We start from the raw sequence: 56,514 nt of genomic DNA on the forward strand, positions 1-56,514 counted from the left end.
TTGTGCTGGAAGTGCAAGATTGGGGCATTGGCATTCCACCAGAAGACCAGCCGCGTCTATTTGAGTCGTTTCATCGCGCCAAAAATGTAACCAACATTCAAGGTACAGGGCTGGGTTTGGCGATCGCCAAGCGCTGCGTTGCTCTACACAACGGTCAAATTGAAGTAGAGAGTACACTAAATGTAGGCACGACCTTTAGGGTCAGACTGCCACTGTAGAAAGCTTTGGTTAAAAAAGCTTTGGTTACATAGTAATGATTGGAACTGGCATGGTTAGCACTGCTCCCCGAACACAGACTCGCGCCTGGGCTAAGGCAATTCCTCAAACGGCTGAAAATGCGATCGCCTCTCCCATTTCAGAATTTCCACTCACTCCTTTGGAAGTGCTATCAGGCAAACTTCCTCCAGGTTTACACGGTTCCCTTTACCGCAACGGCCCAGGTCGCCTAGCAAGAGGGGAATACCAGGCAGGACACTGGTTTGACGGAGATGGTGCAATTCTGGGTATTCACTTTACCCCCACGGGCGCAACGGGAACTTATCGCTTTGTCCAGACCGAAGCTTACAAGGCAGAAGAAAAGGCTGGCAAGTGGCTGTTTGGAGGCTACGGCAGTATGCCATCGGGTGGCTTTTGGCAACGGTTTCTCCGTGACGCAAAGAATGCCGGAAACACGTCTGTGTTGGCTCTCCCCGATAAACTGCTGGCCCTATGGGAAGGCGGCAAACCTCACGCGCTAGATTTGCAAACCCTGGATACCCTTGGAGAAGATGACCTGGGCGAACTGCACCGAGATCTGCGCTACTCCGCTCACCCTAAACGCGATCCGCATACAGGGGAAATTTATAACTTTGGCATCTCCTACGGCAAGACAGGTGTGCTGAACGTCTATCGCAGCAGCACTTCAGGGCAGATTGTGAAGCAAAATGCGATCGCCCTTGAAGGTCTGCCGATGATTCACGATTTTGTCCTGGCAGGTCGCTATCTAGTCTTTTTTGCACCTCCGGTTCACCTTAATCCGTTTCCGGTGTTGCTCAGATTCAAAACCTATAGCGAATCACTCACCTGGCAACCCGAAAAAGGCACTCAGGTTTTGGTGCTTGACCGGGAAAGCCTGGAGGTTGTCAGCCGCAGCGAGGTTGAATCCTGGTATCAGTGGCATTTTGGCAATGGCTACGTCGATGCTGACGGCGCTGTAGTAGTAGATCTGGTGCGTTATCGCGATTTTCAGACTAATCGATACCTTCAAGAAGTCACCACCGGAAAGACGCACACCGCAGCAAAAGGAACCCTGTGGCGGCTACGGCTCAATCCTCAATCTGGGCAATTGCTAGAAACAGTTGAACTGCTGGATCGAGGCTGTGAGTTTCCGGTCGTTCACCCGCAGCAGGTGGGGCAACCGTCGCGCTTCACCTACTTGAACGTGCATCACCCAGGAGTTGATATCAGTCAGGAATTTTTTGGGGCGATCGCCCGCTTTGACCACCAAACAGGCACTTTCACCACAACTCATTTGAAGGAAAACTGTTATCCCTCTGAACCCATTTACGCACCCGATGCAGAAGACCCCACAAAAGGCTGGGTACTGACCGTCGTATTTGATGGCGATCAGGGTTGCAGCGAAGTATGGGTGTTTGATGGCGATCGCCTCGACGACCAGCCTGTCTGCCGTTTAGCGCTACCGAGCGTTATTCCACTTAGCTTTCACGGTACGTGGAAACCAGCTTGATTCAGTATTAATCGTCGGATTGCGATCGCCGAATGCGATCGATCTCCTGCTGCAAATCTTCAATCTCTCGGCGCAGCCTGGTCACTTCATCGGGTGGAGCATCTGCCGGGACATTAACGGCTCCCTGCCTTGTGCGGCGATAGTTTCCACCCCGAATCTGGCGATATTCCTCAGAAGTAGACCACTCCCGCAAATAGTGAACCCGCTCAACAGTGAAGGGATGAGTTAGAAAAATTCCCTGAGACAGGTTGTTATAGAGCAGGAATTTATAGACCTGGTTGAGACTGTCCTGATCAAGTTCCTGGTATCGCTCCGACTGACGGATAAATTCGTCTAGGCTCAACTCATTGGAGTACCGAGTGCTGCCGCCTGCAAGCTGCATCATGTTTTGCATCACCGGAGTCAGATTATCCATGACCAATAGAGCAGCGCGATCGGCAGACAGTTCTGCTTTGCGGAGCCATTCATAAAACGCAAGTAGCAAACCCGTTGTGACCAAACTACTCAACCCAAAGGTTGCTCCTGCCAATCCAAACACTAGGTTGATTGCCCAAAGTGCCATCTGAGTCAGAATTGTATGCCCACATTTAATATGTCCTAACTCGTGGGCAATCACCGATCTCAGTTCTGCCTCATTCAACAAATCCAGCAGAGCAGTGTTCAACACGATGCACGGACGCTCCTGCCCCAGTGCATAAGCATTAATCATCGGAGCCTGCGAAACAAACAGCACTGGCTCTGGATGCACGTCAAGATCGCGCACGCATTCTCGAAAAATGCCGTAAACGGTGGAATATTGGCGCGGCCCTACTTCAATGCTGTTGCCCATCAGGTAAACGTAACGAGGACGTTCGTAGATGAATTCCACAAACTTACGGGCAACAATGTCAAATCCGGGAACGCTTCGCAATGCCTGCTCTGCCTGGTAGTCCAACGGGTGGCGAAAGGCTTCACTGGAGATCCCGGTGTAGGTTGGCATAGGAGGTGTTCCTTAAGTAATTTCCAATATCCAAACTAACCCAATACCTCTTGTTCGGGGAAATGGATCACTTTTTAAAGCGTGAATGGTAGCGCGGCTGAGTCGCGCTACCATTCACGCAGAAGGTCTACGAGTTAGTACTTCTAAATGACAATAGCGGGGGACGCAAGCAAAGGTACGCAAGTGGACCAAACAGCGGTATCAATGCTACAAGCCAAAACAGTTGAGAGTCGCTAGTCAAACCATGCCGTGCCATATCATCACTAAGCAAGGTCGGATATGGAAACAGTAAGCACAGCAAACAAAACGCCAGGGACATGCCGTGAATAAACCGATTGGTGAGAAACTCCTGCACGAAGGCAGACCAGTCCCCGAATACTAAAGCATAAATGAGCAGAACAAGAGTGCTAAATAACAGAATAATTCCAGTTGGTTTAGCATCCAAAAGCTTTAACCAGGCATCCTTTTCACCTGAAAAGCTCTGATTTGGTTCGCGCAGAGCAAGATAGGGAATCAAGGCAATGACTCCCGTTCCCACCGATGCCAGCATGAATGCCCAAGCAGGTAAATTTTGCACCCTACCATCTGCAAAAACCAGACAACTGTAGATCAACAGCCAAATACCAATCAGGCTGAATAGCGACACGATGACCGGATTGATGGTAGGGATTTGCCCTGCAAGTAAGGTCTGAATGGGTTGAAAGGTGTCCGACTGTAGCGGTGGGGCAAACACCAAAACATAAACGATGAAGCTAAGCCATATTAGCCAGAGCAGAAGTTTTCGTCCCATTTTTAAATTCCTTGCGATCGCCCCTCCCATTGTTGAGGCTCGTGTCTATCTCAAACACTTTCGCAAGGTGGATTGCTGGGACTTAAAACGACTAGCTCTGGCTCTACGATTAACGTCTTTTCCTGAAGCAACTGCTCACAGGCTAGGAAGCTAACGCTACCTCAACCATTTGCTGAAGTTCGCCTTTTTGATATAGCTCAATCAAGATGTCCGAGCCACCAACGAACTGACCATTAACGTAAACCTGGGGAATGGTGGGCCAGCTTGAATATTCCTTGATGCCATTGCGAATGTCGTGGTCTGCCAATACATCGACCGTTTCATAGGGAACAGCCAGCATATTTAGGATTTGTACCACGTTGTTAGAAAAGCCGCACTGAGGCATCAGTTTGCTGCCTTTCATGAAAACCATGATCTTGTTCTGGTTTACCAGATTGTCAATGCGCTCTTGCAGTTCTGGAGTCATATTGCTTTAGAGGGATAACTACTTGGTTCTATACTAGCGGGAACTTAATTCTTATCTGCCGCGAATTTACACTGCTTGCCGCGAAGACTCCCAAGTTTGAGGAGTGTAGGTTTTCAGGGACAACGCATGAATCGCCTCAGAAGACATCGCTTGCCGCACAGCGCCATACACAAGCTGATGCTGTTGAACCAGCCCTTTTCCCTCAAATTGGGATGAAATTACCGTAACCTGATAGTGATCGCCGCCACCCGTGAGGTCTTGAACCTGTACCTGAGCATCGGGCAGCCCAGCCTTGATCATTGCTTCAACTTGACTTGGGCTAATCATTCACCCTCCTTACCAACGCGTTAAAAACCAGTCTTAAACAGGAAAATGGAGAATCCCTAAGTTCAATCTAGCGTTTAGTTGTTGACGTTGGGAGTAGGAGTAGCGGAAGTTGGCTCATCTGAGTTTCTGGGATAGGGAGAATCCACAAACCCAAGTTCAAACAGTTGTCGGTAAGCTCTTTGACCTAGCTCACGAGTTGGCTGCTGGCTGCGGATGATTTGTACGAGCAGCGGAACTGCTAGCTCAGGCTGATTTTGAGCGCGGTGAACCAGGGCAAGCTGATAAGTCGCCTGGTCACGCATTTGAGCAGTTTCTAATGCCTGAGTGCGTTGGCTATCAGCAATGCGGTTGTCGATACCGGAAAAGCTAGCGGCTAACTCTTGATAAAAATTAGAAAGCTGATTGAAAACCTGACGGGCTTCTTGAAGCTTGCGAGTAGCGAGAGCATAGTCTTGAGAGGCGATCGCATCATTTGCCTCGGTCATCAAGCGCTGCCCTCCAGCAATGCTGAGCAAGCTACCGTCTTGAGAAAGAGGACGCAATTCTTCTAGATCATCGGGTGAGCTGGGGTCTGATTCAGGAGTTACTCCCTCCTCAATTGCATCAATGGGTTGCTCAACTTCGTCTGGCGAAGAGGTGGATTGTGCCTGTGCTGAAACAGGCAGCAATGTCAAAGCCGCCATAGTGGACAGCGCCAGCAGACAAACAAAGGATGAAGAGCGGGCAGTTCCAGGGAATACCATGAAGCGACTTTGAAATGTTACAAAAAATGTGATGGGCTTAACCTTCGGGTATCTTACCATTGCATCCTTGCTCTTTATTGAGGTCTTTGGAATTGCATGAACTTACTAGCAATTCCATGAGCAAAGCCTACTTAAATTCCGAAGCTTAATCAGGATAAAAAGACCACCACTGGTTAGAATTAGTTCCCTAAATTCTTTCCTCAGAAAAAATTTTCGTCAAGAATTAGCGTAGGGGAGCAACCTGCATAATCTGAATGGGATCTCCGGCTGAAATCAGTTTTTGACCTACAGGCACAACTGCAAGGGCATTGGTCTGAGCCAGATTGATTAAGTTGCCAGAGCTATGACTGCCACCTGCCAGGTGAAATTCATAAGTGCCATTCATTAAATGCAGTTGTCCCCAAATGTAACTTTCACGCTTGCCATCAGATTTGAGTGGGTGGAGCGATCGCCCCTCTACAAACAGAGGTTGCCACCCGTGTGGCTGTCCAGATAGCTTTCGCAATGCAGGCTGCACAAAACGCCAAAAGCTGACCAGAGCTGAAACCGGATTTCCAGGTAAACCAAAGTAGAGAATTGGGAATACGTCGGGTGCAGAGTTTTCGTTTCTCTGGAAAGTTGCCACCGTCAAAGGTTTACCAGGTCTGACCGCAACCGCACGAATATGAATCTGTGCCCCCAAGTCAGCAAGAATGCGATCGACATAGTCATAGTCACCTACAGAAACGCCACCCGAAGACAATACTAGATCTGCGGTAGAGATGGCATGGGCGATCGCCCCTTTCAACTCCTCCGGCTGGTCAGGCACAATTCCCAGCAAAATCGGCTCTGCACCGGACTGAGCAACCAGCGCCGCTAGCGCATACTGATTGGAGTCTACAATCTGTCCGGGATCCAAGGGCTGATCGGGCTCAACCAGTTCACTTCCAGTCGATAAGATTGCTACCCGTGGACGGCGATAAACTTTCACCTGCGTACATTGAGCCGCTGCCAAAACCGCAATTTCTGGAGCAGATAATGTTAAGCCAGTAGGCATCAGCGGAGTTCCCGCTTTGTAGAAAGCTGCTCGATGCCGAACAAATTCCTGGGGTTGAGGCGCAGAAAAGATGGAGAGGCGATCGCCTTCCCGTTTCGTCACCTCCTGAATCACCACCGTGTCTGCCCCGGCTGGCATCATCGATCCCGTCAAGATCCGGGCTGCCTGCCCTACTTGCACCGTTTTCTGAGGCATATAGCCTGCCGGAATTTCTTCAATCACCTGCAACTCAGCAGGCGATTCAGCGCTACAGGTTTTCACATCAGCAAACCGCACTGCATAGCCATCCATCGCGGAATTGTCCCAGTGCGGAAAATCAAGCTGACTTATAACTGCCTCTGCCAAAATTCGTCCCGAAGCTGCCAGCAAATTCACCGTTTCGCTATCCTGCTGGGCATCTAGTGGTTTCACCAGGCTCAAAATAAGGTCTTCTGCTTGTTGCGCGGGCAGCATAATGTTTAATGGATGGTCCTGATTTAATGAGTAGTCCTGAAACAAGTAACTGAAAGGTTGATTCAAATTGTAGGACTACCGCCGTGTAAGATTACCAGCCTGCATTCTGCAATATCCCGCAAAGATGCGCTTTTCCCTGGCAACATCTTTGGCAACACATGATCCATCGCGTTGCAAAAGTCTGATTAAACCTAAAACCCTAGTATTGAAATAGGATTTGCCCCTAGCCCCTAGTCCCCAAACCCTAGCCTCTAGCTCCCAAACCCCAATCTCAATTCTCCCATGCGCCCAGATCCTTCTCCACCTCCTTATCCTAAAGTTCCAATCGAACGAAGAGGAGCCGCTCTATTAATTGACTTATTTGCTGTCGGCATTGTTAGCTCCTTGATTGGGGGCAGTATCACCGCAGTGGCTTTTGTATTTATCGTGGCTTGGCTGGGAATGCGCGTCATTTGGGTGTCTAAAAATCATGGGCAAAGCCTGGGCAGATGGGCACTGGATATGAAAGTGGTGGATGCGCGCGTGGGCGGCACGCCTGGTTTACAGGAACTCTTGAAGCGAGAAGCCCTGGTTGGAGCGGGTGCAATGCTGTTTTATGTAGGCTTAGTCAGTTTGCTCACGTTGGGTTCTGGGGCAGCTTGGGCACTGATACTGTTTCTGCCGCTGCCAGCCGACTGTAGCCTTGCTTTTTCAGACCGGGTCAAACGTCAAGCCTTTCACGACCAAATTAGCCGAACTTTAGTCGTGCAGACGCGACGGGGCTATTCTTTAGACCTAAAAATTAAACGGTTGGTTGCTGAAGCGAAGCGTCGTGTGAAATAATTAGGGTTTGTGCTTAACTCTTTACCGCAAATTTGATTTTGTAGAATTATGGCTAAGGGCGTTCGGATTATCATCACGCTAGAGTGTACGGAATGTCGTACCAACCCTGACAAGCGATCGCCAGGGGTTTCTCGCTATACGACCACCAAAAACCGTCGCAACACGACCGCAAGGATAGAGCTCAACAAGTTCTGCACCCATTGCAACAAACATACTTCCCATAAAGAAATCAAGTAGGTTCAGCCTGACTTGATTTCCAATCTGACTTGCAAAGTTTCAAAGATTTAACTCTCGAACTATGACCTACTATCGTCGTCGTGTTTCACCGATCAAACCGGAAGACCCCATTGACTACAAAGACGTTGACCTGCTGCGCAAGTTTATTACCGAGCGTGGTAAGATTTTGCCCCGTCGCATTACCGGCTTAACCGCAAAGCAGCAGCGCGATTTGACGCAAGCCATTAAGCGGGCACGAATTTTGGCTTTGCTTCCTTTTGTCAACCAAGAAGGTTAAGAGGCTGGGGTGCTGGGGCAGTGCATGGAAACTTAGTTTCACCTGTAGCCGCACCTCTCAACCTCTGACCCATAACATTACCCCCAGGCCTCAATGGAGAAGGGAACACTTGTTGAATTTCGGCTAAATGGCGATCGCCGTCTGGCAGTAGTAGACCGCCCAGAGGGAAAAAAACACTGGGTCGTAGTCGATGAGCGGGGGCAGCCTTACACGCTACATCCTCGTCAGGTTACCTACGTCGTCACGGGGCAAGCCTTTAAGTCAGGAGACATCTCTAGCTTTCGAGCAGAAATTCAGCCGTATCTTGATCCTTCTAGTCTGGAAGTTGCCTGGGAACTGCTTGTGGAGGACAGCGAATTAGCTGACCCCTCTGGCATGGCGTTACTGCTATTTTCTGACCAAAGCCCAGCGCTGTGTTACGCAGCGCACTGTTTGCTGTCGGAAGATAAGATTTATTTCAAACAGAAGTCCGATTCTTATGAACCTCGCTCAAAAGCTCAGGTTGCAGAGCTGAAACACCAGCTAACTGTAGAGGGTCAGCGAATTCAAGAATGGCAAGGCTTCTTGCAGCGAATCAACCAGGCTCTCCAGGGAGAACAGGTAGAATGGCAGAATAGCGATCGCTCTCGTCTCGAAGCCTTGGAAAGGTTTGCTGCCTTTGGGGAAGAAGCCAAGAATCGGACTCCTGCCCTGGAAGTTTTAACCGCTTTTGGACGAGCTGAGACGACTCAAGCCGCCTTTCAGCTATTGGTAGACCTTGGACTCTGGAGTCCTCACGAAAACCTATTTCTGCGGCGGAGTCAAATTCCTACACAGTTCTCCAGCAGGGTACTAGAAATGGCTCAATGCCGCTTAGCCGATCCTCCACTTGACCTTGATCCCGATCGTCTGGACTTGACCCATCTCAAGGTCTACACCATTGACGATGAGAGTACTCGTGAAATTGACGATGGGTTGAGCGTTGAGTTTTTGGAGCTTGGCAAGCAGCGATTGTGGATTCATATTGCTGACCCAACTCGCTGGATTACCCCAGAAGATGAGCTCGACTTAGAAGCTCGTCGGCGTTGCACAACGCTCTACCTGCCGACTGGCATGATTCCAATGTTTCCGCAGGAGCTAGCAACTGGGCCAATGAGCCTCACCCAGGGGCGAATTTGTACGGCACTGAGTTTTGGAGTGGTGCTTGACTCAGATGGGGCGATCGAGGACTACAGCATTCATGCCAGTCAAGTAAAGCCGACCTATCGCCTTACCTACGAAGATGTAGATGAAATTTTAGAACTGGGCGTGCAAGCAGAGCCAGAACTAGAGGCACTAGCCCGATCTGCAAAACGCCGTCAAATTTGGCGGCAGTCCCAGGGGGCAATCACAATTCTCATGCCCGAATCGTCGATTAAAGTGCAGGACGATGAGATCACTATTGATGTCCTGGACAACTCAATCTCTCGTCAGCTTGTCGCAGAGATGATGATTTTGGCGGGTGAGGTTGCAGGTCGTTATGGACGCGAACACGGGCTACCTTTGCCCTACCGGGGGCAAGCTCAGCCAGAACTGCCCTCTGAAGAAGAGCTCCTGCTATTGCCAGCGGGACCGGTTCGATACTGTGCGATACGACGCTGTATGCCGCGCAGCGAAATGAGCATTACGCCGCTGCGTCACGCCAGTCTGGGTTTAGATACCTATACTCAAGTAACCTCTCCCATTCGGCGCTACACCGATCTGCTAGCGCACTTTCAGATCAAAGCTCATTTGCGTGGAGATGCGCTGCCTTTCTCGGCAGAAACGATGAAAGAACTGATGCTGTCCGTGAGTACGGCTGCTTATGAGGCAACGCTGGTTGAACGTCAGACCAATCGCTATTGGGGACTAGAGTATTTACGCCGCCATCCCAACGAAATCTGGCAGGCGTTGATGCTGCGCTGGCTACGAGAACATGAGAACCTTGGGCTAGTCTTGCTTGAAGAACTGGGCTTAGAGCTAGCGATGCGGTTTAACCGCCCGATTGAACCGGGCGATCGCCTGGACGTAAAAGTAACTTATGCGGACCCCCGGCAAGATGTAATTCAATTTGCCGAGTCTACCGAGCGCGAAGCCCAACCTGTAGGAACTTGACTGCTCTAAAGCTGCAATTCTTATAGTTTGAATTAAACAGAAGTAGAGAGGTGATTGGTACATTTCACCTCTACTTTTAGTCAGGGAGTTGCTCTAGACAATAGAGACAATTTCCACTTTTTGAGCTGCTAAGCCTCAACCTGACCCTTGACGCGAAACAGATCTCTACCCTTCTGACTATGTCCACCTATATATAAGAGGCAAGTAGAGCAAAGCTTAAACTCGACATAGTTAATCAATTAGGAGTAAGCCAACAGAGGGGCTGTTGGTCGTCTTTTCGACAGGCCTAACCTAGCCTGTAGCAGTGATGTCGCAGTTTACTGAGGTTGTTGATGGGCGATCGCTACCTTTCTAATCAAAGCTAGCAATCACCTTCTTGGCAAAACTAAACATGCTGAGGGTAAACCGTTTACCGCTAATTCACTATGGCGTAGCTGTACTAGCCAGCTTACTGGCACTACTGTTTCGCCTACTGCTAGAGCCAATCCTACAGGGTGAAGCACCGCTGTTGCTTTTTATCTTGCCAGTCATGGTGAGTGCCTGGTACGGAGGTTTTAAGCCTGGAATATTGGCAACTATTTTGAGTGCCCTGGTAGGGAGCTACTTTTTTATTCCACCCATATTCAGCTTTGTCCCTACCGACTTAGCAGACGCGATTCGATGCAGCATATTTTTGGTCGAAGGGATCTCGATTAGCGCCTTGAATGAGTCTTTGAGGCGCAGTAAGCAGCGATCTGAGGCAACTGCTCTGTCGCTTAAGCGGAGTGAAGAGCAGTCTCGTTTAATTATTGAAGGTGTGCAAGATTATGCCATCTTCATGCTTGATTTAGATGGACGCATTGTCACCTGGAATGACGGAGCTCAGCGAATCACAGGTTATGGAGCGGGTGAAATTTTAGGGCGGCACCTGATAATTCTCTATCCCTTGTCCGCTCAGGCTTCAGAAGCGGCTGATCACTTAAAGCCTCAGCAAGAACTGCAAATTGCCACCACCGAAGGGCGTTTCGTCAGTGAAGACTGGCAGCAGCGCAAAGATGGTTCTTTGTTTTGGGCGAGCATTGTGACAACGGGTTTGCGAGATGAAACCAGAAATCTGCGTGGATTCTCCAGGATCACGCGTGACATCACTGAGCGCAAACAGGCAGAAGAGTCTTTGATTCGTTCTGCTCACCGTCTGGAGGCACTGCATGAAATTGACCGTGCTATTTTAGCTACTGAGTTTGGTGGAGAACCGATTGGTACTGCCCTGGACCGGGTGAGTCAACTAGTGCCTTGTGAGCGGGCGATCGCTACCCTATTTGACTTTGAGACAAACACCGCTCAGATTCTCCAGGAAGCTAGGAGTGAAGGCGAAGCTAACCCTGAAGTTATCCCCCTGGTCTTTTTCCTGCCCGAGCGGCTTTTCCAACAAGACCTACAGCAGAAGGTTGAATACATAACGGCTGCTCAAATCTGTCCAGTTTCCCTCACCCGATCGCTGTCAGCGCAAGGAAGCTGTATTCGAGTGCCCTTAGTGTCTGACGAAATTTTGCTAGGTGAGCTAACGCTGTTTGTGACTGCGACGACAGAGTGGAGCGACGAATATCAGGACATCGTGACTGAAGTGGCAAACCAACTGGCGATTGCCCTCCGTCAGTCTCAACTCAGAAACCAGATTCAGCAAAAAGCTGACGAACTGGAACAGCGTGTGATTGAGCGAACGCTTAAATTGCAAGCAGCCAACCAAGAGTTAGAATCTTTTGCCTATTCCATTTCTCACGATTTGCGGGCACCTCTGCGGGCCATTCAAGGCTTTGCTCAGGCTTTTTTAGAAGACTATGGCGATCGCCTGGACAATTTGGGGCAGGAATATGCCCAACGTATCGTTACGGCCGCCGCCCGCCTCGACACCCTGATCCAAGACTTGTTGAACTATAGCCGCGTTAGCCGCACCGACTTACAGCTTCAACGCATCAACCTAACTGCTGTTGTAGAAGATGTCCTGACACAGTTAGGAGCTAGCTTGCAAGAGCAGCAGGCTCAGGTCATCGTCGAAAAGCCGTTGCTGTCCGTCCTGGGTCATCGTTCTACCCTGGTGCAAATTGTCAGCAACCTCATCAGCAATGCAGCCAAGTTCGTTCCACCTGAAAGAACTCCCCAAATCAAAATCTGGACAGAATTGCGAGAGGATCAGGTGCGCCTTTGGGTTGCCGATAACGGCATTGGCATCGCACCCCAGCACCAAGACCGCATCTTTCAAATCTTCGAACGGCTGCATGGAGTAGAAGTCTATCCTGGTACGGGCATCGGCTTAGCTATTGTGTGCAAAGGTGTAGAACGAATGGGCGGACAGATGGGACTAGAGTCCCAAATCGGAGAAGGCAGCCAATTTTGGATTGAATTACGGAGAGGAACTTGATGATCAACCTGGCGCAATCCGACGTTTTGTTAGTTGAGGATGATCCGAATGACGTTCTGCTGATTCGGCGCGCATTTAGTCGGGCAAAGCTGCTCAACCCACTGCACATCGTGAACGACGGAGACAGCGCAATAGATTACCTTGCGGGTGTGGACCAATATGGCGATCGCGATCGCCATCCATTGCCTGCACTAATCTTGCTCGACCTCAAACTACCTCGGCGCTCAGGCTTAGAAGTACTGGAATGGCTCAAGCAGCAACCCGAACTGCGTCGCTTACCGGTTGTCGTTCTGACTTCTTCTAGAGAAAACATCGACATTAACCGCGCTTACGACTTGAACGCTAACTCCTATTTGGTTAAGCCTGTTGCCCCAGATGCACTGCTCGAAATGGTGAAGATGCTTGACCTCTATTGGCTAACACTCAATGAAAAGCCAAATGTTGAGAACGGCTGAAGCGGCTGTAGAGCAATGATAAAGGGTGGTTGTCCCCCAAGGTTCGTTGAAGAGACGAGCGCCGATGGAACTGCGTCTGCACAAATTTCAAAACTTTTAACCTCTAACCCTTCTCCAATCCTCAATCTCTAACCCTAAAGCCCGTTAAACCTCATTTCAGAGATAGCTTGTGAGTCAACCACTACATATTCTCTTAATTGACGATAATCAAGACGATCGCTTTTTAACCCTGCGTGAACTGAGGCGTAAGTTTTCTGACCTTGAAGTCAGAGAGATTTTAGATGCCAAAGGTTTTGAAGAAGCATTGAATCAGTGGGAATTTGACCTGGTGATTACCGACTACCAGTTGGGTTGGAGTACCGGAATCGAGTTGCTGCACGCTGTTAAAAGCCGATTTCCAGATTGCCCAGTGGTGATGTTTACCAACACCGGCAATGAAGAAATCGCGGTAGAGGCAATGAAGTCGGGGTTAGATGACTACATTGTGAAAGCACCAAACCGCTATATGCGAGTACCTGTTGCAGTGAACATTGCTCTAGAACGGGCTGAATCCCGTCGTGCCAAAATTCGGCTTGAGGCAGAGCGATCGCAGCTTCTAGAGCAAGAACGGACTGCCCGTACTGAGGCTGAAACTGCCAATCGTCTCAAAGATGAGTTTCTAGCAACCCTGTCCCATGAGTTAAGAACGCCGCTAAATGCAATGTTGGGCTGGGTGCAGCTTTTGCGAATGGGCAACATTGATGAAGTTAATCATGCGCGTGCGGTGAAGACGATTGAGCGCAACACTCAAGCCCTGACACGGCTCATCGAAGACTTACTAGATGTTTCGCGCATCATCACAGGTAAGCTGCAACTGCTCATGCAGCCAACCGATTTGGCTACCGTAATTAGAGCCGCGATGAACAGCATTCGTCCAGCGGCAGCGGCAAAGGCGATCGCCCTACAGTTGTGGCTTGATCCCCAAGCTGAACCCGTTGTTGGCGATTCAATGCGGCTTCAGCAAATCATGTGGAACTTGCTTTCTAATGCGGTCAAATTTACGCCCGAAGGAGGGCGAGTCGAAGTGAATTTGACGCGAACCGAAACCATGATGAATGTGGTTGTGCGTGACACCGGGCAGGGCATTAGTCCCGACTTCATTCCTTATGTGTTTGACCGCTTTCGACAAGCCGACAGTTCTATCACTCGACGGCAGAGCGGACTAGGATTGGGGCTAGCGATTGTGCGTCACCTGGTCGAGCTACATGGCGGCACAGTGCAGGTAGAAAGCGCCGGAACTGGACAGGGCAGCACTTTTACAGTTAGCCTGCCCCGAGTGCGGGAGGATACAGTCAGCAGTCCGCTCGCTCAGAACCTCGATACCGGCATCTGTCCTGATCTACCAGGCTCTCGCACGCTCAGCGGAGCGCGTGTCCTAGTCGTGGATGACGAGCCAGATACCTGCGAATTGCTGGCCCTGGTCTTGGGGCAGTGTGAATTAGAAATTAGAACGACGACCTCCCTGTCTGAAGCGATCGAGCTGTTCGGACAGTTTGATCCAGAAGTGTTGATCAGTAATATGATGATGCCGGGCGAAGCAGACTATGCATTGATTCGCTATGTACGAGATTTACCGGCGGCTCAAGGGGGGCAGATTCCGGCGATCGCCCTGACCAGTTACGCCAGACAAGAGAGCAGCGATCGCATCCTTGCTGAAGGCTTTCAAAGCCATTTCTCTAAACCCATTGAGCCCGAAAGACTGCTTCAGACCATCGCCGATCTGCTAGGACACTCCCCTACAGAAGCGTAAAGTCCTGTGGGCGCGATAAGACACCAGTGATTGCGTTTCTACGACGGATACAAACGCCTAGAATAGAGAAGATACCTAGCTAAACTTCAGCAGAATTTACCTATGTCAGTTTTGGCGGCGATCGCAGTTTTGGCGATTTTGATTGTGGTACACGAAACGGGGCACTTCATGGCAGCCCGTCTTCAAGGAATTTACGCTAATCGCTTCTCGATTGGCTTTGGCCCCATTCTTTGGAAATATCAGGGCAGCCAGACCGAGTACGCGATTCGGGCAATTCCCCTGGGCGGTTTTGTAGGTTTCCCGGATGACGACCCCGAAAGTGACATTCCCGAAGATGACCCCAACCTGCTGCACAATCGCCCCATTCTTGACCGTGCCATTGTGATCAGTGCTGGGGTGATTGCCAACTTGGTGTTTGCCTACCTGGTGTTTCTGACTCAGTTTACGACAGTAGGGATTCCAGACGGCATCAATTTTCAGCCTGGTGTACTGGTGCCCCAGGTAATTTCTCAAAGTTCACCCGCTGCCCAAGCTGGAATTCGCTCAGGCGATATTGTTTTAGCTGTAGATGGTGAACCGCTCGGCTCTTCTGAAGCAGCGCTCACCACACTGATGCGAACCATTCAAGATAGCCCTGATGAAGCAATAGATTTGACCGTGCAGCGGGGCGATCGCCAGCTTGACCTCACCGTTGTTCCAGAGCCAGGAGCCGACGGCAAAGCCAAAATTGGCGTACAGCTTTATCCAAACGGCACTCCCGAATACCGCCGTCCAAGAGGAATACTTGAGGTCTTTAGTCTTGCTGCTCAAGAGTTTCAGAGAACCTTCGTCAAAATTGTTGAAGGATTCGTTATGCTCATCACCAACTTCTCTGAAGTTGCAGGACAGGTTGCCGGTCCCGTCAAAATCGTTGAGCAGGGTGCAGGACTTGCCGCTTCCGATAGTGCTAGCCTCTTCCCCTTCACCGCCATCATCAGCATCAACCTGGCCATCATCAACATCCTACCGCTGCCTGCACTGGACGGTGGACAGTTGACCTTCCTACTGATCGAAGGGCTGCGGGGCAAACCCCTACCCAACCGTCTCCAGGAAAACGTGATGCAGACCGGATTAGTACTGCTGCTAGGCTTAGGCATTTTTCTGATTGTCCGGGATACAACCCAGCTAGAGGTGTTTCAAAAGCTGTTTCAGTAGCGTACATAGGCTATGGATTCCTGTGGGATGGGCATCTTGCCCGTCCAGGCAGGAAAAAACAAACCTCTTACAATTCAATTCCCTCTACCCCTTCTCACTTGCTTCTGTGAGTACACCTCGCAAAATTGCAGCTAAACGAAAGCTGACTTTAGAAATTTTGGTGCGTCTGAAACGTCTCTATCCTGACGCAACCTGTTCGCTTGACTACGCAACTCCTGTACAGCTCCTAGTTGCTACGATTCTTTCAGCGCAATGCACCGACGAGCGGGTGAATAAGGTTACGCCAGAGCTATTTCGCCGCTTTCCCGATGCAGTTGCTCTAGCCTCAGCCGAACTCGATGATATCGAAACCCTGATTCGCTCAACCGGCTTTTACCGCAACAAAGCAAAAAATATTCAGGCAGCTTGCCGCATGATTGTTTCGGACTTTGAGGGACAGGTGCCAAAGATGATGGCAGAGTTGCTGAAACTGCCGGGAGTGGCCCGCAAAACGGCTAACGTTGTGCTGGCTCATGCCTATGGCATCAACGCTGGCGTAACAGTAGATACTCACGTCAAGCGGCTGAGTGGACGGCTAGGCTTAACGACCGAAACTGATCCGGTCAAAATTGAGCGGGATCTAATGAAGCTGTTGCCCCAGCCCGACTGGGAAAATTGGTCAATCCGGTTGATCTATCACGGACGAGCGGTGTGCATGGCACGAAACCCGGCTTGCGATCGCTGCTCACTGGCTGACCTTTGCCCCTCCGCCGATCTCTCCAAAATTACTCCTCCCCCCACTAGCATTGCCACCTTCTCGCCCAGTTGAGTCAGACAGGTGCTTGGGGCGCTACTGACTTGTATTTCTGACGAATGTCTGGCAAAGTAGTGACTCTAGTAGCAACAGCTATTACAATTAGCCCTCGTGGAGCAGTCCTGGACTCCAGTCAACCATCAGAGCATTTTGGTTCAGCTTCCCGCTCTATCCCAATAATCTACTCATTTCTATAGACCTGCTCTATGGCTCACGTCACTACCGAACCACCTTTGAATTCGGGCTTTGGCTCCTCTGACTCTCCTAGTGATCCCGTCACGGCTGCATCTCCGTCTCACTCAAATAACACTGCTAAAGTCATCGTTAGCCTACAACGAGTCAACAAGGTCTATCGAAATGGCAGCCGAGCGCTGGTAGACGTGAGTTTGCAAATCCGGCAGGGAGATTTTTTATTCATTACGGGTCCGTCTGGTTCTGGTAAATCAACGTTGCTCAAGCTTTTGTATGGCGAGGAAAAGGTGAACCAGGGCGAGGTTATGGTCAATGACTGTAACCTGTCGCAGCTTAAAGGAAACGATCTGTCGATGCTCAGAAGACGCATCGGAGTTGTTTTTCAAGACTACAAGCTGATCCCACGTCGCACTGTTTCTGAGAATGTTGCCTTTGTCCTTTGGGCGCAGGGCTTTACCCGCAAGGAAATTCATCGTCGCCTGCTGCCCACGCTGAAAATGGTTGGCTTGCAGGATAAGGCAAACTGTTTCCCAGACGAGCTTTCGGGCGGCGAACAGCAGCGCGTCAGCATCGCCAGAGCAATTGTCAGCACTCCGCCAATTTTGCTAGCTGATGAGCCAACTGGAAACCTTGATCCTGACAATTCCTGGCAGGTAATCAAGATTCTCAGAAAGCTAAATGGAATCGGGATTACGGTGGTTGTGACGACTCACGACGAGCATCTCGTGCGGCTATCTAACCATCCGGTTGTGCAAATTCGCAACGGTAGGCTGTATCATCCCCGCCATTAATTCTTCGGTTATTCCTCGCCTTTAGTATTGGCTCGCTTACCAGCCTGCATCAGGCGATCGCGTATTTGAATGAGTTGGCTCTGAGTGCTGATGGGCGCTCGCGGCTGGGGCATTGCGGTATCGGGCCAAGTTGGCAGATCGACGCAAGGGCAAGTTAGCGCAGGCATCCCCATGTTCGGCACCGGGACAGGCATTTCACAACGGGCACAGGGGTCGATCTCCCAAGATGGGCTGAGCAGTTCAGCAATGGTTTGATGCGTTCCTTCCAAATAGCAGTCCTTTGAGTCGGGCGACACAATTTGGTGCCAGCACTCCTCAAATTCGGCGCTGTAGCGATCGCCCCGAATCACTGGCTGAGGCAAAAGTGCTGTTTGCCCATTCTTGACTAACACCTTCTTGCCCAACTGAAACCAATAGGCGAGATATTGTCTGACTTGATCTTGGGATGCCATAGCTTTTAGTCGAACCCGTTACTTAACGCAATTAACCCACCCCTCTACAATCAATGCTACAGGGCAGCAAGGAGCACTATCAATTTAGAATCTGCATCTATTGTTAAGGTTTTGCGGAGTCAGTTTCATCTCCAACAGGGTGGGATCTAGGCAAGGGCGAACCTAACTGGCTCAGGTTTAGCACGTGTCCTGCTGTTACCAGGTAAGTTGAGGTGGCGATCGCCCCAATTTCGCGGGTTAATTTGCCCAGACGATCGCGAAAAGTTCGCCCGATTGGATAGGCAGGTACAACTCCCCAGCCTGTTTCTTCAGAGACAAGAATTACGTCACTTGTTGTGTTGATTAAACTCGTCAACAGTTCCTTTAAAGTTTGCTCCCAGAGAATCTCATCTTGCTCTAACAAATTTGCTAACCAGGTACCTAAAGAATCAATTAGCAAACATTCTGTTGGGGCAGCAGCGCAAATTGCTTTACTTAACTCTATGGGAACGAGTCGGGTCTGCCAGGAGGCAGGACGGCGTTGCTGATGTTGCTCGATTCGGGCTTGCCACTCTGCATCATCTGCAACCTCTTGGGCTGTAGCAACATAAATGACTGATTTGCCTAATTTTTCCGCTAAATGCTCAGCCCATTCACTTTTGCCTGAACGAGCAGGTCCAGTCACCAAAATCAACTGCCTTGGGTTAGATGACACGGTTTGCAACTGATAAGATTGCACTTTACGAAAGTATTTTAACCTGTTGAAACAGGGTATCTATCGGGTATTATCACTGGTGGTAGTTTCACGAGTACTACTTAGAAATACCTCGGTTAGAAAGCCAGTAAAAATTTCAGGTTGCACTAATTTTGTATCTCTACGTTTGATCGCTTGTAGTCTGATTGCTTATAGTTTTTTAATTTCCTAGAGGGAAGTAGCCGATGAGAAAACCAGGTCTGCAACGGATCGAGTCAACCCTGGAGCAACTTCAAACCCAGCGTGTTGCTACCACTGACCAGGCTGGCGATCGCGCATTCTCCTTCAAGCTTTCTGCTGCAACGCCATCCAGCCGTTCAGGGATGACGGCTAAGCAGGTGCGCCCCTTCCCCGCTCAGAAAAGCAGTGCTGAAATTCCCAATCTGCCAAAGTTCAAGTTGCCGAGCTTTAGCAGCCACCGTCATGTCGCCAATCCTGCCTTAGCAATGGGATTGCTCAAAGAACTAGAGGGCACCGTAGAAGGCTGGCAAACAGAACTTCAGCAAATTTTGCTGCAAATTCAGGCACTTTACCTGGAAGGTCCGATTGTAGATGGATGGCTGGAGTCTCATCCCCATGAGTCTCAATCGAATCCCCCAGCTACAGGCACTTCAGCCGTCATTCGTCATGCCGAAGTTGACCGCTTGATGGATTATGTGCAGGAAATTTGTAACGTGCAGCCTGGAACCGAACAGACTGTCACCTGTGAATCTCCACGCACAGGCTATCGGCTATGTGGACTGGGGGAAGACGGACAGTCCTGGTCCCGTCCTTGCCCACCCGAACAGATCGCCCAGGTTAGCTTGGCGATCGCCCGTTACCAAAAACTGCGGCAATTACTGGCACGCAAACAATACCTAGAAGCACGTCTGAGTCAACTTGCCAAAACGCTAATTGCACTGCACGGACACCTACACGACCCTGCTCTCAAAGAGTGAAGTTAGATAAGTTTTGGAATATGAAATCAAAGAGTTGCGCTCCAAAACATACTTAAATCCCAATCTCAGAAATTAGGGCACCCCGCGGCGCGGGGTGCCCTAATTTCTGTAGCCCTAATTTTTGGAATTGGTATAACTCCAGCAAAGCTACTAGGTTACGGACGTAAGAATACCGAGAAATTTATTTTCATTCTCGGCTTCTTCATAGAAAATTGATGAGGCTCTATAGGTTTATGGGCTAAATAAAGAGTAGCTTGGTTGAGCTAGTCCACAGCAGCCTGAGCCGCTGATTTATCAGAACTCAAACCTATGTCTGAGCCGCAGATTTCTGCTATTATCTGCACCCACAACCGCGATGCTTACCTCGGTGCCGCGATCGATAGTTTGCTGGAGCAAGAGTTTGCAGGCGACTTTGAGGTGATCGTGGTCGATAATGCATCGAGCGATCGCACCCGTGAAGTCGTCGAAGCCCGTCTGCCTCACCCTCGTCTTCATTACATTTACGAATCTGTTACGGGCTTGTCGGTTGCCCGCAACACGGGAGCCAAAGCTGCTCACAGCGCCATTCTCACCTATCTAGATGACGATGCCGTTGCTAGTAAAGGTTGGCTGCAAGTGCTGTACAACGCTTACGAAGCCAACGAAAAACTAGCCATTTCAGGCGGCAAAGTAACGCTGCTGTGGCCACCCGGAGTGGAACCTCCCCGCTGGCTTTCTCCCGGTTTGGCAGGTAATTTAGGAGCCTATGACCTGGGAGATGAGGTTGTTTACATCGACAAACCCGGCCTGACTCCCCGAGGCTTAAACTATTCCATTCGCCGCTCGTTCTTAGACCAGATCGGCGGATTTGATGTGAATTTGGGACGAGTCGGCAAGAACCTGCTGTCTAACGAAGAACTGCACGTGACAGAACTGGCTCTGTCAACAGGCTGGCAGGTTGCTTACCTACCCGATGCCCTGGTGGCTCACAATGTCGCTCCAGAACGGCTACAGCGCTCCTGGTTCCTAAACCGGGGCTGGTGGCAAGGGATCAGCGAATGTTACCGAGAACAGCTAGCCGGACGGGCTGGATTGGGACAGTTGAACCGAGGCGGTGAACGTTTCCTGCGCGGACTTGTTCGCTCTGTAAAATACATTGGCGATCCGGCACAGCGGTTTGATAACTTCGTTTATGCTTATGGGCAAATTGGCTATCTAAAATCCGCGATTCAAGGAATGGTGTCTGCCCCTGAATGGTCTAAGCGATCGCAGCAATCCTCCTGACCCGCTGATGACAGCCTGTACAAGTTCCTAGCTCGATCGTCATTCAAGCTTTTGTAACTTTCAGATAAAAATTCCGTCTGGTTATTCGTTTGTCCCGTTTAACTTTCCTTTTTTCCTCTGTTTCAGTTGTTAACCCGCTTTGACTTGAGATGACTATGACCTCTAAACTTCCCGTGTCGGTTCTCATTCCCGCTAAGAATGAGCAAGAAAATTTGCCCGCTTGCCTTGCTAGCGTTGCCCGTGCGGATGAGGTGTTTGTAGTCGATTCCCAAAGTAGCGATCGCTCCGTCGAGATTTCCGAAAACTTGGGAGCTAACGTCGTTCAGTTTCACTTCAACGGTCGCTGGCCTAAAAAGAAAAACTGGTCACTAGAAAATTTGCCCTTCCGCAACGAGTGGGTACTGATCGTCGATTGCGATGAACGGATTACGCCTGAACTGTGGGACGAGATTGCGGAAGCCATCGAAAATCCAGACTTTAACGGCTACTACCTCAACCGTCGCGTCTTCTTCCTAGGCAAATGGATTCGGCATGGCGGCAAATATCCTGACTGGAACCTGCGCCTGTTCCGCCATCAAAAAGGTCGCTACGAAAACCTGGGCACCGAGGAAATCCGCAATACGGGCGACAACGAAGTTCACGAACATGTCGTGTTAGAAGGCAAGGTCGGCTATCTCAAGGAAGATATGCTGCACATCGACTTCCGTGACCTGTTCCACTGGCTAGAGCGCCACAACCGCTACTCCAACTGGGAAGCTAGAGTTTACTACAACCTGCTAACTGGCATGGGTGAAAGCGGCACAATTGGCGCAAACCTGTTTGGGGACTCGGTGCAGCGCAAGCGATTCCTCAAGAAAGTGTGGGTACGCCTGCCATTCAAGCCTCTGCTGCGCTTTGTGTTGTTCTATTTCATCCGCTTGGGCTTCTTAGATGGCAAAGCAGGATACATCTATGGTCGTCTGCTGAGCCAGTATGAGTATCAAATCGGGGTCAAACTGTTTGAACTACGGCAGTTTGGGGGACGGTTGAACACCACCCCTGCACCAACCAGTGCCCCTGAACCTGTTCCTCAACCTGATGCCTGAATTCTTACCCATCCCCGATTTCCTTCAACCCTGGCGATTCTTAAACTCTTCCCAGGATTCTTCCCAGGCTATGACTGCTCCACAACTCAACGCTGATGCGGGCGATCGCCTTCCTGCAACGTCCGCATCAACCCCCAACGCCGAAAATCCAGTTCTCGATGCTGCGCCTCTAGCAGACCTGCGCTTGTATGACCAATCGTGGTTTGACCGGGGGCGACCGGGTTGGTTTATTTTGCTGTGGTGGCTGGTGCAGGCGATCGCCTTCCCGCTTAGCCCTCACCCTTTTAGCGGTATCCGGGTTTGGCTACTGCGACGATTTGGCGCTCAAATTGGCAAAGGCGTTTTGATTCGCCCTACCGCTCGCTTTACCTATCCCTGGAAGGTCAGCATCGGCGACTATAGCTGGATCGGAGACGATGTGGTGCTGTACAGCCTAGACCAGATTGAGATTGGTCAACACTGCGTCATTTCCCAAAAAACGTACCTTTGCACGGGCAGTCATGACATCAGCGACCCGTCCTTCAAGCTAAAAACTGCGCCAATTGCCATTGGAAACGGAGCCTGGGTTGCGTCTGATTGCTTTGTTGCTCCTGGGGTGAAAATTGGTGCAAATGCTGTGATTGGTGCCCGCAGCAGTGTCTTTAGCAACATTCCGGCTCAGCAGGTTTGCCTGGGGACACCCTGCCGTCCTCGTTATCCTCGACAGATGAATTAGACGGTCAATTCAATAAACCCACAAAATCGTCATGTCTGCGTCTGAGGCATGGTTAGCCACAGCGAAAATTAAAGCCTCCAGCAATTTGAACTTGCTGGAGGCTTTAACTTAATTGATTTTGTTTCTGGCAGATGGATTGCCAAAGTTGAATATCAGTCTTTTTCGCGGCTGGTTTTAGGGGCGATCGCCCCACCTCCTAAAATCAACGAGAAGCCACTTGAGGCGTTGATTCCTGCTGAGGGGCAGGTGTTCCTTGCGTTCCCAGTTGAATTAGCTCAACCTTGTAGCCATTCGGGTCTTCCACAAAGGCGATTACAGTAGAGCCGTGCTTCATCGGTCCGGGTTCGCGTACCACCTTACCGCCCAACTGCTTGATATGGTCACAGGTAGCATAGATATCATCCACGCCGATCGCAATATGCCCGTAAGCATCCCCTAAATCGTAGCGGTCAGTGTCCCAGTTATAGGTTAGTTCCAAAACCGTATGATCTGATTCTTCTCCGTAGCCTACAAAGGCCAGCGTAAATTTGCCGCCTGGATATTCCTTCTGCCGCAGTAGCTTCATCCCCAGGACATCACAGTAGAACTTGAGGGACTCTTCCAAATTACCAACCCGCAACATCGTGTGGAGTAATCGCATTGTGTTCTCCCATTTGTTTCTCAGTGTCCCCTTTATTTTGAAGCAGACTTTTGCAATCCGTCATTCGCCATTTGCCCTTCGTCAGCAGTTCACAACCAATGACCAGCAACCCATCAGAAAAATCCCCGAACTGCGCTTCAGGGAACAAGGAACTGCTATAGGATTAAGCCTGTGAGTAATTCCAAGTAGGGGAGAAAGGGATGATTGACATCTCGGATACGACGATTGAAGAAATTCGGGCAAGGGAAATTCTGGATTCGAGAGGTCGTCCAACGGTTGAGGCTGAAGTCTATTTAGCGAGTGGCGCGATGGGACTGGCTCAAGTGCCGAGTGGTGCTTCTACGGGCAGCTTTGAGGCGCATGAACTGCGGGATGGAGATGGCGATCGCTACGACGGCAAAGGCGTACTCAAAGCAGTAGAAAACGTCGAAGAAAAGATCTCCTCTGAGCTATTGGGATTAGATGCCCTTAATCAGTCCCTAATCGATCGCACCATGATTGCTCTGGATGGCTCTGCTAATAAGTCCAACTTAGGCGCAAACGCGATCCTGGCAGTTTCTTTGGCAACGGCAAAAGCAGCCGCGAATGCGCTAGAACTTCCGCTATATCGATATCTGGGCGGACCACTATCTAACCTGCTGCCCGTACCTTTAATGAACGTGATCAATGGCGGTGCCCACGCTGACAACAACGTGGATATCCAGGAATTCATGATTGTGCCAGTGGGAGCCTCATCGTTTCGGGAGGCACTGCGCTGGGGGGCAGAAGTGTTTGCCTGCTTGAGCAAAGTCCTGAAGGGCAAAAAACTATTGACGGGTGTGGGAGACGAAGGCGGCTTTGCGCCTAACCTGGAGTCTAACCAGGCTGCACTTGATTTGCTAATTGCGGCGATCGAACAGGCAGGTTACAAGCCAGGAGAAGAAGTCGCTTTGGCGCTGGATGTTGCTGCGACTGAGCTTTACAAAGATGGACAGTATACTTACGACGGTTCTGTCCATTCTCCGACTGAAATGATTGATTACCTGGAAAACCTGGTCAGCCAATATCCCATTATCTCCATCGAAGACGGGCTACACGAAGACGATTGGGAACATTGGCAACTTCTGACTGAGAGATTGGGAAATACCGTTCAACTGGTTGGGGATGACCTGTTTGTCACGAATCCTGAACGCTTAAAGAAGGGAATTGAGCAAATTTCAGCTAACTCCATTCTGATCAAGCTGAATCAGATTGGCTCTTTAACCGAAACGCTGGACACTATTGATTTGGCAACACGCAATGCCTTCACTTCTGTGATCAGCCACCGTTCTGGCGAAACGGAAGACACCACGATCGCCGATCTTGCAGTTGCGACTCGTGCCGGACAGATCAAAACGGGTTCCCTCTGTCGTAGCGAACGAGTTGCCAAATACAACCGCTTGTTGCGAATCGAGGATGAATTGGGAGAACAAGCGCTGTATGCAGGTGCAGTCGGTTTAGGTCCCATAGGGTAGACGGTTTAAAGCTTTTCTCGTTGCAGGGTACTCTTCTTTAGCCTCGTGGACGGTATAGGAGGCAGAGCCCTGTAACGAGAGAAAGTAACCGGAGAAACCCAAAATCCTTTTGCGGCTACATTTTTCTGGCTTGGGCGTTTAAGCTATAGCAATTTGTGTGCCTGTTGCAGGTTCGAATGGCGTATGATTCTGCACCGTAAACCCATCGACCGTTTCCCCTGGTTTTGGTTTAGTTTGGCTGGGGTATTTTTACTTTCAGTCTTGCTGCGCTTTTGGGGCTTGGGTCGGTTCAACACGCTAGTGTTTGATGAGGTTTATTTTGCTAAGTTTGCCAGCGGTTACTTGAGGGGAATTCCGCTATTTGAAGGACATCCACCCCTGAGTACCTACTTGATTGCGCTGGGCATCTGGATTGCGACTCATACGCCAATCGGAGATGGCAATCTGAGAAATGGGCTAACAGGGCTAGTGCTATCGCCTGTGAGCTACCGTTGGTTCAATGCGCTGGTAGGGTCGCTAATCCCGCTGGTGGTAGCAGCGATCGCCTATCAACTCAACGATCGCCGCAGTTTTGCCCTGATCGCGGGTTTGTTTGCGGCGCTAGACGGTTTGTTTCTAGTCGAGTCTCGCTATGCCCTGATCAACGTTTACCTGGTAATTTTTGGGCTACTGGGGCAGCTATTTTTGCTCATGGCGCTGAAGGTCCAGTCTTACCGACGCTGGCTGAGGTTGGCGATCGCAGGCGCATTTTTTGGAGCCTCGGTTGCCGTTAAGTGGAATGGGTTAGGCTTTTTGCTTGGTGCTTACCTGACCTTGAGTGCAGCCTGGGTGCTTCAGTGGATCAACCAGTTGTTTCCAAAAGCCTTTTCGCCTAAAGCTACCTACCAAACGGCTCTAGAACATTTAACACAGCTAAAACTTTGGCACATTTTGCCGAACCTAACGCTGATTCCCTTCCTGATTTATTACGTCAGTTGGATTCCCTTTATCCGGCTTGATCCCAGCACCAATTTCTGGCAGTGGCAAACTACCATTCTGGAATATCACGGGCGGGTTGGCGGCATGGATGCCCATCCGTACTGTTCGCCCTGGTATACCTGGCCGCTCATGCTACGTCCGGTCGCCTATTTTTACAAAGCTGCTCAAACTGCCAGTGAACCCGTTCTGGTTGTAGGTCCGCCCCTCCCGGACGGGACGGGAACCGTGATTTACGATGTCCACGCCCTTGGAAATCCGATTCTCTGGTGGCTTTCGACAGCCGCACTAGTTTTTCTGATCGGCGTACTAGTTTATCAAGCCTGGAAATGGCTCACTGCTCCTAATTTAAAGCTTCACCCCAGCAATCCTTCTACTCCTCCACCCCTCCCATCCTTCCTTCGCTCTCACCCCTCCCCTGCGCCTTACCTCATTGCCCTTTATTTGCTGCTCAACTACAGTGCGAATTGGCTCCCTTGGGCGAAGGTGACTCGCTGTGTGTTTATCTACCACTACATGGGAGCGTCGGTGTTTGGGCTGCTGGCGATCGCCTATCTCAGCGATCGCTGGCTCTGGCATCCTCAAGCAGGTTTTAGAGCCGCAGGCATTACAGCAATTTTTCTGATTGCGCTGGCGTTTGTATTCTGGTTGCCGCTTTATCTAGGGTTACCGCTTTCAATGGAAGGACTGGAGTTACGTCGCTGGCTTGATTCTTGGATTTAAGGGATTGAAGACTATTGGCGTTGAAACAGGATACGGTAGACTGGCTCTCCTCGCGATAGGGTAGACTGCTCACGCTCAGTCATGACGGGTAGCGGGTTAGTAGGAAGCCACTCGTCATGCTGTGAAGTAAAGGCAGGATGTTCTGAGAAGCGATCGCGCATTTCGATTGCAACTGCCTCAATGTCTGACTGGAGCAGCACTAAGCCGCCGCTGACCAAATTTTTTGCCAATTCTTCTACTACCTCCGGCTGCACCATGCGACGCTTCTGGTGCCGCTTCTTAAACCAGGGATCGGGAAACTGAATCGTGACCCCCTCCAACGTGTTCGACGGCAGCGAATTGAGCAGCAGATGCAAGGAAGTATTCACGTTGCAGAACAAATAGTGCAGGTTCGTAAGACCTAATTCCTCTCGCCGCGAATTGGCATATTCGACCAGCGGTTGTCGAATTTCTAGCCCCAAAAAATTCCAGTCGGGCTGCTGCTGCGCCATGTCTTGCACAAAATAACCCTTGCCACAGCCAATATCTAGATGCAAAGGCTGGGTCGGGTCAGCATAAATCTTTTCCCAGTTAGGCGGGGTAACGGGTTGCTGATACTTATCGCTTAGCGGGTTAACATGTTGGCGCACACGAACGAGGGGCAAGGCAAATACTCCTATGCTGTAAAAGTCTGGCTGATTCCAATAGGTTTAGGTTTAGCCTTATTTGAGGATCAGACGAATTCTGATCGTTATAGATCATAGCCCTGCGGCAAAGATCCTTATCCTAAGAAAGCACGTTTATGCCTAATTTATACCTGACTATAGCTGTCCTAAATCAGTTGTAAGACGAGCGGGTTGTGAGAGGCGCACCCCGGAGGGGTGCGCCTCTCACAACCCATTAGGATTGCTGTATATAAACGCTATATTCAGCAGGGCAGGAGCGTTTAGTTGAGAAAACCAGCTTAAAACTTTCTCCTAGCAGTTTTGCGGGATGGGGCTGTCTTCATCCTTCATCCCTCATCCTTCAACCAGATTGAGGCAGCTTATGAGTTTAGATTTTCGGTTTGCGATCGCCAGCGACCTTCACATCGCCCTTCCCCACACGATTTGGGATCATCCCACTCGCTTTCATCTAGTTGAAGTGAGCATTCCTGCCCTGGAGGTAGTGCTGGAGCGGTTGGAGCAGCTAAAGCTAGACTTTTTGCTATTGCCGGGAGATCTGACCCAACATGGAGAACCAGAAAATCATAGCTGGCTGGCTGAGCGGTTGGCGAAACTGCCCTACCCAGTCTATGTGATTCCAGGAAATCATGATGTGCCAGAACGGTTCGCCACGGAGCGATCAATTGGGCTGGCTGACTTTCCTTTGTATTACCCAAAATTTGGCTACGATGACCCAACGCGGGTTTACTACAGCTATGAAATTCTGCCAGGAGTTCGGTTGATTGGGCTAAACTCTAACTTTTTTGACTCTGAAGGAAAGCAAATTGGTACGGGCTACCTGGACGATGAACAGTTTGACTGGCTTCAGCAAACTTTGATAGGAACCAAAGGTGAATTAGTCATCGTGATGATTCACCACAACGTCGTAGAACATTTACCAGGACAGTCTAGCGATGCGCTGGGTCGCCGCTACATGCTGAAGAATGCGCCCAGGCTACTGAAATTACTCCGGTCTGCTGGCGTGCAGTTGATTTTTACAGGGCACCTCCATGTGCAGGATATTGCTTGCTCTGAAGGAATCTACGACATCACCACAGGCTCTTTAGTCAGTTATCCCCACCCTTACCGAGTGCTGCATTTCCGACAGGATGAACAGGGCAAACAGCAACTTCAGATTGAGTCCGATCGCGTTGCTGCTGTATCCGGATGGGAAGATTTGCAAAGCTCGTCACGGGAGTGGATGGGCGATCGCTCTCGTTCTTTCATGCTCAAACTCCTCACTCAGCCACCGCTCAGCCTTTCCCTTGCCGAAGCAGAAGCCTTAGTTCCAGGTTTGCGCTACTTCTGGGCTGACATTGCCGATGGAGATGCGCTATTTGACTTCCCTCAGTTCCCAAGTGTGGCTCGTCAATATTTTGAGCGGTTTAGCGCCAGAGATCCCTTGGGCAGTCCAGCTTTAATCGATAACTGCACGACGTTGGTGTTGGGAGGGAAGGACTAGGGCTGGCGGCAAATGCCAAAGACAGAAGTGTACCCGTGTAGGAAAGTCGCGTCCCCGACCGGACCAATTTCGCCACCGCAAAAGAAGCCGCTGACCGGAATATTACGGATATAGCGACCAAACAAGTGAGAGTCAAAGTTGGGCTGTCCGTAGAGTCCTTGTCCTCGTCCAACGCACGAGAAGAGCAGCGCACCTGATGCTTCAGAGTTTGCCTGAGTGTTTTGCTGATAGCGTTCTAGCATCATCTCCAGGTCTTCGGCAGAGGCTTGGGCATCGCGCAGGTGAAACTGAATGCGCTGCCCTGGGCGGACGCGATCGCCAATTGCGATCGCTCCCACCTTCGGGTCAACGCCCAGCAAATTGCGAATCAAAAAATCTCCCTGTTCCAGACGCTGCTTAAATTCGTTGCGGGCAATTCCCACAAATAACGAATGCTGCGCCAATGCTCGGTCTTCATCACTTAGATCTTGAAACAGTGACTGAAGCACCTCTAGCGGAGTCTTAGCCATGCCGCAAGCTAAAGCATCCGCATCAACCTGTTCCTCAATGCTCAGGACAATATTTCGCTCACCCTCAGCGACCCGGTAAGTCTGCCCAATTGGACGGCAGCCCTGAGCCACAATCGTTTCCATCACAATGTCGCCACTCAAGGCTACACCGACCGTTCCCTCGTAAAGTACTTGGTCATTGAAAAACAGCGTGCTGCTGTTGGTAATTGAGCTAACGCTGGCTAAGCCACCTACCTTCGCAGAACCCGGATAGGCATAGTCCAACCCTTGCAGCAGGTCGTTGATCCCTGAAGAGAAAGGGTCCGATAGCAAGACAAACTGAGGTTCATCCTCAGGCGAAATGCCAGTCAGATCGACCCAGGCAGACGGAGGGCTGTCCAGATCAGGCAGTTCATCGGAGGGAATATGAAATGGCTGTACCTTTACGCCAGGCAGATGAGCCAGACTGAGACTCAAGCCAGCTTCCTGCTCAACTTCTTGAGCTTCACCTGACTGATTCATGCCAATCACGCCGCCGCCACTACAGCCAATTAGAACCGGCAGAGAGAGCCGTTCTTGCAGCAAAGGCAGCAGGCGGGAGTATTCACTGGCAAACGCCGAGGAAATGAACACTAACCCTAAATCTGCTGGCGCTTGCAGCGATCGCTGCGCCTGCTCTACTACTTCTCCGACTGCTGCCTCCAAGGACGGGCGGGTTGACAAAGCACTAGCCCATTTCATCTGGTCAGTCATGAGTTCTACCCTTTTGGTAGCGCTACTGTTACCCAACATACATCAATGCTACACAGCAATCCTAAATCATTTGTAGGATTGAGAGCCTTGGAAGCCCCTTCCGAAAGAAGTACACATATCCCTCGTTCTAGGATGCGCTATGGCAATCTCAACTATCTTGCTAAACTGAAGGTAGACGAGTGAGTATGTTTTCCTATAAGCATCTGCATTAGATGGCTATGCCAGTCTTAACAGATGCGACACAGGAAATTCTGACTAGAGATAGCTTGTGCAAGGGAGCAACGAGCCAAACCTTAAAAAATAGGGCTTAATTTGGTTTCGTTCTGCTGACCTCGTGCATTACTGAAGGTAGAAGTTATGTTCTAAGTCATGTTTCTCTGGAAAGTTTAACAAAACAGTTTGTTAAGCTAATCTGTGTTAGGAAAACTCGAAGTTCAACGATAAAACTGATTGAAACCGGAAAGTCTATGAGCGATATTCAAAGCCAGATCGAAAAAGAGCGTGAACAGGCTCGTGCTGCTTGTGAAATAAGTGGTGGTAATTCTCAAGAATGTGCTGCTGCCTGGGATGCAGTCGAAGAGCTACAGGCTGAGGCGTCTCACCAGCGCCAAAAGGGTTCTCAGAAAAACTCCCTGGAGCAGTACTGCGACGCTAACCCTGATGCAGACGAATGTCGTGTATACGACACCTGAGGTTGAACCTAGTTTCAAGATCTGTCTTGAAATTAAGTCCTTAGCCGTACAGTTTCTTAGATCACTTGGATGGGGGTGCAGGCTACTGCATCCCCTTGCTTTTTATAACTGCTAGTGAGTTGTGGCTGGAATTGTGACTATTGGGATGTGATGACATCGATCGCACTTTCTCTACCTAATGCCAACGCGACCCGTAAGTTGGGAAATTTCCTGGGGCGATCGCTACCAGCAGGCACCGTGCTTCTGCTAGAAGGAAATTTGGGCAGCGGCAAAACAACTCTAGTTCAGGGGATCGGTGAGGGACTGGGAATTGTAGAGGCGATCGCCAGTCCCACCTTTACCTTGGTGAATGAATATTTAGAAGGGCGAATTCCGCTCTACCACCTCGACCTCTATCGGTTGGAACCCTCAGAAGTTGCGGCGCTTTATCTGGAATCCTATTGGGATGAGCTAGAAAACCCATTGGGCATCGTCGCGATCGAATGGGCAGAACGTCTAGAACAGCGACCGTCAGATTATTTGCAAATTCGTCTAACCGGTGCAGAAACCTCTGATCGGCAGGTATACCTTAAAGGAATTGGACAACCTCCCATCAGGCTTTCGGAACTGCTGGCAATGTATGAACCGATATAAGAGCAACGAGTTTTTTAACCTATTCCCCCTGCTATCAGGGACGCTGAGTCGCGATCGCCAGCCTCACTCCCTCAATCGCCCGTAGCCGATCCATTACCGCTACGACCTGCCCATGATCGACCGCTGCATCGGCGTTGATCACCACGAGAGGGGGTTGTCCCGATGCTACTAACGTCTGTGTTTGCGTTGCTAGGTCATCCAGCACAACAGGTTGGCGATCGAGAAAAAGCTCCCCCTCCTGGTTAATGGTTACTACAATCTGATTCTGCGGCTGAGCTTCACTAGTAGCGGCTCCAGGTACATTCACAGGTAGCCCTTCAGAGCGGGTCAGAAATAGCGTAGACATAATGAAAAAAGTCAAGATCGCAAAGATCACATCGATCATCGGTACGATGTTAATCTGCGGCGGTATGTCTGGCTCACTGGGTAGGCGCATAAGGCAAACCTCCTCGCTCGTAACGGCGACGGTAAAGTAGCTCTAACTGACCACCATACTCCTGAATTAAAGCCATTTGCCTTAGATATAGTCCGCGAAACATATTGGCAAACAGCAGCGTAAATATTGCCACAACCAAGCCTGAAGCGGTTGAAATTAGCGCTTCGCTGATCCCTGCTGTGACTCCGGTTGTTTGGGCGCTGCTCAGGTCTCCTACGCGCAAAGACGCGAATGAGTTGATTAAACCTAAAATGGTGCCCAGCAACCCCAGCAGGGGGGACACACTAATTACCGTTTCAAAGATTGTGTTAAAGCGCTTTAGCAGCGGCAGTTCTGCCTGTGCAGCACTTTCCAATGCCAGCCTAAACTCCTCTGGAGTCGCTTGCTCTAGCTCCATAGCCGCTATAAAGATTCGGGCCATGGGTAAATCGGCATTTTGTTCTAACTTCTGGAAGGCTGTACGAGCACTACGACGATAAAGCGCTAAAATTTCGCGAATTACCCGATCTTGGCGGCGAGCCACCTGGAACCAGAAGACAACACGCTCTAGAATTAGCGCTGTTGCTAAAATTGATAGTCCTAGTAGGGGCCACATGACGACCCCACCTAGGACAAATAAGTTGCTAATTGACATGCCTTTTTTCAGTCTGATCAAGTTCCTGGAAAGTGGTCAATCTGAGCGTAACCGCTAAAGACCAACTTTTTTCCATGAGTTTCTAGACGATTAACTCGAAGCATTACGCCATCCAAGTCAAATCGATCTAGATCGACCATACTATCCAAAATCTCGGCGAATGCCATAGTCAGAACCTCAGACAGCCCGCGCACGTCCTCAGGTACTTCTTCTGGCTCAAACTGAGGGTTGGCAAAAGAAATTCGGCGGCGTTTTTCAACTGTCAGCGTCGCGGTCATGCTGATGGGCACGTCGCTCCTGTTTGGCAGGTCGGTCTTCGCTGCAATTTGTACCCGGTTGTCAGGCAACAGTTGCACCTTTACTGCTCTAAAAGAAATAGCTTCCCCGCCCGAAAGGTTAGTTAAAGTTTCTGATTCAACGTTTTTGAGACGCTTTTCTACCAGATCAGCCTCAAATGCCCGATTTATTGCTTCTTCCGAAAGAGTGACCTGTGCAACGGCTTGCGTCGGCTGCTTCAGACGGATCTTCCCCCCCATGATCGAGCCAACGTCAATTGAAACAGCATCAGTCTCAAAGGACATTTCCTCGACCTGAAACTGTCTGCGGATTGTCAATCCTCGACCGCTCATCTTAAAGCTGTCAATACTGCCTTGCAGCAGCTTGCTAGAGGGATAGCAGCGAATATCAACTTCAACCGACTCACTTTGGGTGAACAAGTGGCGGATAGACTGACTGGCGACAGTATTGAGCATGCGCTCACCCATGTCTGTGCCAGGACGATTAGTCAAACCAGTAAAACCACCAAACATGCGAATGCGCGTTCACGAGAGTTCTCATCCTTTGTAACAGAATATAAAGAACTCGACAACCGTTGTATAACTTTTATGACGATTAGTTGCACTTATTCCTTGCTTATGAAAATCCTATATGTTCGAAAAGCTACAAGGTTATTCATGCAAGGCGTAATCTCTCAATCCTTGATGAGGCAAGCGTTTTGCCGCTTCAGAAGGCATTTGAACTTTGCTATTTCTAGGCTTTAGTTGCAATCATTCCAGTCTGACGGGCATAGGCAAAAATTCCACCTGCATCAATGACAGGACCGACATCTCCTAACGGTTGAAGACTATATTCCTGGTTGAGCGTGTGGTTGATCAGCCGATTCTGCTCAAAGTCGATTGTGACTTCTTGCCCTGTTTCAAATTGGTCGCAGAGGCGATCGCCCACTTCCCAGGGATACAGTTCACCCGTCGCCGTACAGTTGCGGAAAAAGATGCGGGCGTAGGACTGAGCCACGACTGCCTCTACCCCTGCTGCTCCTAAGGCGATCGGTGCATGTTCACGAGAAGAGCCACAGCCAAAGTTTTCCCCAGCGATGATGATCGGGTATATAGTTTTCATCTCGCCCTCGGCAATAAATTTGCCGTAGCGATCGGGCAAGCCAATCAGCGCATAGCTGCCCAGCTTTTCATACTCATCGGGCTTTGAGGGGACTAGGGTCAGATATTCCGCTGGAATGATTTGGTCGGTATCGATGTTGTCATCTACAACAAAAATCAAACCTCGAATCGTTTTGCCCATGCTGACAGTTTTCCTCTCTGACTTGAGTAGGTAGATCGAAGGAACGTTAGTCTTCCACTTTATCACTGCATTACTGTTGATCACTGCATTGCTGCGGCTTGTCCCATCGAGAACGTGAAGGAGTTGGGAAAGGCAAATAGGGTGCTTATAAGGCAAAAGTTGTCAGCTCTAACAAAAAAATCGGCAGAAATCCTGCTCAACACAGGTCAATCTGCATTCGCTGCTGTTCAAGAATTGCTCAACACACTAAGCTATGAAAAGGGCAATCCTGGCGATCGCCCTCTTCTGCATCAGTTGCAGCTTTTGCAATTTTGAACCCTGAATCTGGACGCTGAGTGTGCCCAAAGCTGGCATTATTTACAACGATATCAAGCCCGTTGCCTGTCGCGTTGCCGAGGAGTTAAGAGCCAAGCTGGTAACGTGCGGCTGGGATGTTTACCTGACAACGGGTGCTGGCGGCATCTTGGGCTACTCTAGCCCTGATCGTCCCATCTGCCACACCCCGATTGATCAGCTTGTTCCGCCTGGGTTTGACCAGGAAATGGCTTTCGCGATCGTTTTGGGAGGCGATGGCACGGTTTTGTCGGCCTTTCGTCAGGTTGCTCCCAGTCGTATTCCCCTACTAACCGTAAATACGGGGCACATGGGCTTTTTGACTGAGGTTTACATCAGCCAATTGCCTCAGGCGATCGAGGCTTTGATCGAGGGAAACTACGAAGTCGAAGAGCGAGCCATGCTTGCTGTGCAGGTGTTCCAGGGCCGGGATGGACTGACCTGGGAAGCGCTTTGTCTGAACGAAATGGTGATCCACCGGGAACCCCTGACCAGCATGTGCCATTTTGAGATTGAGATTGGCAAACACGCCCCAATTGACATTGCCGCAGATGGGGTGATGATTTCGACGCCAACAGGCTCTACCGCTTATTCACTGTCGGCGGGCGGCCCAGTTGTCGCACCGGGTGTTCCAGCCCTACAGCTTGTGCCAATTTGCCCGCACTCTTTAGCCTCGCGTGCGCTGGTGTTTGCGGACAACGAGCCTGTGACTATTTACCCAGCCAATCCCGATCGCCTGGTAATGGTAGTGGATGGGAATGCAGGCTGCTACGTTTCGCCTGAAGATCGGGTGCAAGTGCAGCGATCGCCTCATTCCGCTCGTTTCATTCGCCTTCAGCCGACCGAATTTTTCCACGTCCTGCGCGAAAAGTTAGGCTGGGGGCTGCCACACATCGCTAAGCCCACTTCTGTTGAGTTACCTTAAGCACTACCCAAAGCGGTGAAGTCATTCTGTCCTGAACGTGCTAAAACAGGGTATTAATGCTTATCGCATCTTATGAACACAGCAACTCCTGACCACAGCCCTCGCGTGCTGCTCGTTGAGACAGATGAATCTCTGGCTCAGCACGTCAGCGCGGATCTGAGAGAGTCTGGTTATGAAACAGCGATCGCCTACGACGCAGTAAGTGGCTTGCATCAAGCGAACGAGTTTCAACCGTCGCTGATTGTGATCGACCGGATGCTAGCGGGCGAGTCTGGGCTGTGGCTCTGCAACAACTTGAGAGCGGCTGGAGTGCGAATGCCTGTAGTGTTGCTGATGGCCCGCGACACCGTAGATGATCGCGTCGCTTGCTTGGAAGCTGGGGCAGATGACTATTTTCTTAAGCCCTACCGGACTGAGGAATTTTTGAAGCTGGTGCAACTCTACTTGCAGCCAGATACCGTGAGTGCTGAGCAACTGCGATTTGGCGAACTGGTGCTGGATCTGGCAACTCGTCGGGCGCTGCGGTATGGACGGGCGATCGACCTGACGATGAAAGAATTTGAGCTACTAAAATATTTAATGGAGCATCCGCGTGAGGTGCTGACCCGAGAACAGATTTTAGAGAACGTTTGGGGCTACGACTTTATGGGCGAGTCCAACGTAATTGAGGTCTACATTCGCTATCTGCGCTTAAAAATCGAAGACGAAGGCGAAAAGCGCCTGATTCAGACCGTACGCGGGGTTGGTTACGTTTTAAGAGAAGTTTAGATGGCGATCGCCAAATTTTTTATGAATCGTTTGTGTTTAGTTAGCACATTCACCATTGGGTTAAGTGTGCTGCTTATGAGCTGCACTTATCCCTCCACTCCACCAGAGGCTAGCAGTCCCTCAGAATCAGCTCAGTCACCCACCCCCGTTGAAACCTCGCAGTCTAACTCAGGACAATCTTTGCCTATCTCAGCTCAAGCTACTGTTGGCGATCAGCAGATTCAGCTCGAAGTGGCTCGTACCCCTCAGCAACAGGCGACCGGGCTGATGTTTAGAAGCGAACTGGCAGATGACCGGGGAATGCTGTTTGAATTTGAGCCTCCCCGCCCAGTTAATTTCTGGATGCGGAATGTGCTAATTCCGCTAGACATGGTTTTTTTGCTAAATGGGGAAGTGCAGGCGATCGCCTCCAACGTCCCTCCCTGCACCACCCCGACTTGCCCCACCTACGGCCCAGAAGGTTCTGTCAATCAGGTGATTGAGTTGCGAGGCGGACGTGCCGCAGAGCTAGGACTACAGGTTGGCGATCAGGTTGTGATCGAGTTTCTGCAAAGCGAAGCGAATTAGCCCACTCGCTAAAGTTCCGCGATTTCACAAAACTTATTGCCCTGATTGCTAAATCTAGGGTGAATACATCTGTACAAGCTCATGTGGATTTGATAGTTTATTCTTCCCTGAAGCTTTAAAGCGGCAGGGATACTTATATAACGTTTACAAAATCTCCTGGTTTCTACGAGTGTTCTTTACGTCTGTATTAGGAAAATAGAGTACTCTTGCGGAAGATATAAGGTAGCACTCAAGGTTTAGTTGTCGTAATTCAGCGATAGCCAGCCTAAAGAGGTAAATTGTTAAACTTTCAGCTGAATTATCCAGATTAACCGGGTGTTGACTGCAAAACGAGTAGAGTAAACAACAAATTGCCAAAAGTCGTTTGTTGACTTGCTAAATCTAGTTAGGTCAGTTAAGAAACTCGTCAGATTAGGCAGAGGACAGATGAAAGAGTGGCTATCGGCTGCTCACAGATTCAAATGCAAATTTCACAATAGGTCACAGCAAGGAGGTGAACTCACAATATGACACCCACAACCCACTCTCGATTTATTCACTTTTTACAAGAAGATTTAGCGCTCTCTGCTTCTTCTATTGCGATCGCTCTGCGACATCGTGAGCAAGACCCTGGACCATTGCCCATGATTTTGTGGCAGTACGGTCTGGTGACGCTAGAACAACTCGATCGCATTTTTGATTGGATGGAGACGACTCAAGCTTAAATCAACTCCAAGGAACGCATGACTTTAAATCTGTGGCACTGCGGCATCAGTTGGACAGACAATCGAATAACCTGGAGCGATTACAGCTTAATATCTCAACGTAAAAGAGCGGGTCAGTAGTTGACCCGCTCTTTGCATTAGTGGACTAATTAGGAGATTAGGACGCTTGAAGCTCATAGTCACCTAATGAGCGATAGTCACCTAATGAGCAAAGACTGCTGCTGCCGCTGCTATGCCTGCACCAGGCGTAAAGCTGTCGTACCCCAAAGATTGAAGCGCCGACTCTAAAGCACCAACGGCAGTGAGAATGTCGCGATCGCTGACAAAGCCAAGATGCCCAATACGGAAAATCTTGCCCTTGAGATGGTCTTGCCCACCTGCAACCGCAATATCAAACTGTTTCCTGAGTATGCCGCGAATCTGTTCAGAATCGATGTTGGCGGGAGCGATCGCCGTAATCGCTGGGCTCGCTGCCTGATCAGCGGCAAACAACGGTAGACTCAACGCCTTCATCGCAGCACGAGTAGCGTGCATATGACGCTGGTGACGAGCAAAAATATTCTCTAAACCCTCTGCTTGCATCATTTTCAGCGCAGTCTGAAGCGCAAAAAATAGGTTTACAGGCGGTGTAAAGGGAGTGCTATTTTTGGCAGCATCCTTGCGATATTTGCCCAAATCAAGGTAAAAACGCGGTAACTTGGCGTGAGCGTAAGCCTCCCAGGCTTTTGGACTAACGGCAACAAATCCCAAACCTGGTGGAATCATAAAACCTTTTTGGGAACCGGAAGCCACCACGTCCAAGCCCCATTCATCTATGGGCAAGTGTACAGCTCCAATACTGGTTACGGCATCAACAATGATCAGCGCTTCGCCGTGTCCTTTAACATAGCGATTGATCGTCTCTAAATCGTTCAACACACCTGTTGAAGTTTCGCTATGGGTGACAACGACAGCCTTGATTTGCTTGTCGGTATCAGCTTCTAACTTGACGCGAAACTCATCCGGGTTCAGCGGTTTGCCCCACTCAGATGTAATTGTCTCTACATTCAGTCCGTAAGCCTTGCCTACCTCTGCCCAACGCTCGCCAAACTTGCCGTTGCAGCCTACTAAGATGCGATCGCCCGGACTCAGGAAATTGATCATTCCCGCTTCCATCGCCCCCGTACCACTAGCCGCTAAGACCAAAACATCATTTTGGGTTTGGTGCAGCCACTTCAACCCTTGCGTCACCTCCGCCATCACCTTATTGAAATCACCGCTGCGATGCCCAATTGGATGCTTCGCCAGCGCCAGCAAAACCTGTTCCGGCACAGGAGTCGGTCCAGGAATCATCAACATCAACTTATCGTCCATCAATCTGCCCTACCTGTGTGAGTTGTCTGCCAGGAATATGTAGTGGTTGGCGTATGATCCAGAATGCCACAACTTTATGCTTGTCTTCGCCCGGAAATGTGATTCATAAACTGCTAAATCTACGCAATCTAGCAGGTTGATTTGGCGATTGACCTCCTACTGGGCTGAAAGTGCGTCAGCAGATTGAATTAATTTTCTTATAGTTTTAAACCGAATCCTCAACAGCCAGTCTGCCAATGACAGAATCAACAACGCAAGCACAGCAAGCAGAGTTAGAAAGCTTGCAAGCTCAAATCTCTCAAGACTAGCCACAGTGCAGCACCGGAAAGATCGTTATTTAAGTTGATGGAGGTTCGATAGCACCATTCAATCACCCGAAATGCGGCTGAAAGGTGTCGGATGATGTTGCTCGCGCCATGCCTTACACTGTCCTGAGAATTTGTCAAATTAATGGGAGGCAAGTTAAAGATTTAGTAAAGTGAAACGCTGCTCAAACCGCTCAACCTAATATATTTTCTTAAAGGGGGCTATTCACCAAGTTTCGGAATGCATATTTTTATACAGGCGATCAAGTAAATATGCGTAGAAACGTCAGTAAGAAGTCTACTTTTAGATTTCAGCCGAGTCTTGTTCTTTGGGAAGTTCATCAAAGTTTTAAAGTAAAAGTGATTGAAATCACAATTTTCCAGGACGCAGCTTAAGTAGTATTGGAGACATATATACAAGAAGCTGTTAAATCCATATCTCTGTTGGTCGGTTTTCTGGTTTAGGGTTTTCTACCTTGACAGAATGGTTCTATTAGATAGACATTGGGTTGGATTTACTGTTGGTGATTGGGCCGAGGAGCGCCAACTGTTGTGACTACATGGACAGGCTGCAGTAACAGACAAATCACGCGGCACGAGCAGGAAATCTACGATCATTTGCTCCACTGGATCGAACTGGAGCCTCCCGATCGACTGATCAAACGCTTTCGCTGTCTATTCATTGATGGCACAGGATATCCTGATGCTGACATTGCAGCCAGTCTTGATGCTGTGACAGCGTCAGGGTTGGCTTCTGAGGAATTTCGGTACGTCCTAAACCGCTGCTGCCACATTCTGATTAACCGCTGGCAGGCACGCTCGCAATTTCAAATGGCCATTCCTGAGTTGGTTGGGCTATTTGAAACAATTCCGGCTGAGCCCGTCACCGGCATCAAGCGATCGCGCTCTGTTCGCCGATTGCGAGAACTCGTCAAACTTTTTACTGAAACTGAACAATACCTGACACTGCGTCGCTTAGCTCAGGTAGTGCAGGAAGCCGAAAATAACGCCAATGCAGGAAATCGCCCTCTCGGTACACTAATTAGACGCTACCCCTATCTCTACGAACATTGCCTTTTGAGTGAAGATAGCACTCAAGAGCATCAGCATACTGTCAAACAGATCCAGTTCAGAGTACAGCGGCAGTTTGAGATTGATCTGTCGCAGTATGTGACTTACCAAATGCGGCGATCGCAAATCGCGTCTCGCTTATCTTCACCCACCGCCCAGCGAATCATTCAACCCGTCGCTAATCCGACGCTGCTCAATGATCAGGAGTTAGGTAGAGCAATCCGACACTACATTGGCAAGGTTGAAGGATCGAGTACTTATCGCGATTTGGCTTATAGCTTCTTGGCACATAGCGGTCAGGCAGTAACGTACAAAACGTTTAAGGACGATCTCTATCAATACATGACTTCCTCGGTCGATCCAGAATACGGAAGACGGAAGTTTAACAATCAGCTTTATCAGCATCTCAAGTCTACGCTGCCTGACAGCAACTCCAAACCTCTAGACGATTTTCTGGTGGTGCGGACTTGCAGCCAACTGCTCAACTTCCTTGTGGTTGAAAGTCCTCAGCGTCCTCAGCATTTTGTCTTTGTGGATTTGCTCACTAATTTGGGGCCAGTTCTTACGACTGGGCTGCTGCTTAAGATTGTGCTGCTATGCCGTAAAGTCAAGCCATCCTTAGAGCGGCGCTTTTCGATCTTATTTAGCCACTACGAAGCCTATACTCGTGATGCAGTAGCTTGGCTGGTGAAGGCGCTTGAGAATTTGAATGTGGCCTTAAGTACCCACTTTGGTGCAGTTGACTTATCTTTTGTTTGCTAAGACTGGGTTTGCTAAGACTGGCTCTACATGAGGCTACATATTTTGAAGCACACGTGTACGCGGTATGTTCCAAACATGCTGCCTTAACGAGAATTGGTATAAGGCTTGTGACAAGCTACATGAAATTTTGAGATACCATTGGAGCTAATATTTACCTGATACTGGCTGTAGCTTTAGAATGTGTAGGTGGTATAGCTTCTGTTTCTAATAGCTGAGCTTATCCAAGGTAGGGAAGGGTCGAGCGATCGCCCTGGTTGAGTAAAATGATTAGTGAAGATTAGCTTTAAGGAGAAGCAAGTAATGACCCAAGTGCTCTTAGGTGAGAACGAAGGTATCGAGTCAGCTCTGAGACGGTTTAAGCGGCAGGTTTCCAAAGCAGGAATCTTGGCAGACGTAAAGAGCCATCGTCATTTTGAAACCCCATTAGAGAAGCGTAAGCGCAAGGCAGTTATGGCCCGTCGCAAGCGGCGTTTCCGCTAGATATTGGTTCAGGCTCTTTGTCAGGCATTGGTGCTTCAGGAGATGTCTCTTAGTGAGCGATTGCAGCATCGCTGTCTTCTGATTCTTAGAAATGTCTGAATCTGGCTTATCGTTTCAGGTTTATTGTGAGAGTTGCATTGATTTGAGTGCGGCTCTCACATCTGACTAAAAGCACTTTCATCACTTCAGTGGTCAAACTTATTCCTAAATCAGCCGTTGTCTATTCCAAGAGTTTTGGAGAAATAGCTAGGATTGAACCAGCGCTCTGCTGAAGATGGTATGAGGAGTGTTAGGGCTTTTTGCTTCTGGAGGTTCGGTTTTGCCTGGTTCTTCGTTCAATCCTGACTTTAATTCAACCCCAGATCCCACTTTGTCAGCGGTGAATGCAGCAGAATCATCTGAGCAAAAGGCGAGACTGGATACTGAGCTAGAAGAAACAATTCACAGTTTTGAAGACATCCAGGCAGAGTTGCACTATAGGCAGGCTCAAGAGGCTTTGCGTGAACTGGTGACTACTCTGGATCTTACAGCGAGAGAACGGGCCGGTCTGGAAACAGAGATCTACAGCCTGGAATCTATGTTAGATAAGCTCGATCGCCAGGTTGTTCACATTGCTGTGTTTGGCATGGTAGGACGGGGAAAGTCTTCGCTGCTTAATGCGCTCCTAGGTCAACCTGTATTTACGACTGGACCTACTCATGGCGTAACGCAGCAGATGCAGAGCGCCAGTTGGAACTTACGCCAGGAAGCAGTTGAGGGAAGCGATCGCCCCCTACTTAGAGTTTCACTACCGGGTTTGGGCAATTCCCAAGTTGAGCTAATTGACACCCCCGGCATTGATGAGGTGCATGGCGAAAGCCGCGAGGCACTGGCACGACAGGTGGCAAAACAGGCAGATCTCATTCTGTTTGTGATTGCTGGAGACATGACCCAGGTTGAGTACACGGCTCTCTCAGAGTTACGTCAAGCCAGCAAGCCAATTCTCCTGGTATTAAACAAAATCGACCAGTATCCTCAGGCTGACCGATTGGCGATTTACCACAAAATTCGAGATGAGCGGGTGCGTGAACTGCTTTCGCCCGACGAAATTGTGATGACAGCAGCCTCTCCCTTGATTGCCAGGGCAGTTCGTCGTCCTGACGGTAAAGTAGTAGCAAATCTCAGTCAGGGTATGCCCCAGGTTGATGAATTGAAGCTGAAAATTTTGGAGATTTTGCACCGCGAAGGTAAAGCACTCGTGGCGTTGAACACGATGCTCTACGCCGATGATGTGAATGAGCAACTGGTGCAGCGCAAGATGGAAATTCGAGATCGCAGTGCCAATCAAATTATCTGGAATGGGGTGATGACAAAGGCAGTGGCGATCGCCCTCAACCCAGTTACAGCGCTCGACTTACTCAGCGGCACCGTAATCGATGTAGCAATGATTTTGACCCTATCAAAACTATATGGCATCGTCATGACTCAGCAGGGCGCAGTCAGCTTGCTACAAAAAATTGCTGTCAGCATGGGTGGCATCACCGCCAGTGAACTTGTCGCCACCTTTGGACTCAGTTCGCTTAAGGGACTATTAGGGCTTTCTGCGCCTGCAACTGGAGGAGCTTCCCTGCTACCATACCTCTCGGTTGCGTTGACCCAAGCTGGAGTTGCCGGAGTTTCCTCCTACGGCATTGGGCAAGTTACCAAAGCTTATTTAGCGAATGGAGCCTCTTGGGGACCGGACGGACCTAAAGCAGTCGTCACCAAAATTCTGGCTTCCCTGGATGAGGCTTCTATCTTAAGCCGCATCAAAGGTGAATTGCGGGCTAAACTCGACCTACAGCAGCGCAATACTCAAACGCTTCAACCTTAAACGGACCAAGTCCAGTCCTGAAAACAAGCCCTTGAGACAAACCTGGCTTATCAGAGGACACATGCCTAAGACGGTCCAAAGCACTTTATTTCTGCTTGTTCTGACGCTGGTCGTGATTTTTGCTAGACCAGGATTTGGATTAAATTCTGTCCCGGCTTCACCTTCCTCTGAAGCAGTTTCTCCAGCAGAAAATCTCGACCCCAGGTTTTGGCTAGCCGATACGCTTGACCTACAGGCAGAACTCAATGCTCACCAAGTTGCTTTGAGTGAATGGATTGAATCGATCAACCGGTCAAATCTTGAATTTCTTTGTCTAGGCGAAATCCATAACCAGGCATTCCGCCAGTTTTTGGCACAGGATATCTTTTCGCAACTTGATGTAGATGTGCTGATGCTGGAGGCAGACCCACCCCAGGTTGAACAATTCCTAAGTCAAGTAGAAGCAGGAATTCCCTCTATTAGCCTGTTTGGTGCCGATATTGCTGCTGTGATCCGTGCAGTGCAAGCCAGAAATCCTGATGTACAGGTTCTAGGTGTAGACGAAACAGCGCAGCAAACCGCCTGGAAAAATCTGGAAGAAGTTCACGCCGAGCGTCAGCGACTCAGCCGCGATGGGTTTATTGCCCAAAATATTCGTCAACAGTTTCGCCCTGGTTCGCGGCATGTGGCATTGTTTGGTGGAAGTCACTGTTCGCTTTACGACGTGGGTTTGGGCAATTCACGTCCTTTCTTCTTGCACCTGGCAGGTGTTTTGACGGCACGAGAGCAAATGAAGAGTGCGCTAATTATTTCTGCGAAACAAACAAATCTGTTTGCCCTAACAATGCGAAAGGCCGGGTTAGATAACCAACTACTGGCATTTCCTGATACGAAAGCGATCGCCCCTACTGCATACAACTTTCGCTGGGATCTAAAATCTTTTTGGGACAACTATGATGTGATGATTCACTTTCCCACGCCTTAGGGGTTCCTACGGCTTAGGGAAGGGGCGATCGCACTGCAAAAATCTGTCTCTAGCTACTACCTAGACGAGGGCAAACGGTAAAAAATAGCCATAGTAAAATTACGAGAGATATTATGGCGCTGAAATTACACGTTCCATCTATTGATAGTCCTGATTCTGCGGAACAGCTTAAGGAGACAATTTTGACCACAGAACCTGATGCTGATGTTGAAGTGAGCGTGGACACCAAGACCGTTACCATTAACTCTCAAGCATCTGAGGAAACATTTAAACAGTTAATTGTTGCCGCTGGACATACCATTTCTTCGTAAGGATTTGGACAAGTGAACGAGACCCAGTGCGAAAGGGCAAGGAGCTTAAGCTCCTTGCCCTTTTTTAGCAACCTGATGGCTTTTAGCAATCTGATGGCAATTTCACTTCACTGAGCGACTAAAGCAAATTCCTAACGCCAACCGTTAGCCGAAGTGTTAACTACAGTCTTCAGGTCGCGAGTGATTTCAACCGTATAGTCAAACGGTGAACCAACTGAACCTGTCTGAGTCATGGCTTTTCCGTCGGGACGACGAGGAGCAAAGTAGGATTGTGCTTTGACAACCAGATTGCCCTTCGAGTTAGTAGAGATGCCAGTAACGGCGAGTGAGTTACTCTTGCCGCTGCTCAACACAGCCGAAAGATAAGCTGCATCCACCATGTCGCCTGTCTTGGGATCGATCCGCGCTAGCACGGCAACTTTAGATCCACCACCCTGCCCATAGCTTCTCAGCCACTGTTGAGTAGCTTCAGAAGAAGCACGGCGGAAATCTTGGCTAGATGAACCTTGCGTGCCGTCTACGCTAAAAACGCCGTAGAGCGAACTGCCGTCCCAGAAGAGTCCATAACCGCGACCGTCAGCGCCCGTTGTCTCGTAGTTGGTTTTGACCCAGTTGTTGCCGGGGTTTTGACTGTCAAAGCTAGCGATGATCGGGTTTTGGTTGATGCTGGTGACTTGCTGAGAGCCAATATAGATAGTTTGGCTACCGATAGTGACTTTGGCTGCACCGCTAGAGGCGATCGCCGCCTGACCATCCGAACCGCTAAACTTGACCGTCTTGTTGTTTACCGAAGATTGTCCGCCGCCGATAGGCCCGCCACCTGAGCCGCCATTGTCCGCAGGCTTGTCATCATTTGCGATTGTTAGCGTCGCCTCCTTCGCATCACCTAGCTTCGCCCCAATCACATTGGTAAGAGACAGCTTGACGGTTTCATTGCCCTCAACGCCATCATCATCCCTCATGCTAATGGTGAAGCTCTTACTAGTCTGACCATCGGCAAAGACTAAAGTGCCAGAAGTGCCGCTATAGTCTTCTCCCGCTTTAGCAGTGCCACCGCTTACAGTTGCGTAGTTGATGCGAACTTCGCCATCGTCACCACCTGTACGGTTGACGGTGATGGTTGCTGTTCCGGCATCCTCGTTCACACTGAAGTTAGTTGAGCTAAAGGCTAAAGTTCCCTTGCTCAACGAAGGGGCAGGAGTGGGCGCAGGTGTCGGAACTGGAGTAGGCGTGGGAGCGGGCGCTGGAGTGGGCCCTGGAACTGGAGCAGGTGTGGGCGCTGGAGTAGGCGTGGGAGATGAGCTATTTTCAGTCTGAATGAACTCGATGTAGTCTACGCGAGCATGTTCGCCTTTATTTTCCTTACCCAGAATCTCAATCAGGTCGCCCTGCTTCACAGAAACCCTCTCAGCAACCGTGCGGCGCACTAAGTTTCTGCTGCTAATTGCGTCGCTGCCCAAGTTTTTATCCAGATTCCAGGTATTGAGCGTTTTCCCAGCAACGCGAGTTTGCAGTTGGCTCACTCCATCGGTTTCGTCAACATAACCGACAACAACCTTGTAGGTACCTGAAGGACCACTAAAGCTGCGAGTCGCCTTACCTGACTCGCTGCTGCTTCCTCCCTTTAGAGTAATGAGGGAGTCTTTTGAAACAGCCCAGTTTGACTCTTTGCGGTAAGTGCTTAAGTTCATACTTTCCGCTTCGATGCGAATCGTGTCACCGCTGCTACGAGGCTGAATTGTGGTTGGACTGGGAGTTGGGCTAGAAATAGGGGCAGGAGTGGGCTTGGGCATGAAAGCAGCTAGACCCGTGAAATCATCTCGATTAATGACACTACTGCTGACTTCCTTCAGCACTGCGACAAATTTGCCGGAGCGCTTCTCTTGAATAACGGTGTCTTCAGCAAAACTACCGCTTCCTTGAGCAATGTTGAGTTGCTCAAACGTAACACCACCTGTCACTTTAATCTTGTCGCGACCGTTTTCAAAGTCGGTGACAACGTCAGCATCTTCTAACCTTGAGGCACTATCAGCCGAGCTAAAAACAAATTTATCTCGGTCACCGCCGCCTGTCAGAATGTCTTTGTCTTTGCCGCCATCCAGCTGCTCTCGACCGCTGCCGCCTTCCAAGATATCTCGACCATCACTGCCCACCAAGGCATCATTGCCACTGTCACCGATAAGCTGATCGTTTCCAGCATCTCCATAGAGGCGATCGTGTCCTTCGCCACCTTTTATTAGGTCATTGCCACCCCGACCTGATAGGGTATCGTTGCCTTTGTCTCCAAAAATGGAGTTGCTACTGTCGTTGCCAGTGAGGGTGTCGTTACCCGAACCACCTTTGATCCAATTGTCAATGTTGTCATAATTGGCGCGAGTAATGGCGTTGCCTGCACCATTGACGCTGAGGATGGAAGCAATCTCGTTTTTAGGGGTCAGCGTATTGGGGATCTGAGCTAAATTAGGGGTTTGAGCTGTATCAGATTCCGTAGAAAACAAGGTTATACCTCCAAGTTTGTTGGATGTTAAATGCCAAAAGATTTACGAAAGGCATGACCCTGAACACTTTGAAAAAGCAGGCAGGTGAGTCAGTCTTGACAAAACTTGTCGGTTATATCAGGGCTATGAGCGCACAACAAACTTTCTCCAAACTCATGAGGCAAGATCACCTCTGGGTTTGGCAGCGATGCTAATAGCTAGCGCTTTAGAAGAATCGGTAAATGCTTGGCTTGTTGGGTCTAGACTCAGCCGTGATCTCAGACCTGATCTAACGCTGCTGGCTTCAACACCCCAGGCGTAATTTTCGCCTCATGAGTTGAGTCTTACTTTGGAGGGAGAATGTTCCCGAAGATATTTTTGAGATTCCATCTTTTGGACAATGCCATCAAAAAAAGCTCCTTCTCCAAAGCCGCTATCAAATAGCCACAGCACTATGCAGCAAAATTTACTCTAGGTTAAATGCACTCTATTTTGCCTAACAATGCTCTTTCAACTGTGAGATTGGTCTTGCTAGATTCTTCTCTGCCGAAAGAGTTCTTCAGTAGTTGCAGCTATTTTGTTGTAATTTATAAAACCTTTCATTCACATCAGAGATATCCCTGATTTAGTACTCAGTGAATCTTCGGAAGCTACCCCAATTTCTGGTGATAAAGGCTGACGATCTTAGCAACAACCTCATCAATGGTGAGTTCGTCAGTTTGAATTTCGATCGCATCTTCTGCCTTCCGTAAAGGGGCAATGCTACGAGTGCTGTCTTTGTGATCTCGCTCGTAGATAGCGCGTTCTAATTCTTCTAGGCTGACTCCTGGTTGTCCCTGATTCTTTAGGTCAAGCTGTCGCCGTCGTGCCCGCTCCTGCACTGAAGCAGTTAAGAAGATTTTTAGCTCGGCATCAGGAAACACATGAGTGCCGATGTCGCGACCATCCATCACAATTCCACCTTTGCGCCCATACTGCTGCTGCTGCTTTACCAGCGATCGGCGCACAGCGGGTTGAGCTGCAACGGTCGAGACGTGGGCGGTCACTTCTGCACTGCGAATTTCCTGAGTCACATCCTGCCCGTTCACCCAAACTCTAGGTGTAGATGGCAAATTTTTGACTTGGTTTTCTAACTCAATCTGACACTGGCTAACTAACTCGGCGATTGCGGGCTGATCACCTAAGGCAATACCCGATTGCAGCACGAGCCAGGTTACTGCTCGATACATCGCTCCCGTATCTAGATAAAGTAGCCCCAAATTTTGAGCCACTTGGCGGACTACAGTAGATTTACCGACCCCGGCTGGACCATCAATCGCCAAAATGGGTTCACGATTTCGCAGCACAAGATTATCGATCAGTCGGGTTGAGCCAAGATAAGCAGCGATCGCCAGCAGTCCTGACTCCTCTACCCGTTCTAATGGCGCTAGGGTGACTGGGTCAACTAGCTCCGCATATTGAGGTTTGACGGCGGGCTCAGTCGCTAGCTCTGCTTCAACCGCTGCTAGCAAAGCAGCGGACTCTAGATTGCCTGACCGAAACAGTTGTTCAGCCTTCTGCAAACTGCGGTAAAGAACGGTTGCCTGCGATCGCTCTGCATCTGTCAAATACTGATTGCGTGAACTCAACGCCAGTCCATTTGCTTCTCGCACAATCGGACAACCCACAATCTCTACGGGAATATTCAAATCTACTACCATCTGCTGCAAAATTGCTAACTGTTGAGCATCTTTTTGCCCAAAGTAAGTTCGATCAGGTTGTACCAGGTTGAGTAGCTTGGCGACTACCGTTGCTACCCCCTCAAAATGTCCAGGGCGAAAGCGTCCACACAGACGGGCGATCGCTGTCGCAGGAGGCAGCACCTGAGTCAGAGCTTCACCTACAGGGGGAACTGTACCATATAGCTCGGCAGCAGTCGGGGCAAAAATTACATCAACGCCTGCCTGTTCACACTGCTGCTGGTCTTGCAATAGTGTCCGAGGATATTTCTGAAAATCTTCATTGGGACCAAACTGCAGCGGGTTAACAAAAATACTGACAATAACCAGATAGTTATCTTGCCGGGCCCGATGAATCAGGCTTAGGTGCCCTGGGTGCAGCGCTCCCATTGTTGGCACTAGTCCCACTGTTACGCCCCCCCCTGTTACGGACCCCAATGCTATAGGCTTCATAGCAGCCAGCTTTTGCTCAGCTAGCCCCTGCTCAGACCGTTTGAAGTTCAAATAACAGCGTAATCCAGCAACCGTTGTAAACAGGCGCACTACCATCTCCCGGGTTTGACTCTACTCCCGCCTAGTAGTTTACAAAATTCCACAAACCACCTGCTTATACCTTAGCTCCATCAGGTAAAAACAAATTTTTGAGGGTGAGGAAATGTTGCAATAGGCGCTTCCTCACCCTCAAAGCCTGATACCCAATCCTCACAAAGAGATGGAGACGCATTGTGCCTCCATCTCTTCACCCCAAATTATGAAAACAGCATTTTGACGCTCTATTGGTTTTCGTTAGTTGTCAGTTTTCGCTAGTTTTGGCTGGCAGCAGTTTGGGCAACGCCCAATACATCAACGCTAACCGGAGCCACTCCTGCCTGAATTAATCCGACTGCTCGGGCAGCCGCCGCAGACAGATCGATAACACGTCCGCCGCTGTAGGGCCCTCGGTCGTTAATTCGCACAACAACCGATTGACCGTTATTTAAGTTCGTTACCCGAACCTGGGTACCGAAGGGCAGATTGCGATGGGCAGCAGTGAGTGCATTTTGGTTGAAGACTTCACCGCTAGCACTACGATTGCCATGAAAACCAGGGCCATACCAGGATGCCATTCCTCGCATACTGAACTGGATAGGTCCAACGGAAACTTCTTGAGGAGCCGGGCGGGGCCGACCTGCGACCTCACGGAGTGGAGGCGCATCGCCCATTTGTCGGCGCAAGCGGTTAGTAACTTGCAGGGCGTCTTCCGCTAAATCGTTCGTGGAACCAGGGAGAAGCGTTTCAGGATTGATTTCGACCAATTCTTCATCATTGACCTTGATGAGGTAGCGCTCTTGGTCAGCATCCCAGCTAACTGTGATGTCTTCAGCGTTGACGCTGTCCCGATGCATTTGGTTGAGTCGAGCAGCAACTGAGGTAGCCCGCCAAACTGGATCAGAGGTGTAGTCATCAGAATCGGCATTTGCTGATGCCTCAGTCGCCTGGTTAGCCGAAGATTCAGCTGAGTCGCTGCTTTGGGTAGCTGCAACCTTGACCTCTGAACCAGTAGAACTGCTGGATTGAGCAGATTGCTCAGCTGCATCGGAACCTAAGAAGGTGAGAACAGGAATACCTCGAACATAAAGCGTAGCCGCTTGCCGTCCATCCATCTCATGGGGATGAATGCTGGCGACTGTTTCCTCGACCGTGTCAACCTCTGCTTGAGATTGATGCTCTCCGACTTTGACTGCTTCAAGGGAAGAATCTGACGATGCTGCTTCAACCGGATTGACTGGTTCGGATGGCTCAGATGGAGCTAAACCGGAGGCAGTTTGTTGAGGTTGAGGCTCGTTGACGGAAACATCTGCTTCCAAGCTTTCGTCTGTTGTCGTAAGTTGGTCTGCCGGGGGCTGGTCAGCGTAGCTAGAAGACGCTGTACCGAGACTCGCAATAATCAAGGCAGCGGTTAGACCGCTCCAAAGTTGTTGATTCATACGTCCATTGTGAAGGTCACTGAAAGCTAGAGCCAGGACTTGATTGGGGCCACGTAGATGCGGTCCTGCGAACGCCTAACTCGTACTCGTTACGTGTTCACGTTATGGTTGTGGAACTGCAACAGAGTAACACGAACTTTTTGGGTTGGGGATCAGGGTTGAGCAAAAACCCCTTACAACTTTACACAAACTTCATATCAGTATTTCGAGGACAACTTGCTTGAATCGAAGTTTTCCCAAGAGCTTGGGGAGTCAGGATAGTTTTCGGAAACTTTACATAAAGTTTACAATTACTTTACAGTTTTTCTGGTTTTCCGACACTCAGTTGTTTTAATCACTGAAGTTAAGGGATAAGACAGTCTGTTCCTGGTTTTCCCGTTTTTAAGATCTACGCCCGTGTTAAGAGCATTAGGAGCACGTTGTTGAGTTTCTTGACTGCTGCGCTCAGCAGCCTGTGTGGACTCAAGCAGGGTGGCGAACAGGTGTTCGACCCGCCAGGGTGAAGCGTAACGGAGAAAAACGAGGTTTAATGGACTTGTCTTGTTGGAAATCCGTCTGATTTTTGAAAAGTTATCTTCTGTTAGGAGAGTAAGTTTTCAAAAACTGAACTTGTAAGTCCTAAATTGGAATGCTAAAGATCTGAAACGCCTCATGAATAGACCAAGAAGACGTTCAAGGAAGCTTCGTATCTTACTCAGTCGGGTTGGCGATCGCATCAGCAAAAAAAATATTCTTGCTTTATCCATTTTCCTGCTGTGTTTGCTGGGTTGTTGGTGGCTCTTTACAGCGTTAGAAATCAATATATTCACCCCAGAAGGGTTGGCTCAAGCTGCCCGAGAAATGGGGGTTTCAGCAATTCTGATTTATATCCTCTCTATTATTATTGCTATTGTTATTAGCCCTATTCCTGGAACACCTTTGACTATTGCAGCCGGAGCGATTTGGGGTCCGGTTCCTGCTGCTATCTACGCAACAATTGGTAGCTTTGTGGGAGGGCTAATTGCTTACTTTATTGGTAGAACGTTAGGGCGATCGGCAGTTAAAGTCTTAACAGGTAAAATTATCTATTTCTCTAAACATCGAGGAGAGGTTTATCTAGGGCTAATCATGTTCTTTGCCCGTCTTTTTCCAGTGCTTCCATTTGACTTCATGAGTTATGGAGCAGGTTTAGCTAAACTCTCTTTGCCAATCTATGCCAGTGCCAGCTTGTTAGGGGCATTTCCCTGCAACTTTTTTTTGACGCACTTAGGGGCAGCTTTCACATTAAACAAAACAATGTTAGGAATTATGGCTGGTTTGTTCCTAATCTTGTTTGTGGGACTGCCTTGGGGAATCCAGCGATATAACTGGCTGGGTATGAAGGACATCATTCGTGTAGAGTAATCCGTTCCTGATGAGTCAGTTTGATTGTGCCGGTTTGGTGTAAAGCGCCTGTAATTCTCAATTCAGATTGAATAGTGGGGAAAATGTCAAACTGAAAGAGGGACCATACAGGCTGCAAGCTTAGAGAAAGCCGCCATTATGATTGAGCTCCTTGCCGCGCTCTCAGCATCTGCAGCAGTGGGAATGAGAATTGCCCTACCTCTTTTGATGATTGGGCTACTTTATAGCGATAATCTCTGGGCAGATGTGCCTGTCTTGTCCCACATTCCCCCACGAATTGTGCTGGGAGTATTGGTGAGTTGGTCTTTGGTTGAGCTATTAATTTCTAAAGAACGTTTGGGACAGCGTTTTTTGCAGATCGTGCAGTTGCTGTTTAGCCCTTTTGTGGGAGCGATCGCCGGAATTACGGTTGCCCGTTCTGCTGAGGTACCTGGAGCGATGGCAATGTTGCTCGGTCTGGTGGGTGGACTATTTGCTTTTGTGCTGCAATTGGTGCAGGTGGGCTGGTTTTACCGCTTGCGAGGACTCCCGACCTGGGTAATTTTTTTGCAAGACTTTTTGTGTATTGCGCTAGTGCTGCTTGCGTTTGACGCACCTGAACAAGGTGGGCTGATTGCGCTGCTGTTGCTCTGGTTAGCAATTCGTAGTTCGGGCGTGTGGCAAAGCTGGTATCAGCAGCAAGCGAGTGCTTTAAACCGCAAAAATCCTCGGTGGAACAAACGAGATCCCGATTAGCTAAAGCAGCTTTATAGCTATAGCCATACAGGTTAGGACAAAAAGAAAGGCACGGGGCTTCACCCTGTGCCCTTCTTTTTGTCCTAAGAGTTGAGAAAGGTATACCTGATTTGATCAGTGTTTTATTCAAGCAGGAATGGGAAAACGCTGCGAATGGCTCTGCGGACACGTAGCAATATAATCGTGTTCTCAACTCGGGGCGAAAGTTGGGGACGAGTATCGGGGCCTGCCTCAAGCTGTGCCTGTAGCTCAGCATACTCAGCTGCCGTAAGTGGAGCGCCATCAACGGGCGATCGCGCCTCTGTAATAATCTCCGTTCGCAACACCTCTTCAGGCACATCTTCCGCAGGTGGCAGTGCCAGGGCTGGTGCAACGCTGACACTACTCAGAAGTAACAAAATCATGCCAAGAGAACTGCGCTGAATCTGAAGCATGAGAGTATTCCAAACCCGTTTTTTAGGATCGCAGATCTATTAAAGCCCAAATAAAGCCCAGATTATGCAAAGCGGAAGCGCAGCTTAGCCGCACTTCCACTAATGAATCAAACTGAGTTTTGTAAGAGCGATCGCTTAACTAACGGGAACAGCAGCTGCAACATACTTCTGCATCACTTCCCGATACTGGCTCTTTTGCTTCATTCCTTTAAGCTGCTCAACCAAAGCTTTGTCCTTAAAGAATTGAACGGTTGGAGTACCAGTCACTCCGGCTGACTCAGCAATATCTGGGTCTGCTTCGATGTCAATCTCTACATAGTGAATCTGACCGTCGAATTCATCCACGACTTTGCTCAGAATGGGCTTGAGTGTGTGGCAAGGTCCGCAAGTGGGTGAGGCATACTTGACTACGATTAGGCGATCGCTGTCATGGTATAGCTTACGCAGGGCATACCCCCCTTCATGACGAGTTCTATTAACGTCAAACTCTGCTGCCTGCTCATCTTCAGTTTTCTTGTGAGCCGCTTCAGCCGCAGGTTTTTCGGATGCTTCGGTCTGGTGAAACTCCTGCACCAAGCCGTTTACAGAGAGCCAGCGCTCAGCTAGCATTGCCGCCATACAGCCCGTACCTGCTGCTGTAATGGCCTGACGGAATTCATGATCCTGCACATCACCAGCCGCGTAAACTCCCTCTATGCTGGTTTCTACTGAGCCAGGTTTGGTCACAACGTAACCCACGTCATCCAGTTCTAGTTGTCCTCTAAATAAGGATGTATTTGGAGTGTGACCGATCGCGTAGAACAAACCTCTAACGTGAAGTTCATCTTCCTCTCCGGTTTGGGCATTTCTGATTTTGACCCCCTTCATGTGGTCTTCTTCACCAAACACGTCGAGCGTCTCGGTATTCCAGTGAACGGTGATTTTGGGATTACTTAAAACACGGTCTTGCATGGCTTTGCTGGCTCGCATCTTTTCACCTCGCACCAGCAAGTGAACGTGGGAGCCGTACTTTGTCAGGTAAACTGCTTCTTCTGCGGCTGAGTCACCGCCACCGACAACCGCTAACTCGGCACTGCGAAAGATTGGCGTTGCACCATCACAAATTGCACAGGCGGAAATTCCTCGGCTCCAAAACTGGTTTTCGTAAGGCAATCCTAACCGTCTTGCGGTTGCTCCAGTAGCGATCACAATGCTGTGCGCTCTAACTTCTCGCTCTTCAGAGCGAATCACGAACGGACGCTGACTAAAATCAACTGAAGTAACGTCCTCTGTTACTAACTCCGCGCCCCAGCGCACGGCTTGCGCCTTCATTTGATCCATCAGTTGGGGCCCGGTGATGCCACTAGGGAAACCAGGGAAGTTCTCAACTTCAGTAGTGGTCATGAGCTGTCCGCCCGGTAGCCCACCTGCCTGGAATCCTTCAAATACAAACGGCTTTAGATTTGCTCTCGCAGCATAAATGGCAGCCGTGTATCCAGCCGGACCAGAACCGATAATGACTAAGTTTTCTACCGCTGGGTTTGTCATAGATCTAGATAAACTCATAACGACTACGCTTAGTATAGTCTAACTTCTTAACAAAAGTCTAATGACATTGCAGATAGGTCTATTTGTCTGTTCTGTCCGTTTTGCCTATAAGGATAATTAGGGCGATCGCATCAGAAAATTCTCTAAATTTTTGGTGTAGTTTGCGCCGGTAGACGGGACTTGGGCCAATATAATGAAAAAGCAGTGCAACAAAAGTCAACGTCGTAAGGTGCGGCATGATGCGTGGCTGCTTAACGATTTTTAATCGGGAGATTGCTTGTCTATGGCAATGATTGAAACCAAAACCGAACCCATGGTGCTAAACATGGGTCCGCATCACCCTTCTATGCACGGAGTGTTGCGCCTAATTGTCACCCTGGACGGTGAAGACGTGATCGATTGCGAACCCGTCATTGGCTATCTGCATCGGGGCATGGAAAAGATTGCCGAAAACCGCACCAATACGATGTATGTCCCTTACGTCAGCCGTTGGGACTACGCTGAGGGCATGTTTAACGAGGCAATTACCGTTAATGCTCCCGAAAAACTAGCAGACATTCCAGTTCCTAGACGCGCTAGCTACATTCGCGTGATCATGCTGGAACTGAACCGGATTGCCAACCACTTGCTGTGGCTTGGACCGTTCATGGCAGACGTGGGTGCCCAAACGCCTTTCTTCTACATTTTCCGGGAACGGGAAATGATCTATGACCTGTGGGAGGCTGTATCGGGCTATCGCATGGTCAACAACAACTATTTCCGCATTGGTGGGGTCGCGGCTGACTTGCCCTATGGTTGGGTAGACAAGTGTGAAGACTTTTGTGATTACTTCCTACCCAAAGTTGATGAATATGAGCGTCTAATTACTGACAACCCAATTTTCCGGCGGCGGGTTGAAGGCGTGGGTACGATTGGTCGTGAAGATGCGATCAATTGGGGGCTTTCTGGCCCGATGCTAAGAGCGTCTGGAGTGAAGTGGGATTTACGTAAGGTTGACCACTACGAGTGCTACGACGATTTTGACTGGGAAGTGCAGTGGGAAACGGCAGGCGACTGCTTTGCCCGCTATCTCGTCCGTATCCGCGAAATGCGTGAGTCGGTCAAGATTGTTCGTCAGGCACTCAAAGGGTTACCGGGTGGACCATTTGAGAACCTGGAAGCGAAGCGTGTAGCGGAAGGACCTAAGTCTGAATGGGCTAAGAATCCTGACTACCAGTTCATTGGTAAGAAGATTGCTCCTACCTTCAAGATTCCTAAAGGCGAACACTATGTTCGTGTGGAAAGCGGCAAGGGCGAGCTAGGAATCTACATCATCGGAGACGATAGTGTGTTTCCCTGGCGCTGGAAGATTCGGGCGGCAGATTTCAACAATCTGCAAGTTCTTCCCTACCTGCTGCGTGGCGTGAAGGTGGCTGACATTGTGGCAATTCTAGGTAGCATCGACGTGATTATGGGATCGGTCGATCGCTAGTACAGCTTTCAATTTGTTATTGGTAGAGGAGGCAAGCTTTGTTTGTCTCCTCTTTTCCGTCTTTGCACCAAAACTACTGCTCTGGGTTTTCATAGGAAATCTGCTTGGTAAAGAGACACTATCTTTGTGTATCCCTCTTCCATCACTTTCACAGTACAAAAATCCTAGAAGCGTCTCGTTTCCAGGCAAAGCCTGGAAATGCCACTTCGGAGGCTCTGCCTCCATTTACAATGAAGCGGAGGCAGAGCCTCCAGAAACTGCATTCCTAGCTAGAAGCCAGGAACGAGACGGATTGAGAGAATTTTCTTCTCCAAAAGTGATGAAAGAGGGGTATAGCGCTACTCCATAGAGGGTTCGGTATTATTTACTCGATATTCCCCATTTTTCCAGGCGGCCAATATCGACTGGTAATTTTTCCGAGTAGATGGTCTTGAGGGACAAATCCCCAGAA

General features: G+C 49.6%; 56 protein-coding genes (2 of these 56 only partly in view). 34 read left to right on the forward strand and 22 right to left on the reverse strand.

Going from position 1 to position 56,514, the window contains the following annotated elements; all coding sequences use genetic code 11:
• Together H6F88_RS12385 and H6F88_RS12390 are read left to right on the forward strand one after the other, a co-directional pair.
• Positions 1-218, forward strand: the final stretch of a protein-coding gene (locus H6F88_RS12385; protein ID WP_190643049.1) for an ATP-binding protein. Its footprint begins 1,990 nt before the window's first position; the window shows 218 of its 2,208 coding nt (coding positions 1,991-2,208); its start codon lies off the left edge, out of view; it ends in the stop codon at positions 216-218.
• Positions 219-268: 50 nt separating this feature from the next.
• Complete coding sequence (locus H6F88_RS12390; RefSeq protein WP_190643050.1) at positions 269-1,726, forward strand: carotenoid oxygenase family protein; 1,458 nt, start codon at positions 269-271, stop codon at positions 1,724-1,726.
• A gap of 7 nt (positions 1,727-1,733) precedes the next feature.
• Here the strand turns inward: H6F88_RS12390 and H6F88_RS12395 are convergent, their stop codons facing one another.
• The 6 genes from H6F88_RS12395 to glp all read right to left on the reverse strand — a co-directional run bounded on the left by H6F88_RS12395 (position 1,734) and on the right by glp (position 6,520).
• Positions 1,734-2,705, reverse strand: a complete 972-nt coding sequence (locus H6F88_RS12395) for a M48 family metallopeptidase (protein WP_190643051.1) — start codon at positions 2,703-2,705, stop codon at positions 1,734-1,736.
• Between the two features lie 127 nt (positions 2,706-2,832).
• Positions 2,833-3,495, reverse strand: coding sequence for a hypothetical protein (locus H6F88_RS12400; protein WP_190643052.1), 663 nt, complete (start codon positions 3,493-3,495; stop codon positions 2,833-2,835).
• A 142-nt stretch (positions 3,496-3,637) separates the two neighbouring features.
• Complete coding sequence (gene grxD, locus H6F88_RS12405) at positions 3,638-3,961, reverse strand: Grx4 family monothiol glutaredoxin (protein ID WP_190643053.1); 324 nt, start codon at positions 3,959-3,961, stop codon at positions 3,638-3,640.
• A gap of 66 nt (positions 3,962-4,027) precedes the next feature.
• The gene (locus tag H6F88_RS12410; protein WP_190643054.1) at positions 4,028-4,288 is read right to left on the reverse strand and encodes a BolA/IbaG family iron-sulfur metabolism protein; all 261 of its coding nucleotides are present in this window, start codon (positions 4,286-4,288) and stop codon (positions 4,028-4,030) included.
• 74 nt (positions 4,289-4,362) lie between these two features.
• Positions 4,363-5,031 carry a hypothetical protein gene (locus H6F88_RS12415; protein ID WP_190643055.1) on the reverse strand — a complete coding sequence of 223 codons (669 nt, stop codon included), beginning with the start codon at positions 5,029-5,031 and terminating at the stop codon, positions 4,363-4,365.
• 223 nt (positions 5,032-5,254) lie between these two features.
• Positions 5,255-6,520 carry a gephyrin-like molybdotransferase Glp gene (gene glp, locus H6F88_RS12420; RefSeq protein ID WP_190643056.1) on the reverse strand — a complete coding sequence of 422 codons (1,266 nt, stop codon included), beginning with the start codon at positions 6,518-6,520 and terminating at the stop codon, positions 5,255-5,257.
• 282 nt (positions 6,521-6,802) lie between these two features.
• Between glp and H6F88_RS12425 the strand changes: the two genes are divergently transcribed.
• From H6F88_RS12425 to ftsE, 10 genes are all read left to right on the forward strand, one after another.
• The gene (locus H6F88_RS12425; protein ID WP_190643057.1) at positions 6,803-7,342 is read left to right on the forward strand and encodes an RDD family protein; all 540 of its coding nucleotides are present in this window, start codon (positions 6,803-6,805) and stop codon (positions 7,340-7,342) included.
• A gap of 48 nt (positions 7,343-7,390) precedes the next feature.
• Positions 7,391-7,579, forward strand: coding sequence for a 50S ribosomal protein L33 (rpmG, locus tag H6F88_RS12430; RefSeq protein WP_190643058.1), 189 nt, complete (start codon positions 7,391-7,393; stop codon positions 7,577-7,579).
• Positions 7,580-7,640: 61 nt separating this feature from the next.
• Positions 7,641-7,856, forward strand: a complete 216-nt coding sequence (rpsR, locus tag H6F88_RS12435) for a 30S ribosomal protein S18 (protein WP_190643059.1) — start codon at positions 7,641-7,643, stop codon at positions 7,854-7,856.
• A gap of 93 nt (positions 7,857-7,949) precedes the next feature.
• Entirely contained in the window at positions 7,950-9,968 is a 2,019-nt protein-coding gene (locus H6F88_RS12440; RefSeq protein ID WP_190643060.1) for a ribonuclease R family protein, read from the forward strand.
• A 391-nt stretch (positions 9,969-10,359) separates the two neighbouring features.
• On the forward strand, positions 10,360-12,366 hold the full coding sequence (locus tag H6F88_RS12445) for a DUF4118 domain-containing protein (RefSeq protein WP_206756441.1): 2,007 nt from the start codon (positions 10,360-10,362) through the stop codon (positions 12,364-12,366).
• Positions 12,366-12,821 (forward strand): response regulator, encoded by a 456-nt coding sequence (locus H6F88_RS12450; RefSeq protein ID WP_190643062.1) that lies wholly within the window; start codon positions 12,366-12,368, stop codon positions 12,819-12,821. Before H6F88_RS12445 ends, H6F88_RS12450 begins: the two co-directional genes overlap by 1 nt.
• Positions 12,822-12,990: 169 nt before the next feature.
• Positions 12,991-14,610, forward strand: a complete 1,620-nt coding sequence (locus tag H6F88_RS34445) for a response regulator (RefSeq protein ID WP_190643063.1) — start codon at positions 12,991-12,993, stop codon at positions 14,608-14,610.
• 102 nt (positions 14,611-14,712) lie between these two features.
• Positions 14,713-15,804 carry an RIP metalloprotease RseP gene (gene rseP, locus H6F88_RS12460; protein WP_190643064.1) on the forward strand — a complete coding sequence of 364 codons (1,092 nt, stop codon included), beginning with the start codon at positions 14,713-14,715 and terminating at the stop codon, positions 15,802-15,804.
• Between the two features lie 106 nt (positions 15,805-15,910).
• Positions 15,911-16,612: an endonuclease III gene (nth, locus tag H6F88_RS12465; protein ID WP_190643065.1), complete on the forward strand. Its 702-nt coding sequence runs from the start codon at positions 15,911-15,913 to the stop codon at positions 16,610-16,612.
• Between the two features lie 191 nt (positions 16,613-16,803).
• Positions 16,804-17,580 carry a cell division ATP-binding protein FtsE gene (gene ftsE, locus H6F88_RS12470; protein ID WP_190643066.1) on the forward strand — a complete coding sequence of 259 codons (777 nt, stop codon included), beginning with the start codon at positions 16,804-16,806 and terminating at the stop codon, positions 17,578-17,580.
• An 8-nt stretch (positions 17,581-17,588) separates the two neighbouring features.
• Here ftsE and H6F88_RS12475 read toward each other — a convergent pair whose 3' ends face one another.
• Positions 17,589-18,032: a hypothetical protein gene (locus tag H6F88_RS12475; RefSeq protein ID WP_190643067.1), complete on the reverse strand. Its 444-nt coding sequence runs from the start codon at positions 18,030-18,032 to the stop codon at positions 17,589-17,591.
• Between the two features lie 103 nt (positions 18,033-18,135).
• Complete coding sequence (gene cobU, locus H6F88_RS12480; RefSeq protein WP_190643068.1) at positions 18,136-18,726, reverse strand: bifunctional adenosylcobinamide kinase/adenosylcobinamide-phosphate guanylyltransferase; 591 nt, start codon at positions 18,724-18,726, stop codon at positions 18,136-18,138.
• Between the two features lie 224 nt (positions 18,727-18,950).
• Here cobU and H6F88_RS12485 point away from each other — a divergent pair, with 224 nt between their 5' ends.
• From H6F88_RS12485 to hpsU, 4 genes are all read left to right on the forward strand, one after another.
• On the forward strand, positions 18,951-19,703 hold the full coding sequence (locus tag H6F88_RS12485) for a hypothetical protein (protein ID WP_190643069.1): 753 nt from the start codon (positions 18,951-18,953) through the stop codon (positions 19,701-19,703).
• 309 nt (positions 19,704-20,012) lie between these two features.
• Positions 20,013-20,966: a glycosyltransferase family 2 protein gene (locus tag H6F88_RS12490; RefSeq protein WP_190643070.1), complete on the forward strand. Its 954-nt coding sequence runs from the start codon at positions 20,013-20,015 to the stop codon at positions 20,964-20,966.
• A gap of 155 nt (positions 20,967-21,121) precedes the next feature.
• Entirely contained in the window at positions 21,122-22,051 is a 930-nt protein-coding gene (locus H6F88_RS12495) for a glycosyltransferase family 2 protein (protein ID WP_190643071.1), read from the forward strand.
• 70 nt (positions 22,052-22,121) lie between these two features.
• Positions 22,122-22,766: a hormogonium polysaccharide biosynthesis acetyltransferase HpsU gene (gene hpsU / locus H6F88_RS12500; RefSeq protein ID WP_190643151.1), complete on the forward strand. Its 645-nt coding sequence runs from the start codon at positions 22,122-22,124 to the stop codon at positions 22,764-22,766.
• 202 nt (positions 22,767-22,968) lie between these two features.
• Here hpsU and gloA read toward each other — a convergent pair whose 3' ends face one another.
• A complete protein-coding gene (gene gloA, locus H6F88_RS12505; RefSeq protein ID WP_190643072.1) occupies positions 22,969-23,406 on the reverse strand; it encodes a lactoylglutathione lyase in 438 nt (145 codons plus the stop codon).
• 200 nt (positions 23,407-23,606) lie between these two features.
• Here gloA and eno point away from each other — a divergent pair, with 200 nt between their 5' ends.
• Both eno and H6F88_RS12515 read left to right on the forward strand, forming a co-directional pair.
• Positions 23,607-24,899: a phosphopyruvate hydratase gene (eno, locus tag H6F88_RS12510; protein WP_190643073.1), complete on the forward strand. Its 1,293-nt coding sequence runs from the start codon at positions 23,607-23,609 to the stop codon at positions 24,897-24,899.
• A gap of 183 nt (positions 24,900-25,082) precedes the next feature.
• Entirely contained in the window at positions 25,083-26,597 is a 1,515-nt protein-coding gene (locus H6F88_RS12515) for a phospholipid carrier-dependent glycosyltransferase (protein ID WP_190643074.1), read from the forward strand.
• A gap of 11 nt (positions 26,598-26,608) precedes the next feature.
• On the opposite strand, the gene trmB is transcribed toward H6F88_RS12515, so the two are convergent.
• Positions 26,609-27,241 (reverse strand): tRNA (guanosine(46)-N7)-methyltransferase TrmB, encoded by a 633-nt coding sequence (gene trmB, locus H6F88_RS12520; RefSeq protein WP_190643075.1) that lies wholly within the window; start codon positions 27,239-27,241, stop codon positions 26,609-26,611.
• Positions 27,242-27,623: 382 nt separating this feature from the next.
• Here trmB and H6F88_RS12525 point away from each other — a divergent pair, with 382 nt between their 5' ends.
• Positions 27,624-28,742 carry a metallophosphoesterase gene (locus H6F88_RS12525; RefSeq protein ID WP_190643076.1) on the forward strand — a complete coding sequence of 373 codons (1,119 nt, stop codon included), beginning with the start codon at positions 27,624-27,626 and terminating at the stop codon, positions 28,740-28,742.
• Here the strand turns inward: H6F88_RS12525 and H6F88_RS12530 are convergent.
• On the reverse strand, positions 28,739-29,983 hold the full coding sequence (locus tag H6F88_RS12530) for an FIST N-terminal domain-containing protein (RefSeq protein ID WP_190643077.1): 1,245 nt from the start codon (positions 29,981-29,983) through the stop codon (positions 28,739-28,741). The two genes, H6F88_RS12525 and H6F88_RS12530, sit on opposite strands and share 4 nt — an antisense overlap.
• A gap of 467 nt (positions 29,984-30,450) precedes the next feature.
• Between H6F88_RS12530 and H6F88_RS12535 the strand changes: the two genes are divergently transcribed.
• Together H6F88_RS12535 and tsaE are read left to right on the forward strand one after the other, a co-directional pair.
• A complete protein-coding gene (locus H6F88_RS12535; protein WP_190643078.1) occupies positions 30,451-30,675 on the forward strand; it encodes a Calvin cycle protein CP12 in 225 nt (74 codons plus the stop codon).
• Positions 30,676-30,825: 150 nt separating this feature from the next.
• A complete protein-coding gene (gene tsaE, locus H6F88_RS12540; RefSeq protein WP_190643079.1) occupies positions 30,826-31,308 on the forward strand; it encodes a tRNA (adenosine(37)-N6)-threonylcarbamoyltransferase complex ATPase subunit type 1 TsaE in 483 nt (160 codons plus the stop codon).
• 34 nt (positions 31,309-31,342) lie between these two features.
• Here tsaE and H6F88_RS12545 read toward each other — a convergent pair whose 3' ends face one another.
• The 4 genes from H6F88_RS12545 to H6F88_RS12560 all read right to left on the reverse strand — a co-directional run bounded on the left by H6F88_RS12545 (position 31,343) and on the right by H6F88_RS12560 (position 33,956).
• Positions 31,343-31,744, reverse strand: a complete 402-nt coding sequence (locus tag H6F88_RS12545) for a biopolymer transporter ExbD (protein ID WP_190643080.1) — start codon at positions 31,742-31,744, stop codon at positions 31,343-31,345.
• Complete coding sequence (locus H6F88_RS12550; RefSeq protein ID WP_190643081.1) at positions 31,728-32,378, reverse strand: MotA/TolQ/ExbB proton channel family protein; 651 nt, start codon at positions 32,376-32,378, stop codon at positions 31,728-31,730. Before H6F88_RS12550 ends, H6F88_RS12545 begins: the two co-directional genes overlap by 17 nt.
• A gap of 17 nt (positions 32,379-32,395) precedes the next feature.
• Positions 32,396-33,187, reverse strand: a complete 792-nt coding sequence (locus H6F88_RS12555) for a DUF2993 domain-containing protein (RefSeq protein WP_190643082.1) — start codon at positions 33,185-33,187, stop codon at positions 32,396-32,398.
• A 220-nt stretch (positions 33,188-33,407) separates the two neighbouring features.
• A complete protein-coding gene (locus H6F88_RS12560; RefSeq protein ID WP_190643083.1) occupies positions 33,408-33,956 on the reverse strand; it encodes a 3-isopropylmalate dehydratase in 549 nt (182 codons plus the stop codon).
• Between the two features lie 159 nt (positions 33,957-34,115).
• On the opposite strand from H6F88_RS12560, the gene H6F88_RS12565 reads away from it, so the two are divergent.
• The 5 genes from H6F88_RS12565 to H6F88_RS12585 all read left to right on the forward strand — a co-directional run bounded on the left by H6F88_RS12565 (position 34,116) and on the right by H6F88_RS12585 (position 37,253).
• Positions 34,116-34,271 carry a hypothetical protein gene (locus H6F88_RS12565; protein ID WP_190643084.1) on the forward strand — a complete coding sequence of 52 codons (156 nt, stop codon included), beginning with the start codon at positions 34,116-34,118 and terminating at the stop codon, positions 34,269-34,271.
• 22 nt (positions 34,272-34,293) lie between these two features.
• Positions 34,294-35,214: an NAD(+) kinase gene (locus tag H6F88_RS12570; protein ID WP_190643085.1), complete on the forward strand. Its 921-nt coding sequence runs from the start codon at positions 34,294-34,296 to the stop codon at positions 35,212-35,214.
• 72 nt (positions 35,215-35,286) lie between these two features.
• Positions 35,287-35,982: a response regulator transcription factor NblR gene (nblR, locus tag H6F88_RS12575; RefSeq protein WP_190643086.1), complete on the forward strand. Its 696-nt coding sequence runs from the start codon at positions 35,287-35,289 to the stop codon at positions 35,980-35,982.
• Positions 35,983-36,549: a DUF192 domain-containing protein gene (locus H6F88_RS12580; RefSeq protein WP_242050517.1), complete on the forward strand. Its 567-nt coding sequence runs from the start codon at positions 35,983-35,985 to the stop codon at positions 36,547-36,549.
• 506 nt (positions 36,550-37,055) lie between these two features.
• The gene (locus tag H6F88_RS12585; protein WP_190643087.1) at positions 37,056-37,253 is read left to right on the forward strand and encodes a DUF2949 domain-containing protein; all 198 of its coding nucleotides are present in this window, start codon (positions 37,056-37,058) and stop codon (positions 37,251-37,253) included.
• Between the two features lie 201 nt (positions 37,254-37,454).
• Here the strand turns inward: H6F88_RS12585 and H6F88_RS12590 are convergent, their stop codons facing one another.
• On the reverse strand, positions 37,455-38,606 hold the full coding sequence (locus tag H6F88_RS12590) for an alanine--glyoxylate aminotransferase family protein (protein ID WP_190643088.1): 1,152 nt from the start codon (positions 38,604-38,606) through the stop codon (positions 37,455-37,457).
• Between the two features lie 857 nt (positions 38,607-39,463).
• On the opposite strand from H6F88_RS12590, the gene H6F88_RS12595 reads away from it, so the two are divergent.
• The 5 genes from H6F88_RS12595 (at position 39,464) to H6F88_RS12615 (ending at position 44,351) form a co-directional block, all read left to right on the forward strand.
• Positions 39,464-40,744, forward strand: a complete 1,281-nt coding sequence (locus H6F88_RS12595) for a hypothetical protein (RefSeq protein WP_190643089.1) — start codon at positions 39,464-39,466, stop codon at positions 40,742-40,744.
• Positions 40,745-41,044: 300 nt separating this feature from the next.
• Positions 41,045-41,224: a 30S ribosomal protein S21 gene (gene rpsU / locus H6F88_RS12600; protein WP_190643090.1), complete on the forward strand. Its 180-nt coding sequence runs from the start codon at positions 41,045-41,047 to the stop codon at positions 41,222-41,224.
• Positions 41,225-41,603: 379 nt separating this feature from the next.
• Positions 41,604-43,076 carry a DUF697 domain-containing protein gene (locus tag H6F88_RS12605; protein WP_347277696.1) on the forward strand — a complete coding sequence of 491 codons (1,473 nt, stop codon included), beginning with the start codon at positions 41,604-41,606 and terminating at the stop codon, positions 43,074-43,076.
• Positions 43,077-43,137: 61 nt separating this feature from the next.
• Positions 43,138-44,040, forward strand: coding sequence for a hypothetical protein (locus H6F88_RS12610; RefSeq protein ID WP_190643091.1), 903 nt, complete (start codon positions 43,138-43,140; stop codon positions 44,038-44,040).
• Between the two features lie 113 nt (positions 44,041-44,153).
• Entirely contained in the window at positions 44,154-44,351 is a 198-nt protein-coding gene (locus H6F88_RS12615; RefSeq protein ID WP_190643092.1) for a heavy metal transport/detoxification protein, read from the forward strand.
• Between the two features lie 131 nt (positions 44,352-44,482).
• Here the strand turns inward: H6F88_RS12615 and H6F88_RS12620 are convergent, their stop codons facing one another.
• From H6F88_RS12620 to H6F88_RS12630, 3 genes are all read right to left on the reverse strand, one after another.
• The gene (locus H6F88_RS12620; RefSeq protein ID WP_190643093.1) at positions 44,483-46,849 is read right to left on the reverse strand and encodes a Calx-beta domain-containing protein; all 2,367 of its coding nucleotides are present in this window, start codon (positions 46,847-46,849) and stop codon (positions 44,483-44,485) included.
• A 629-nt stretch (positions 46,850-47,478) separates the two neighbouring features.
• The gene (locus H6F88_RS12625) at positions 47,479-49,089 is read right to left on the reverse strand and encodes a bifunctional pantoate--beta-alanine ligase/(d)CMP kinase (RefSeq protein WP_190643154.1); all 1,611 of its coding nucleotides are present in this window, start codon (positions 49,087-49,089) and stop codon (positions 47,479-47,481) included.
• Positions 49,090-49,349: 260 nt separating this feature from the next.
• Entirely contained in the window at positions 49,350-50,513 is a 1,164-nt protein-coding gene (locus H6F88_RS12630; RefSeq protein ID WP_190643094.1) for a septal ring lytic transglycosylase RlpA family protein, read from the reverse strand.
• A gap of 651 nt (positions 50,514-51,164) precedes the next feature.
• Between H6F88_RS12630 and H6F88_RS12635 the strand changes: the two genes are divergently transcribed.
• Positions 51,165-51,896, forward strand: coding sequence for a VTT domain-containing protein (locus H6F88_RS12635; protein ID WP_190643095.1), 732 nt, complete (start codon positions 51,165-51,167; stop codon positions 51,894-51,896).
• A gap of 138 nt (positions 51,897-52,034) precedes the next feature.
• Positions 52,035-52,631 carry a DUF4126 domain-containing protein gene (locus H6F88_RS12640; RefSeq protein ID WP_190643096.1) on the forward strand — a complete coding sequence of 199 codons (597 nt, stop codon included), beginning with the start codon at positions 52,035-52,037 and terminating at the stop codon, positions 52,629-52,631.
• 122 nt (positions 52,632-52,753) lie between these two features.
• Here H6F88_RS12640 and H6F88_RS12645 read toward each other — a convergent pair whose 3' ends face one another.
• Both H6F88_RS12645 and trxB read right to left on the reverse strand, forming a co-directional pair.
• Entirely contained in the window at positions 52,754-53,065 is a 312-nt protein-coding gene (locus tag H6F88_RS12645) for a hypothetical protein (RefSeq protein ID WP_242043421.1), read from the reverse strand.
• 135 nt (positions 53,066-53,200) lie between these two features.
• A complete protein-coding gene (gene trxB, locus H6F88_RS12650) occupies positions 53,201-54,592 on the reverse strand; it encodes a thioredoxin-disulfide reductase (protein WP_190643097.1) in 1,392 nt (463 codons plus the stop codon).
• Between the two features lie 283 nt (positions 54,593-54,875).
• On the opposite strand from trxB, the gene H6F88_RS12655 reads away from it, so the two are divergent.
• Positions 54,876-56,063, forward strand: a complete 1,188-nt coding sequence (locus H6F88_RS12655; RefSeq protein WP_190643098.1) for an NAD(P)H-quinone oxidoreductase subunit H — start codon at positions 54,876-54,878, stop codon at positions 56,061-56,063.
• Between the two features lie 364 nt (positions 56,064-56,427).
• Here H6F88_RS12655 and lepB read toward each other — a convergent pair whose 3' ends face one another.
• A protein-coding gene (gene lepB, locus H6F88_RS12660) for a signal peptidase I (protein ID WP_277882172.1) crosses the window boundary here: on the reverse strand, positions 56,428-56,514 show its final stretch. It continues 453 nt past the right edge of the window; 87 of the gene's 540 nt are visible here — the last part of the coding sequence; its start codon lies beyond the right edge, outside the window; it ends in the stop codon at positions 56,428-56,430.

The organism is Oculatella sp. FACHB-28, assembly GCF_014696015.1.
Taxonomy (GTDB): domain Bacteria; phylum Cyanobacteriota; class Cyanobacteriia; order Elainellales; family Elainellaceae; genus JAAUTN01.

What these genes read in the sequence shown, in the direction of transcription:
- H6F88_RS12580 (WP_242050517.1), top strand. Translation starts at nt 35,983, where the DNA reads ATGGCGATCGCCAAATTTTTTATGAATCGTTTGTGTTTAGTTAGCACA.
- rpmG (WP_190643058.1), top strand. Translation starts at nt 7,391, where the DNA reads ATGGCTAAGGGCGTTCGGATTATCATCACGCTAGAGTGTACGGAATGT.
- H6F88_RS12490 (WP_190643070.1), top strand. Translation starts at nt 20,013, where the DNA reads ATGTCTGAGCCGCAGATTTCTGCTATTATCTGCACCCACAACCGCGAT.
- H6F88_RS12445 (WP_206756441.1), top strand. Translation starts at nt 10,360, where the DNA reads ATGCTGAGGGTAAACCGTTTACCGCTAATTCACTATGGCGTAGCTGTA.
- H6F88_RS12475 (WP_190643067.1), bottom strand. Translation starts at nt 18,032, where the DNA reads ATGGCATCCCAAGATCAAGTCAGACAATATCTCGCCTATTGGTTTCAG.
- H6F88_RS12515 (WP_190643074.1), top strand. Translation starts at nt 25,083, where the DNA reads ATGATTCTGCACCGTAAACCCATCGACCGTTTCCCCTGGTTTTGGTTT.
- H6F88_RS12530 (WP_190643077.1), bottom strand. Translation starts at nt 29,983, where the DNA reads ATGACTGACCAGATGAAATGGGCTAGTGCTTTGTCAACCCGCCCGTCC.
- H6F88_RS12630 (WP_190643094.1), bottom strand. Translation starts at nt 50,513, where the DNA reads ATGAATCAACAACTTTGGAGCGGTCTAACCGCTGCCTTGATTATTGCG.
- H6F88_RS12410 (WP_190643054.1), bottom strand. Translation starts at nt 4,288, where the DNA reads ATGATTAGCCCAAGTCAAGTTGAAGCAATGATCAAGGCTGGGCTGCCC.
- H6F88_RS12400 (WP_190643052.1), bottom strand. Translation starts at nt 3,495, where the DNA reads ATGGGACGAAAACTTCTGCTCTGGCTAATATGGCTTAGCTTCATCGTT.
- H6F88_RS12645 (WP_242043421.1), bottom strand. Translation starts at nt 53,065, where the DNA reads ATGCTTCAGATTCAGCGCAGTTCTCTTGGCATGATTTTGTTACTTCTG.
- trxB (WP_190643097.1), bottom strand. Translation starts at nt 54,592, where the DNA reads ATGACAAACCCAGCGGTAGAAAACTTAGTCATTATCGGTTCTGGTCCG.
- H6F88_RS12425 (WP_190643057.1), top strand. Translation starts at nt 6,803, where the DNA reads ATGCGCCCAGATCCTTCTCCACCTCCTTATCCTAAAGTTCCAATCGAA.
- tsaE (WP_190643079.1), top strand. Translation starts at nt 30,826, where the DNA reads ATGACATCGATCGCACTTTCTCTACCTAATGCCAACGCGACCCGTAAG.
- H6F88_RS12390 (WP_190643050.1), top strand. Translation starts at nt 269, where the DNA reads ATGGTTAGCACTGCTCCCCGAACACAGACTCGCGCCTGGGCTAAGGCA.
- rpsR (WP_190643059.1), top strand. Translation starts at nt 7,641, where the DNA reads ATGACCTACTATCGTCGTCGTGTTTCACCGATCAAACCGGAAGACCCC.
- H6F88_RS12635 (WP_190643095.1), top strand. Translation starts at nt 51,165, where the DNA reads ATGAATAGACCAAGAAGACGTTCAAGGAAGCTTCGTATCTTACTCAGT.
- H6F88_RS12585 (WP_190643087.1), top strand. Translation starts at nt 37,056, where the DNA reads ATGACACCCACAACCCACTCTCGATTTATTCACTTTTTACAAGAAGAT.
- H6F88_RS12560 (WP_190643083.1), bottom strand. Translation starts at nt 33,956, where the DNA reads ATGGGCAAAACGATTCGAGGTTTGATTTTTGTTGTAGATGACAACATC.
- H6F88_RS12485 (WP_190643069.1), top strand. Translation starts at nt 18,951, where the DNA reads ATGAGAAAACCAGGTCTGCAACGGATCGAGTCAACCCTGGAGCAACTT.
- H6F88_RS12610 (WP_190643091.1), top strand. Translation starts at nt 43,138, where the DNA reads ATGCCTAAGACGGTCCAAAGCACTTTATTTCTGCTTGTTCTGACGCTG.
- glp (WP_190643056.1), bottom strand. Translation starts at nt 6,520, where the DNA reads ATGCTGCCCGCGCAACAAGCAGAAGACCTTATTTTGAGCCTGGTGAAA.
- H6F88_RS12495 (WP_190643071.1), top strand. Translation starts at nt 21,122, where the DNA reads ATGACCTCTAAACTTCCCGTGTCGGTTCTCATTCCCGCTAAGAATGAG.
- H6F88_RS12450 (WP_190643062.1), top strand. Translation starts at nt 12,366, where the DNA reads ATGATCAACCTGGCGCAATCCGACGTTTTGTTAGTTGAGGATGATCCG.
- H6F88_RS12555 (WP_190643082.1), bottom strand. Translation starts at nt 33,187, where the DNA reads ATGTTTGGTGGTTTTACTGGTTTGACTAATCGTCCTGGCACAGACATG.
- grxD (WP_190643053.1), bottom strand. Translation starts at nt 3,961, where the DNA reads ATGACTCCAGAACTGCAAGAGCGCATTGACAATCTGGTAAACCAGAAC.
- H6F88_RS12535 (WP_190643078.1), top strand. Translation starts at nt 30,451, where the DNA reads ATGAGCGATATTCAAAGCCAGATCGAAAAAGAGCGTGAACAGGCTCGT.
- H6F88_RS12590 (WP_190643088.1), bottom strand. Translation starts at nt 38,606, where the DNA reads ATGGACGATAAGTTGATGTTGATGATTCCTGGACCGACTCCTGTGCCG.
- rseP (WP_190643064.1), top strand. Translation starts at nt 14,713, where the DNA reads ATGTCAGTTTTGGCGGCGATCGCAGTTTTGGCGATTTTGATTGTGGTA.
- rpsU (WP_190643090.1), top strand. Translation starts at nt 41,045, where the DNA reads ATGACCCAAGTGCTCTTAGGTGAGAACGAAGGTATCGAGTCAGCTCTG.
- eno (WP_190643073.1), top strand. Translation starts at nt 23,607, where the DNA reads ATGATTGACATCTCGGATACGACGATTGAAGAAATTCGGGCAAGGGAA.
- H6F88_RS12615 (WP_190643092.1), top strand. Translation starts at nt 44,154, where the DNA reads ATGGCGCTGAAATTACACGTTCCATCTATTGATAGTCCTGATTCTGCG.
- ftsE (WP_190643066.1), top strand. Translation starts at nt 16,804, where the DNA reads ATGGCTCACGTCACTACCGAACCACCTTTGAATTCGGGCTTTGGCTCC.
- nblR (WP_190643086.1), top strand. Translation starts at nt 35,287, where the DNA reads ATGAACACAGCAACTCCTGACCACAGCCCTCGCGTGCTGCTCGTTGAG.
- gloA (WP_190643072.1), bottom strand. Translation starts at nt 23,406, where the DNA reads ATGCGATTACTCCACACGATGTTGCGGGTTGGTAATTTGGAAGAGTCC.
- H6F88_RS12640 (WP_190643096.1), top strand. Translation starts at nt 52,035, where the DNA reads ATGATTGAGCTCCTTGCCGCGCTCTCAGCATCTGCAGCAGTGGGAATG.
- H6F88_RS12525 (WP_190643076.1), top strand. Translation starts at nt 27,624, where the DNA reads ATGAGTTTAGATTTTCGGTTTGCGATCGCCAGCGACCTTCACATCGCC.
- H6F88_RS12550 (WP_190643081.1), bottom strand. Translation starts at nt 32,378, where the DNA reads ATGTCAATTAGCAACTTATTTGTCCTAGGTGGGGTCGTCATGTGGCCC.
- H6F88_RS12415 (WP_190643055.1), bottom strand. Translation starts at nt 5,031, where the DNA reads ATGGTATTCCCTGGAACTGCCCGCTCTTCATCCTTTGTTTGTCTGCTG.
- H6F88_RS12655 (WP_190643098.1), top strand. Translation starts at nt 54,876, where the DNA reads ATGGCAATGATTGAAACCAAAACCGAACCCATGGTGCTAAACATGGGT.
- H6F88_RS12545 (WP_190643080.1), bottom strand. Translation starts at nt 31,744, where the DNA reads ATGCGCCTACCCAGTGAGCCAGACATACCGCCGCAGATTAACATCGTA.
- H6F88_RS12395 (WP_190643051.1), bottom strand. Translation starts at nt 2,705, where the DNA reads ATGCCAACCTACACCGGGATCTCCAGTGAAGCCTTTCGCCACCCGTTG.
- hpsU (WP_190643151.1), top strand. Translation starts at nt 22,122, where the DNA reads ATGACTGCTCCACAACTCAACGCTGATGCGGGCGATCGCCTTCCTGCA.
- H6F88_RS12440 (WP_190643060.1), top strand. Translation starts at nt 7,950, where the DNA reads ATGGAGAAGGGAACACTTGTTGAATTTCGGCTAAATGGCGATCGCCGT.